Annotated in this window: 49 protein-coding genes and 5 pseudogenes; 24 read left to right on the forward strand and 30 right to left on the reverse strand. The window is 70.5% G+C overall.

Translation table 11 applies throughout. From position 1 onward, the window contains the following. The first annotated feature begins 854 nt into the window (after nucleotides 1-854). From chvE to mmsB, 3 genes are all read left to right on the forward strand, one after another. Entirely contained in the window at nucleotides 855-1,940 is a 1,086-nt protein-coding gene (gene chvE, locus AC07FY_RS22140; RefSeq protein WP_479008744.1) for a multiple monosaccharide ABC transporter substrate-binding protein, read from the forward strand. An 80-nt stretch (nucleotides 1,941-2,020) separates the two neighbouring features. Further along, complete coding sequence (mmsA, locus tag AC07FY_RS22145; protein ID WP_479008746.1) at nucleotides 2,021-3,568, forward strand: multiple monosaccharide ABC transporter ATP-binding protein; 1,548 nt, start codon at nucleotides 2,021-2,023, stop codon at nucleotides 3,566-3,568. Between the two features lie 3 nt (nucleotides 3,569-3,571). Beyond that, complete coding sequence (gene mmsB, locus AC07FY_RS22150) at nucleotides 3,572-4,825, forward strand: multiple monosaccharide ABC transporter permease (protein ID WP_479008748.1); 1,254 nt, start codon at nucleotides 3,572-3,574, stop codon at nucleotides 4,823-4,825. Nucleotides 4,826-4,878: 53 nt separating this feature from the next. Here mmsB and AC07FY_RS22155 read toward each other — a convergent pair whose 3' ends face one another. From AC07FY_RS22155 to AC07FY_RS22210, 12 genes are all read right to left on the reverse strand, one after another. Next, nucleotides 4,879-6,312: a family 43 glycosylhydrolase gene (locus AC07FY_RS22155; protein ID WP_479009075.1), complete on the reverse strand. Its 1,434-nt coding sequence runs from the start codon at nucleotides 6,310-6,312 to the stop codon at nucleotides 4,879-4,881. Nucleotides 6,313-6,365: 53 nt separating this feature from the next. Continuing rightward, entirely contained in the window at nucleotides 6,366-7,856 is a 1,491-nt protein-coding gene (locus tag AC07FY_RS22160) for a family 43 glycosylhydrolase (protein ID WP_479008750.1), read from the reverse strand. 56 nt (nucleotides 7,857-7,912) lie between these two features. Beyond that, on the reverse strand, nucleotides 7,913-9,019 hold the full coding sequence (locus AC07FY_RS22165) for an aldose epimerase family protein (RefSeq protein ID WP_479008752.1): 1,107 nt from the start codon (nucleotides 9,017-9,019) through the stop codon (nucleotides 7,913-7,915). 87 nt (nucleotides 9,020-9,106) lie between these two features. Then, nucleotides 9,107-10,621 carry an L-arabinose isomerase gene (araA, locus tag AC07FY_RS22170; RefSeq protein ID WP_479008754.1) on the reverse strand — a complete coding sequence of 505 codons (1,515 nt, stop codon included), beginning with the start codon at nucleotides 10,619-10,621 and terminating at the stop codon, nucleotides 9,107-9,109. Nucleotides 10,622-10,636: 15 nt separating this feature from the next. Beyond that, nucleotides 10,637-11,314, reverse strand: a complete 678-nt coding sequence (locus AC07FY_RS22175; RefSeq protein WP_479008756.1) for an L-ribulose-5-phosphate 4-epimerase — start codon at nucleotides 11,312-11,314, stop codon at nucleotides 10,637-10,639. After that, entirely contained in the window at nucleotides 11,311-13,137 is a 1,827-nt protein-coding gene (locus tag AC07FY_RS22180) for a ribulokinase (RefSeq protein WP_479008758.1), read from the reverse strand. The genes AC07FY_RS22175 and AC07FY_RS22180 overlap by 4 nt, the downstream gene beginning before the upstream one ends. Before the next feature lie 131 nt (nucleotides 13,138-13,268). Beyond that, nucleotides 13,269-14,243, reverse strand: a complete 975-nt coding sequence (gene yjfF / locus AC07FY_RS22185; RefSeq protein WP_479008760.1) for a galactofuranose ABC transporter, permease protein YjfF — start codon at nucleotides 14,241-14,243, stop codon at nucleotides 13,269-13,271. Further along, nucleotides 14,240-15,286 carry an ABC transporter permease gene (locus AC07FY_RS22190; RefSeq protein ID WP_479008762.1) on the reverse strand — a complete coding sequence of 349 codons (1,047 nt, stop codon included), beginning with the start codon at nucleotides 15,284-15,286 and terminating at the stop codon, nucleotides 14,240-14,242. The genes yjfF and AC07FY_RS22190 overlap by 4 nt, the downstream gene beginning before the upstream one ends. Next, a complete protein-coding gene (locus AC07FY_RS22195; protein ID WP_479008764.1) occupies nucleotides 15,283-16,818 on the reverse strand; it encodes a sugar ABC transporter ATP-binding protein in 1,536 nt (511 codons plus the stop codon). Before AC07FY_RS22195 ends, AC07FY_RS22190 begins: the two co-directional genes overlap by 4 nt. A 67-nt stretch (nucleotides 16,819-16,885) precedes the next feature. After that, nucleotides 16,886-17,869: an ABC transporter substrate-binding protein gene (locus AC07FY_RS22200; RefSeq protein ID WP_479008766.1), complete on the reverse strand. Its 984-nt coding sequence runs from the start codon at nucleotides 17,867-17,869 to the stop codon at nucleotides 16,886-16,888. Nucleotides 17,870-18,339: 470 nt separating this feature from the next. Then, entirely contained in the window at nucleotides 18,340-19,329 is a 990-nt protein-coding gene (locus AC07FY_RS22205; protein ID WP_479009077.1) for a LacI family DNA-binding transcriptional regulator, read from the reverse strand. A gap of 837 nt (nucleotides 19,330-20,166) precedes the next feature. Then, nucleotides 20,167-21,117 carry an RNA-binding protein gene (locus AC07FY_RS22210; RefSeq protein WP_479008768.1) on the reverse strand — a complete coding sequence of 317 codons (951 nt, stop codon included), beginning with the start codon at nucleotides 21,115-21,117 and terminating at the stop codon, nucleotides 20,167-20,169. A 1,389-nt stretch (nucleotides 21,118-22,506) separates the two neighbouring features. Here AC07FY_RS22210 and AC07FY_RS22215 point away from each other — a divergent pair. The 3 genes from AC07FY_RS22215 (at nucleotide 22,507) to AC07FY_RS22225 (ending at nucleotide 25,710) form a co-directional block, all read left to right on the forward strand. Next, entirely contained in the window at nucleotides 22,507-23,538 is a 1,032-nt protein-coding gene (locus AC07FY_RS22215) for an AraC family transcriptional regulator (protein ID WP_479008770.1), read from the forward strand. A gap of 522 nt (nucleotides 23,539-24,060) precedes the next feature. Beyond that, nucleotides 24,061-24,591, forward strand: a complete 531-nt coding sequence (locus AC07FY_RS22220; RefSeq protein WP_479008772.1) for a GNAT family N-acetyltransferase — start codon at nucleotides 24,061-24,063, stop codon at nucleotides 24,589-24,591. A gap of 141 nt (nucleotides 24,592-24,732) precedes the next feature. Continuing rightward, nucleotides 24,733-25,710 carry a transposase gene (locus AC07FY_RS22225; RefSeq protein WP_479008774.1) on the forward strand — a complete coding sequence of 326 codons (978 nt, stop codon included), beginning with the start codon at nucleotides 24,733-24,735 and terminating at the stop codon, nucleotides 25,708-25,710. A 337-nt stretch (nucleotides 25,711-26,047) separates the two neighbouring features. On the opposite strand, the gene AC07FY_RS22230 is transcribed toward AC07FY_RS22225, so the two are convergent. Together AC07FY_RS22230 and AC07FY_RS22235 are read right to left on the reverse strand one after the other, a co-directional pair. Next, nucleotides 26,048-26,473: a hypothetical protein gene (locus tag AC07FY_RS22230; RefSeq protein ID WP_479008776.1), complete on the reverse strand. Its 426-nt coding sequence runs from the start codon at nucleotides 26,471-26,473 to the stop codon at nucleotides 26,048-26,050. A 233-nt stretch (nucleotides 26,474-26,706) separates the two neighbouring features. Continuing rightward, the gene (locus tag AC07FY_RS22235; RefSeq protein ID WP_479008778.1) at nucleotides 26,707-27,981 is read right to left on the reverse strand and encodes an MFS transporter; all 1,275 of its coding nucleotides are present in this window, start codon (nucleotides 27,979-27,981) and stop codon (nucleotides 26,707-26,709) included. Nucleotides 27,982-28,054: 73 nt separating this feature from the next. On the opposite strand from AC07FY_RS22235, the gene AC07FY_RS22240 reads away from it, so the two are divergent. Both AC07FY_RS22240 and AC07FY_RS22245 read left to right on the forward strand, forming a co-directional pair. Continuing rightward, nucleotides 28,055-28,813 (forward strand): DeoR/GlpR family DNA-binding transcription regulator, encoded by a 759-nt coding sequence (locus AC07FY_RS22240; RefSeq protein WP_479008780.1) that lies wholly within the window; start codon nucleotides 28,055-28,057, stop codon nucleotides 28,811-28,813. 8 nt (nucleotides 28,814-28,821) lie between these two features. After that, nucleotides 28,822-29,469 (forward strand): HAD family hydrolase, encoded by a 648-nt coding sequence (locus tag AC07FY_RS22245; RefSeq protein ID WP_479008782.1) that lies wholly within the window; start codon nucleotides 28,822-28,824, stop codon nucleotides 29,467-29,469. A gap of 208 nt (nucleotides 29,470-29,677) precedes the next feature. Here the strand turns inward: AC07FY_RS22245 and AC07FY_RS22250 are convergent, their stop codons facing one another. Next, on the reverse strand, nucleotides 29,678-30,631 hold the full coding sequence (locus AC07FY_RS22250; RefSeq protein WP_479008784.1) for an alpha/beta hydrolase: 954 nt from the start codon (nucleotides 30,629-30,631) through the stop codon (nucleotides 29,678-29,680). An 81-nt stretch (nucleotides 30,632-30,712) separates the two neighbouring features. Then, nucleotides 30,713-31,321 carry an SGNH/GDSL hydrolase family protein gene (locus tag AC07FY_RS22255; RefSeq protein ID WP_479008786.1) on the reverse strand — a complete coding sequence of 203 codons (609 nt, stop codon included), beginning with the start codon at nucleotides 31,319-31,321 and terminating at the stop codon, nucleotides 30,713-30,715. Between the two features lie 332 nt (nucleotides 31,322-31,653). Between AC07FY_RS22255 and AC07FY_RS22260 the strand changes: the two are divergent. Next, a pseudogene (locus AC07FY_RS22260) lies at nucleotides 31,654-31,859 on the forward strand (DNA-binding response regulator); the annotation flags it as partial. A 463-nt stretch (nucleotides 31,860-32,322) separates the two neighbouring features. Further along, on the forward strand, nucleotides 32,323-32,883 hold the full coding sequence (locus AC07FY_RS22265) for a hypothetical protein (RefSeq protein WP_479008788.1): 561 nt from the start codon (nucleotides 32,323-32,325) through the stop codon (nucleotides 32,881-32,883). Nucleotides 32,884-32,975: 92 nt separating this feature from the next. Here the strand turns inward: AC07FY_RS22265 and AC07FY_RS22270 are convergent, their stop codons facing one another. Beyond that, complete coding sequence (locus tag AC07FY_RS22270) at nucleotides 32,976-33,953, reverse strand: GNAT family N-acetyltransferase (RefSeq protein ID WP_479008790.1); 978 nt, start codon at nucleotides 33,951-33,953, stop codon at nucleotides 32,976-32,978. 219 nt (nucleotides 33,954-34,172) lie between these two features. Here AC07FY_RS22270 and AC07FY_RS22275 point away from each other — a divergent pair, with 219 nt between their 5' ends. Together AC07FY_RS22275 and AC07FY_RS22280 are read left to right on the forward strand one after the other, a co-directional pair. Further along, on the forward strand, nucleotides 34,173-34,745 hold the full coding sequence (locus AC07FY_RS22275) for an RNA polymerase sigma factor (protein WP_479008792.1): 573 nt from the start codon (nucleotides 34,173-34,175) through the stop codon (nucleotides 34,743-34,745). Beyond that, nucleotides 34,742-35,818 carry a hypothetical protein gene (locus AC07FY_RS22280; RefSeq protein WP_479008794.1) on the forward strand — a complete coding sequence of 359 codons (1,077 nt, stop codon included), beginning with the start codon at nucleotides 34,742-34,744 and terminating at the stop codon, nucleotides 35,816-35,818. The genes AC07FY_RS22275 and AC07FY_RS22280 overlap by 4 nt, the downstream gene beginning before the upstream one ends. A gap of 146 nt (nucleotides 35,819-35,964) precedes the next feature. Here AC07FY_RS22280 and AC07FY_RS22285 read toward each other — a convergent pair whose 3' ends face one another. Next, nucleotides 35,965-36,501 (reverse strand): putative immunity protein, encoded by a 537-nt coding sequence (locus AC07FY_RS22285; RefSeq protein ID WP_479008796.1) that lies wholly within the window; start codon nucleotides 36,499-36,501, stop codon nucleotides 35,965-35,967. Nucleotides 36,502-36,608: 107 nt separating this feature from the next. Further along, nucleotides 36,609-37,463 carry a class I SAM-dependent methyltransferase gene (locus tag AC07FY_RS22290; protein ID WP_479008798.1) on the reverse strand — a complete coding sequence of 285 codons (855 nt, stop codon included), beginning with the start codon at nucleotides 37,461-37,463 and terminating at the stop codon, nucleotides 36,609-36,611. A 61-nt stretch (nucleotides 37,464-37,524) separates the two neighbouring features. Here AC07FY_RS22290 and AC07FY_RS22295 point away from each other — a divergent pair, with 61 nt between their 5' ends. Both AC07FY_RS22295 and AC07FY_RS22300 read left to right on the forward strand, forming a co-directional pair. After that, a complete protein-coding gene (locus tag AC07FY_RS22295) occupies nucleotides 37,525-38,163 on the forward strand; it encodes a TetR/AcrR family transcriptional regulator (protein ID WP_479008800.1) in 639 nt (212 codons plus the stop codon). Nucleotides 38,164-38,496: 333 nt separating this feature from the next. Further along, a complete protein-coding gene (locus AC07FY_RS22300; RefSeq protein ID WP_479008802.1) occupies nucleotides 38,497-39,123 on the forward strand; it encodes a class I SAM-dependent methyltransferase in 627 nt (208 codons plus the stop codon). Between the two features lie 140 nt (nucleotides 39,124-39,263). Here AC07FY_RS22300 and AC07FY_RS22305 read toward each other — a convergent pair. Next, nucleotides 39,264-39,707, reverse strand: a pseudogene (locus AC07FY_RS22305) (ATP-binding cassette domain-containing protein); the annotation flags it as partial. Between the two features lie 10 nt (nucleotides 39,708-39,717). Next, nucleotides 39,718-42,327 (reverse strand): AMP-binding protein, encoded by a 2,610-nt coding sequence (locus AC07FY_RS22310; RefSeq protein WP_479008804.1) that lies wholly within the window; start codon nucleotides 42,325-42,327, stop codon nucleotides 39,718-39,720. Nucleotides 42,328-42,539: 212 nt separating this feature from the next. Between AC07FY_RS22310 and AC07FY_RS22315 the strand changes: the two genes are divergently transcribed. The 3 genes from AC07FY_RS22315 to AC07FY_RS22325 are packed head-to-tail and all read left to right on the forward strand — an operon-like array spanning nucleotide 42,540 to nucleotide 46,215. Next, nucleotides 42,540-43,559, forward strand: coding sequence for an iron ABC transporter substrate-binding protein (locus AC07FY_RS22315; protein WP_479008806.1), 1,020 nt, complete (start codon nucleotides 42,540-42,542; stop codon nucleotides 43,557-43,559). 5 nt (nucleotides 43,560-43,564) lie between these two features. Then, nucleotides 43,565-45,151 (forward strand): ABC transporter permease, encoded by a 1,587-nt coding sequence (locus tag AC07FY_RS22320; protein WP_479008808.1) that lies wholly within the window; start codon nucleotides 43,565-43,567, stop codon nucleotides 45,149-45,151. Continuing rightward, nucleotides 45,148-46,215 carry an ABC transporter ATP-binding protein gene (locus tag AC07FY_RS22325; protein ID WP_479008810.1) on the forward strand — a complete coding sequence of 356 codons (1,068 nt, stop codon included), beginning with the start codon at nucleotides 45,148-45,150 and terminating at the stop codon, nucleotides 46,213-46,215. The genes AC07FY_RS22320 and AC07FY_RS22325 overlap by 4 nt, the downstream gene beginning before the upstream one ends. A 115-nt stretch (nucleotides 46,216-46,330) precedes the next feature. Here the strand turns inward: AC07FY_RS22325 and AC07FY_RS22330 are convergent, their stop codons facing one another. Continuing rightward, the gene (locus AC07FY_RS22330; protein WP_479008811.1) at nucleotides 46,331-46,474 is read right to left on the reverse strand and encodes a hypothetical protein; all 144 of its coding nucleotides are present in this window, start codon (nucleotides 46,472-46,474) and stop codon (nucleotides 46,331-46,333) included. Between the two features lie 533 nt (nucleotides 46,475-47,007). Between AC07FY_RS22330 and AC07FY_RS22335 the strand changes: the two genes are divergently transcribed. After that, a complete protein-coding gene (locus tag AC07FY_RS22335; RefSeq protein WP_479008813.1) occupies nucleotides 47,008-47,214 on the forward strand; it encodes a hypothetical protein in 207 nt (68 codons plus the stop codon). Nucleotides 47,215-47,697: 483 nt separating this feature from the next. Then, a pseudogene (locus tag AC07FY_RS22340) lies at nucleotides 47,698-47,934 on the forward strand (hypothetical protein); the annotation flags it as partial. Between the two features lie 130 nt (nucleotides 47,935-48,064). Here the strand turns inward: AC07FY_RS22340 and AC07FY_RS22345 are convergent. Further along, on the reverse strand, nucleotides 48,065-48,205 hold the full coding sequence (locus AC07FY_RS22345) for a hypothetical protein (RefSeq protein WP_479008815.1): 141 nt from the start codon (nucleotides 48,203-48,205) through the stop codon (nucleotides 48,065-48,067). Nucleotides 48,206-48,330: 125 nt separating this feature from the next. Between AC07FY_RS22345 and AC07FY_RS22350 the strand changes: the two genes are divergently transcribed. After that, nucleotides 48,331-48,477, forward strand: coding sequence for a hypothetical protein (locus AC07FY_RS22350; RefSeq protein ID WP_479008817.1), 147 nt, complete (start codon nucleotides 48,331-48,333; stop codon nucleotides 48,475-48,477). 340 nt (nucleotides 48,478-48,817) lie between these two features. Continuing rightward, nucleotides 48,818-50,308, forward strand: a complete 1,491-nt coding sequence (locus tag AC07FY_RS22355; RefSeq protein WP_479008819.1) for a UDP-N-acetylmuramoyl-L-alanyl-D-glutamate--2,6-diaminopimelate ligase — start codon at nucleotides 48,818-48,820, stop codon at nucleotides 50,306-50,308. A 15-nt stretch (nucleotides 50,309-50,323) separates the two neighbouring features. Here the strand turns inward: AC07FY_RS22355 and AC07FY_RS22360 are convergent, their stop codons facing one another. From AC07FY_RS22360 to AC07FY_RS22375, 4 genes and pseudogenes are all read right to left on the reverse strand, one after another. After that, on the reverse strand, nucleotides 50,324-50,560 hold the full coding sequence (locus AC07FY_RS22360) for a hypothetical protein (RefSeq protein ID WP_479008821.1): 237 nt from the start codon (nucleotides 50,558-50,560) through the stop codon (nucleotides 50,324-50,326). A 301-nt stretch (nucleotides 50,561-50,861) separates the two neighbouring features. After that, nucleotides 50,862-51,080, reverse strand: a complete 219-nt coding sequence (locus tag AC07FY_RS22365; RefSeq protein WP_479008822.1) for an STAS domain-containing protein — start codon at nucleotides 51,078-51,080, stop codon at nucleotides 50,862-50,864. A 154-nt stretch (nucleotides 51,081-51,234) separates the two neighbouring features. Further along, nucleotides 51,235-51,378: pseudogene (locus AC07FY_RS22370) on the reverse strand (GlsB/YeaQ/YmgE family stress response membrane protein); the annotation flags it as partial. 299 nt (nucleotides 51,379-51,677) lie between these two features. Further along, nucleotides 51,678-51,890, reverse strand: a pseudogene (locus AC07FY_RS22375) (IS701 family transposase); the annotation flags it as partial. A 257-nt stretch (nucleotides 51,891-52,147) separates the two neighbouring features. Here AC07FY_RS22375 and AC07FY_RS22380 point away from each other — a divergent pair. Then, nucleotides 52,148-52,552, forward strand: coding sequence for a type II toxin-antitoxin system PemK/MazF family toxin (locus tag AC07FY_RS22380; RefSeq protein WP_479008824.1), 405 nt, complete (start codon nucleotides 52,148-52,150; stop codon nucleotides 52,550-52,552). Between the two features lie 177 nt (nucleotides 52,553-52,729). Further along, nucleotides 52,730-53,164: an ATP-binding protein gene (locus AC07FY_RS22385; RefSeq protein WP_479008826.1), complete on the forward strand. Its 435-nt coding sequence runs from the start codon at nucleotides 52,730-52,732 to the stop codon at nucleotides 53,162-53,164. A gap of 64 nt (nucleotides 53,165-53,228) precedes the next feature. Here the strand turns inward: AC07FY_RS22385 and AC07FY_RS22390 are convergent, their stop codons facing one another. Continuing rightward, on the reverse strand, nucleotides 53,229-53,366 hold the full coding sequence (locus tag AC07FY_RS22390) for a hypothetical protein (protein ID WP_479008828.1): 138 nt from the start codon (nucleotides 53,364-53,366) through the stop codon (nucleotides 53,229-53,231). Between the two features lie 84 nt (nucleotides 53,367-53,450). Beyond that, nucleotides 53,451-54,131, reverse strand: coding sequence for a LysE family translocator (locus tag AC07FY_RS22395; protein WP_479008830.1), 681 nt, complete (start codon nucleotides 54,129-54,131; stop codon nucleotides 53,451-53,453). 317 nt (nucleotides 54,132-54,448) lie between these two features. Between AC07FY_RS22395 and AC07FY_RS22400 the strand changes: the two genes are divergently transcribed. Next, nucleotides 54,449-54,715: a hypothetical protein gene (locus AC07FY_RS22400; RefSeq protein WP_479008832.1), complete on the forward strand. Its 267-nt coding sequence runs from the start codon at nucleotides 54,449-54,451 to the stop codon at nucleotides 54,713-54,715. Between the two features lie 420 nt (nucleotides 54,716-55,135). Here AC07FY_RS22400 and AC07FY_RS22405 read toward each other — a convergent pair whose 3' ends face one another. After that, complete coding sequence (locus tag AC07FY_RS22405; protein ID WP_479008834.1) at nucleotides 55,136-55,342, reverse strand: hypothetical protein; 207 nt, start codon at nucleotides 55,340-55,342, stop codon at nucleotides 55,136-55,138. Between the last annotated feature and the right edge of the window lie 243 nt (nucleotides 55,343-55,585).

The following is a 55,585-nucleotide window of genomic DNA, read 5'->3' on the forward strand; positions in this document are numbered from 1 at the left end:
AGCCGTGATCGCCCCACCGAACAGGGGAGCCCATCCCCCCCCCCCCCCCCCCCCCCCCCCCCCCCCCCCCCCCCCCCCCCCCCCCCTCCCCCCCCTCCCCCCCCCCCCCCCCCCCCCCCCCCCCCCCCCCCCCCCCCCCCCCCCCCCCCCCCCCCCCCCCCCCCCCCCCCCCCCGGGCCGGAGGGCCTCACGGAGGTGGGGCTCGCGTACCGGTCTTGGTTTCTGGGATGTGCGGTGTGCGGGTGGCCACCACTTCTGGACCCAGAGGCATGACCAGCCCGGAGGGCCGGAGCCTCGGGCTGGGCTAGGCGCGCCCCGTCCTCATGGACGCCATGGAGAAGGACGGCACCTCGACGAAGCCGCCGCAGAAAGACTGCTGAGGTCTCGGGCCCGCCCACGTTTCCCACGGAGGCGCAGCGGGAGAAGGAGGGAGTGGCCGGCGCCCGCGGCCTGGCCGAGGCCGTCTCGAGCCGAGGGCTGGTGGCCCAGCTCCCCCGGACAGCAGGTCCGGCCGTCGGCACGAACAAGAGCGGCACGGTCGGCGGTCGGAGCCCTCCCGAATTGTTAGCGTTAACAATCGGGACGTCAAGCCCACCACCGCGACCGCCTCCACCCGCTCCGGGCTATACCCATCGGTGATCTCCTGGGCCTTGACGCCGTTTCTGTGAGCGTTAACACTCATGTGACGCCGACCCGGAGCGGCACCCGTCCGGGCCTCCAGCGGGGTGTACTCACCCCCTCCACCCCGGGCCGGCGCCCCAAAACCCGCTCGACCCGGTCCAAGGCCCCCGCCGAGATCGCGCCCGAGACAGCGCCGATCGCGGCATACCACTGGAGGAATAGTGCGGAAGGTTGTGACGAGCCTCGCTGCCGCGGGGCTCACCTTGGCCCTGACGGCCTGCGGTCAGAGCGCCAACGGTGTGGGCGACAGCGCGGGCGGCGGTGACACCAAGGGCGGTCTCATCGGGATCGCGATGCCCACCAAGTCGTCGGAGCGCTGGATCAACGACGGCGACAACATGGTCAAGCAGTTCCAGGCCAAGGGCTACAAGACCGACCTGCAGTACGGCGACAACGTCGTCGAGAACCAGGTCTCGCAGATCGAGAACATGATCACGAAGCGGGCCAAGCTGCTGGTGGTGGCCGCCATCGACGGCTCCTCGCTCACCAACGTCCTGCAGAGGGCCGCCGACGCCAAGATCCCGGTGATCTCGTACGACCGCCTGATCCGCGGCACCGGCAACGTCGACTACTACGCGACCTTCGACAACTACAAGGTCGGCGTCCTCCAGGGCACCTACATCGTCGACAAGCTGGGCCTCGCGAGCGGCAAGGGCCCCTTCAACATCGAGCTGTTCGCCGGTTCGCCGGACGACAACAACGCCACCTTCTTCTTCCAGGGCGCGATGAGCGTGCTCCAGCCGTACATCGACCAGAAGAAGCTGATCGTCCAGAGCGGCCAGACCGGCTTCAACCAGGTCGCCACGCTGCGCTGGGACGGCGGTGTCGCCCAGTCCCGGATGGACAACCTGCTGAGCAAGTCGTACACCTCGGCCCGTGTCGACGCGGTGCTCTCCCCCTACGACGGCATCTCCATCGGCGTCCTGTCCTCCCTCAAGGGCGCCGGCTACGGCGGCCCGGACAAGACGCTGCCCGTGGTCACCGGCCAGGACGCGGAGCTGGCCTCGGTGAAGTCCATCATCGCCGGCGAGCAGACGCAGACCGTCTACAAGGACACCCGCGAACTCGCCAAGATCGCGGTGCAGATGGGCGACGCCGTGCTCACCGGCGGCCAACCCGAGGTCAACGACACCAAGCAGTACGAGAACGGGGTCAAGGTCGTCCCGGCCTATCTGCTGCAGCCCGTGAGTGTCGACAAGGAGAACTACCAGAAGGTGCTCGTGGACGGCGGGCAGTACACCGCCAACCAGCTCAAGTAGCCAGCCGGGCACGTACGGGCGGGGGCGCTCGACCCGGCAGCCCCCGCTCGTGCCGCCCCCCGTCGAACGGATGCACCACCATGGCCGGACCCGTCCTCGAGATGCGTTCGATCAGCAAGTCCTTCCCCGGAGTCAAAGCGCTCTCCGGCGTCACCCTGAGCGTCGCCCCCGGCGAGGTCCACGCCGTATGCGGCGAGAACGGCGCCGGGAAGTCCACCTTGATGAAAGTGCTCAGCGGGGTCCACCCGCACGGTTCCTACGAGGGCGAGATCCTCTTCGAGGGCGAGCCCTGCGCCTTCAAGGACATCCGCGCCAGCGAACAGCGCGGCATCGTGATCATCCACCAGGAACTCGCCCTGGTCCCCTACCTCTCCCTCGCGGAGAACATCTTCCTGGGCAACGAGCACGCCACCCGGGGCTTCATCAGCTGGAACAAGACGCTCACCCACGCCACGGCGCTCCTGCGGCGGGTCGGTCTGGACGAGAGCCCGCACACGCGCGTCGCGGACATCGGGGTGGGGAAACAGCAGCTGGTCGAGATCGCCAAGGCCCTCGCCAAGAAGGTCAAGCTGCTGATCCTGGACGAGCCCACCGCCGCCCTCAACGGCGAGGACAGCCGCAAGCTGCTCGACCTCATCCTGGAACTCAAGGCCCAGGGGATCTCCTGCATCCTCATCTCGCACAAGCTGGACGAGATCGCCCAGGTCGCCGACTCCGTCACGATCCTGCGCGACGGCCGGACCATCGAGACCCTCGCGGTCGGCGCGGAGGGCATCTCGGAGGACCGGATCATCCGGGGGATGGTCGGCCGCGATCTGGAGCACCGCTTTCCCGAGCGCACGCCCGAAGTGGGAGAGGTCGCCTTCGCCGTCGAGAACTGGACGGTCCACCACCCGATCGACCATCAGCGCAAGGTCGTCGACGGCGTGTCGGTGGCCGTGCGGCGCGGCGAGATCGTCGGTATCGCCGGCTTGATGGGCGCGGGTCGCACCGAGCTGGCGATGAGCGTCTTCGGCCGCTCGTACGGGCGCCACAGCGGAGGCCGGGTGCTGGTGGACGGCAAGGAGGTCCGAACCCGTACCGTCCCCGAGGCGATCGGCCACGGCATCGCGTATGTCACCGAGGACCGCAAACACCTCGGGCTCAACCTCATGGACGGCATCAGCCGCAACATCTCGCTGAGCGCGCTCGGCAAGGTCGCCCGGCGCGGCTGGGTGAACGAGCACGAGGAGACCCGGGTCGCAGAGTCCTTCCGCACGACGATGGGCATCAAGGCGCCGTCGGTGTTCGCGGAGACCGGGAAGCTCAGCGGGGGCAACCAGCAGAAGGTGGTCCTCAGCAAGTGGATCTTCTCCGAGCCGGAGGTGCTGATCCTCGACGAGCCCACCCGGGGCATCGACATCGGCGCCAAGGCCGAGATCTACACGGTGATCGCCGAACTCGCCGCCCAGGGCAAGGCGGTGCTGATCATCTCCTCCGAGTTGCCCGAGCTGCTCGGCATGTGCGACCGCATCTACACGATGTCCGAGGGCCGGCTCACCGGCGAAGTGGACCGCGCGGACGCGACCCAGGAATCACTCATGCGCCTCATGACCATGAGCGCCGCGACCGAGAACGAGCAGGTGTGAGGAATGGCCCAGACGAAGACCACGGACACCCCGGGCACCGGCGGCCTCGAGGCTCCCCGGCCCGCCACCACATCGGGCGGCGGCGGCCTCGGTCCGCTGCTGGCGCGGGCGCTGCGCGGCAACATACGGCAGTACGGCATGCTGGTCGCCCTGGCGCTGATCGTCGCGGTGTTCCAGGTCTGGACTGACGGCATCCTGCTCCAGCCGCTCAACGTGACCAACCTGATCCAGCAGAACAGCTACATCCTGATCCTCGCCATCGGCATGATGATCGTGATCATCTCCGGTCACATCGACCTCTCGGTCGGTTCGCTGGCCGCCTTCGTCGGCGCCGCCGCGGCCGTGATGATGGCCACGCACGACGTGCCGTGGCCGCTCGCGCTGGCCGTCGCCCTGCTGATCGGGGCGGCGGCCGGCGCCTGGCAGGGGTTCTGGATCGCGTACGTCGGCATCCCGTCCTTCATCGTCACGCTGGCCGGCATGCTGCTCTTCCGCGGCGGTACGCAGATCGTGCTGCAGGGCCAGTCGGTGGCGCCCCTCCCCAAGGGATTCCAGCAGATCAGCAGTGGCTTCCTGCCGGAGGTCGGCCCGCACACCGACTACCACAACCTCACCCTGCTGCTGGGGCTCGGCGTGCTCGCCCTCGCCGTCCTCCAGGAGGTCCGGGGCCGCCGGCAGGCCGCCCGCTACGGCCTGGAGCTGCTCCCGCTGGGCTTCTTCCTGGCGAAGCTGGCCGCCATCGCCGCCGCGGTCCTGGTGTTCACGCTGCTGCTGGCGAGCTACCACGGCTTCCCGATCGTGCTGCTGATCCTCGGCGCCCTGCTGGTCGCCTTCGGCTACCTGATGCGCAATTCCATCCTGGGCCGCCACACCTACGCGATCGGCGGCAACGAGGCCGCGGCGAAGCTGTCCGGTGTCAAGAGCAAGCGCGTCGTCTTCCTCGCCTTCGTCAACATGGGCGTACTGGCCGCGCTGGCGGGGATGGTCTTCGCCGCCCGGCTCAACGCGGGCACGCCGCAGGCCGGCATCAACTTCGAACTGGAGGCGATCGCCGCCGCGTTCATCGGCGGTGCCTCGGCCTCCGGGGGTGTCGGGACCGTCCTCGGCGCCATCATCGGCGGCCTGGTGCTCGGCGTGCTGAACAACGGCATGTCGCTGGTGGGGATCGGCACCGACTACCAGCAGGTCATCAAGGGCCTGGTGCTGCTGGCCGCGGTCGGATTCGACGTCTACAACAAGCGCAAGGCCGGCTCCTGATCCGTACCGCCCGGGTCCGGCCGCACCCCCTCGGGGCGCGGCCGGACCCGCTGTCACTGCCGGTGGAAGGTTGCGTCGGCCTTGGCCAGGGTGGTGCCGGCCGCCTGGACGTAGAGCAGGAAGTCGTAGTGCCGCAGGTACTGGCCCGGCCTGCCGTACGCCTCGTAGGAGACACCGGCCGGGTCCCCGAGCCCGGCGCGCTGGTGGAAGCTGGCGCTGTCCTTGAAGGCGGTCGTGCCGTCGTTCCTCTCGACCCAGACCTCACCGTTCCTGCTGTGCAGGTAGTGCCCGGGTAGGTTGGCGGACTCCAGCGAGACGGTGCCGGTGCCGGACAGGCCGGGTACGGTGCGGAACTGCGAGTCCGCCAGGTTGGTGACGTCCGCCTCCAGCTTCGCCCGGTACGCGAAGTGGCGGATGTAGTGGGCTGGGTAGTTGTACGAGGAGAGCCGCACCGGGGTCGCACCGTCGGCCACCGGGATGCCGAAGGCGGGTGTGCCGTCGGCGTTCCAGTACAGCTTCTGGACGCGGGTGCGGCGGTTGGGGTCGTTGAGCGGATCCCCCGTGATGTCCTTGTAGCTGCGGTCGTGGTAGACGAGGACGTCGCTCTTGCCGTCCTCGGAGGTGGTGAACTGGTTGTGGCCCGGGCCGTACTGGCCGGTCGCCGCGTTGCTGGTGAACACCGGGGTCGGGCTCTTCGTCCAGGAGGCCGGATCGAGGAGGTCGCCGGTCGCGGAGGCGGAGAGCAGGCCGAGGCAGTAGGTGCTGTCGGTCGCCGACGCCGAGTAGCTCAGGAAGACCCTGCCGCCGTGCTGGATGAACGCAGGGCCCTCGTTGACCTTGTGGCCGGCCGTCTCCCAGCCGTAGGTGGGCACCGTGAGCCTGGCCGGTGTCCCGGTGATGGTCCACGGGTTCGACATCTTCGCGAGGTAGACGTTGGAGTTGGTCGCGATGGCGGGATCCTTCTGGGCCCAGCTGAGGTAGCGGGTGCCGCCCACGACGAAGGTGGTGGCGTCGAGGGCGAAGCTGTCCATCGGGGTGGTGATCTTCCCCTTCTCGGTCCAGCCACCGGTGAGCGGGTTGGCGGCGGAGCTCTCCAGGACGTACATGCGGATCTTCCACACGTCGGAGGTGGAGCCGGCGGCGAAGTACACGTACCACTTGCCGTCGATGAAGTGGATCTCCGGGGCCCAGATGTGCGCGCCCATGTCGCCGGTGGCGTGCTTGGTCCAGATCACCGTCTCCGGGGCGGTCGCAAGACCCTGGATCGTCGTCGCCCGGCGCAGGATGATGCGGTCGTACTCGGGGACGGTGGCCGTGAAGTAGTAGAAGCCGTCCGTGTGCCGGTGGATCTGGGGGTCGGCACGCTGGTTCGCCAGCGGGTTGGTGAACGAGACGGCGGGCGAGGCGGGGGCCGCGGCCCGGGCGGGAGCCGCCGGCAGCTGGGAAAGGGCCAGCGCGGCCACGGCCGTGAGGATTGCGGGGAGCATGCGCGTTCCGGTCACGTCTTCTCCTGTGGGGGTGGTGGGGGGGCGGCGGTGGTTCAGTTGGCCTTGAGCTGCCACTGCTGGCAGGTGTTGCCCAGCCAGGTCCACTGGCGTACGTCGGCCCCGTCTGCGGTCGCGCAGTCGGCCACGTCGGCGACCTTGCGGCTGTTGGCGTTCTCCAGCCGCACCCAGCCGGGACCGGTGACGATCATCCGGAACCGCTGGCACGCGTTGCCGAGCCACGACCACTGCCGGATGTCCGCGCCGTCGGCGGCCGAGCAGTCCGCCACGTCGAGCGCCTTGCCGCTCGCCGTGTTGACCAGCCGGCTGGTGTCGTCGCCCTGGTCCTCGATCCGCCATTTCTGCGCGGCCGCGCCGTTGCACGTCCACTGGCGGACGTTCGCCCCGTCCGCCGCCGAACCGTTGAGGAGGTCGAGGCACTTGCCGCTGTTGCGGTTCACGAGCGTGTAGGAGGTGGGGGTGGCGGCCGACTCGCCCGACGGGCCCGCGAGCGGGGTGCCGAGGGCGACGGGGGTGCCGAAGTCCGGGGTGCCGTCGGAGTTCCAGGTGAACTTCTGCGCCCTGGTGGTGCGGGCGTTGGTGCAGCCCTCGGCGGGAGAGCCGTTGGCGTGGTAGACGATCCAGTTCTCGGTGCCGTCCGGGGAGGTGAAGAACCCGTTGTGGCCCGGCCCGTACACGCCCGCGGCGTCGTCGCGCTGGAAGACGGGGGTCGGCTTCTTCGTCCAGGAGGCGGCGGACAGCGGGTCACTGCCCGTCAGTTCGAGCCGGCCGAGCTTGTAGTCGGCGGTGGCGCAGAAGCTCGCCGAGTAGACGATGAAGGTCTTGCCGTCGTGGTAGAGCGGCTCGGGTCCCTCGTTGACGGGCGCGCCCTGGCGTTCCCAGGAGTAGGTCGGCGTCGAGATGACCGACAGGGCGCCACTGACGGTGTACGGGTTGCTCATCGGTGCGATCACGAGGTTCTGCGTGCCGTTGCCCATGGCGCTGCCGAGCAGGTAGAGGGCGCCGTTGTCCTCGAGCACGCTGCCGTCGATGAGCCAGGTGTCGCCGCCCGGGGCGGCGAGGTCGTTCTTGAAGTGGTAGGGGCCCATCGGGTCGGCGCTGGCACTCTCCAGCACGTGCAGGCGCTGGGTCTTGTTGTAGTCGGCGATCCCCTGCCCGGCCACGTAGTAGAGGTACCAGCGGCCGTTGAAGAGGTGGATCTCGGGCGCCCACATGTTGCAGCAGCGCGAGGGGGTGGTGTCGGCCCACACCTGCACGCTCGGCGCCGTCGCGAGCCCGGCCAGTGTGGGTGACCTGCGCATGGTGATTTCGGAGGACCAGGAGGTGGTGACGAGGTGGTAGACGCCGTTGTGGTGGACCAGCCACGGATCGGCCCCCTTCTGGGACTTCACCGGGTTGGTGTACGTCCGGCCGGCGACCGCAGCGGCCGGGCGGGTTTCGGCGAGGGTGGTGCACAGGAGCGCGAGCAGCGCGACCGCGAGGCCGATCCGGGTGCGGAGGCGGGCGCGGGGGCGGGTTCGGGTCATGTCGGTCCTCCTGGGCGACGCCGCCGGGCACGGGGGCGCGGCCGGTCGCCGCCGGGTCAGCCGGGGTCCACCGAGAAGCGGTGGACGGTGGTCGAGTGGTACTCCTCCCCCGGGCGCAGGACGGTGGAGGGATAGCGGGGGCGGTGCGGGGAGTCGGGGAAGTGCTGCGTTTCCAGCGCGATGCCGGCGAAGGCGGGGTACGGGGCGCCGCCGGGGCCGGTCAGTGAACCGTCGAAGAGCTGCCCGGTGTAGACCTGCAGGCCGGGCTCGGTGGTCAGGCACTCCACCCGTCTGCCGCTGGCGGGGTGGGCCAGGACCGCGGCCCGCCGCGGGCCCCGGCCCTTGTTCGGGCGGAGCACCCAGTTGTGGTCGTAGCCGCCTCCGGCCAGCCGGAGCTGGGGGTGATCGGCCGCGATCCGCTCGCCGACGGGGTGCGGCTCGGTGAGGTCGAACGGAGTGGATTCGACGGGGAAGTGGGGTCCGTACGGGATGAGCTGCTCGTCGACGGGGGTGTACCGGTCCGCCCGGATCCGGAGTGCGTGGTCGAGGATCGTCCCGCTGCCCTCGCCGCCCAGGTTGAAGTAGGTGTGATTGGTCAGGTTGACCACGGTGGGGGCGTCGGTGACCGCGGTGTACGTGAGGGTGAGCGACCCGGCCCGGTCCAGCAGATAGGTGGCCCGGGCGGTGAGCGCGCCGGGGAAGCCCTGGTCGCCGTCCGGGCTGTGCAGGGTGAGGCGGACGCCGACCCGGCCCGGCTCGCGCACTTCGGCGGCGTCCCAGAGGCGTGCGTCGAAGCCTTCGGGGCCGCCGTGCAGGGTGGGGCCGCCTCCTTGGGACGCGAGCCGGTGCAGGGATCCGTCGAGGGGCAGTTCGCCGCCCGCTATCCGGTTGGCGTAGCGGCCGATGGTGGCTCCGAAGTACCTCGCCCCGCCGTGCAGGTCCGCCGTGCTCGCGCCGCCCAGCACGACGTTGGCGCGCTCACCGTGCCGGTCCGGGCAGTACAGCGCCTGGAGGCGGGCACCGAGGGTGAGCACCTCCGCCGTGACGGCGCCCTCCGGGCCGAGGATCCAGCGGTCGACGGTCCGACCGTCCGAGAGGGTCGCGTACGGCTCGCGGCGGATGGTCAGGGGCGGGCCGTCGGGGCGGGTGGGCGTGTCGGTCATGGCTGTGCGTCACTCCGATCCGAGGGGGGCGGGAAGGGCGGCGCCCCGGTGGCGACAGCCGGGACGCCGCCCGCGGACCGTCCGGCGTCAGAACCCCTGGGCCAGGCGGTGGTACGCCTGGTTCCAGCGGATCTCCTTCGTGAACTGGCGGATCGTGGTGTCCGCATCGATGACCAGTAGCTCGGTGGCGAGGATGTCGGCGAGATCGCCCAGCTCCTCGGTCCCGATCGCGCTGGACAGCACGGTGTGGTGCGGAGCTCCGGCCGTCAGCCACGCCTCGGTCGAGGTGCGCAGGTTCGGACGCGGCTGCCAGACCGCCCGCGCGACGGGGAGGTGCGGCAGCGGCTGGACGGGCTCGACCACGTCGATCTCGTTGGCGACGAGGCGGAACCGGTCGCCCATGTCGGCCAGCCCGACCACCACGGCGGGACCGGTCCGGGCGTCGAAGACGAGGCGCACCGGGTCCTCGCGGCCGCCGATGCCCAGCGGGTGGACCTCGCAGGACGGCACGTCCGACGCGATGGTCGGGCAGACCTCCAGCATGTGCGCGCCGAGGATCAGCTCCCGCCCGGGCTCCAGGTGGTAGGTGTAGTCCTCCATGAAGGAGGTGCCTCCCGGCAGACCGGTGGACATCACCTTGAGCGTGCGCAGCAGGACGGAGGTCTTCCAGTCGCCCTCGCCACCGAACCCGTAGCCGTCGGCCATCAGCCGCTGCACGGCGAGACCGGGCAGCTGGCGAAGTCCGCCGAGGTCCTCGAAGTTGGTGGTGAAGGCGTGGAAGCCGCCGTCCGCCAGGAAGCCGCGCAGGCCGAGTTCGATGCGGGCGGCGTAGCGCAGGGAGTCGTGCCGCTCCCCTCCCGGGCGGAGTGCGGGTGCGAGGCGGTAACTGTCCCCGTACTCCTTGACCAGGGCCGTCACGTCGGCGTCGGCGGCCGCGTCGACGGCTTCGACGAGGTCGTTGACACCGTAGGTGTTGACAGAGACGCCGAAGCGGAGCTGGGCCTCGACCTTGTCGCCCTCGGTCACCGCGACATCGCGCATGTTGTCGCCGAAGCGGGCCAGCCTGAGGCTGCGCAGTTCGGCTCGGCCTGCCGCGGCCCGGGCCCAGGAGGCGATCCGGGCCGCGACCGAGGGGTCGGTGACGTGTCCGGCGACGGTCTTGCGGGCGAGGCCGAGCCGGGACTGGATGTAGCCGAACTCGCGGTCCCCGTGGGCCGCTTGGTTCAGGTTCATGAAGTCCATGTCGATGGACGCCCAGGGTAGTTCGACGTTGGCCTGGGTGTGCAGGTGGAGCAGCGGCTTGCGCAGCGCGTCCAGGCCCGCGATCCACATCTTCGCCGGGGAGAAGGTGTGCATCCAGGTGATCAGGCCGATGCAGGCGTCGTCGGCGTTGGCGTCCAGGCAGAGGCGCCGGATCGCGTCGGCGTCGGTGAGTACGGGCTTCCAGACGATGTCCACCGGGATGCCGGAGGAGTCGCCGAGCGCGTCGGCGATGCGGCGGGACTGCTCGGCGACCTGGCGCAGCGTCTCTTCGCCGTACAGTCCTTGGCTGCCGGTCAGGAACCAGACCTCGCGGCCCTCGATTGCCTTCAGTGCCTTCATGGGAGCGGTGTCTCCTTAGCGGACAGCGGGGCGCTGGCCGTACACGTTCCGGTAGCGGTGGTTGAGGCGGTCGATGTCGCCCTGCGCGATCGGCAGCGGCTCGCCGAGCTGGCGGGAGATGTGGACGGTGCGGGCGACGTCCTCGCACATCACGGCCGCCTTGACGGCGGCCTTGGCGTCCTTGCCGATGGTGAAGACGCCGTGGCTCTTCATCAGGACGGCCGGCGAGCGGTGGCCCCGGAGGGTCTCGACGATGCCCCGGCCGATGGACTCGTCGCCGATCAGCGCGAAAGGGCCGACGGGGATCTCGGCCCCGAACTCGTCGGCCATGGCGGTCAGCACGCAGGGCACGGCCTCGCCGCGCGCGGCCCAGGCGCTGGCGTACGTCGAGTGGGTGTGGACCACTCCGCCGACCTCGGGCATGTGGCGGTAGACGTAGGCGTGTGCGGCGGTGTCCGAGGACGGGGAGTGCTCGCCGTCGACGACGTTGCCCTCCAAGTCGCACACGATCATCTTGTGGGGCGTCAGCTCCTCGTACGCGACGCCGCTCGGCTTGATCACCAGCAGGTCTTCGCCGGGGATGCGGGCGGAGACGTTGCCGGCCGTCCAGACGACGAGGCCGTAGCGGACCAGCTCCTGGTGGAGCTCGCTCACCTGGCGGCGCAGCAGGTCGATCGGGGAAGGGGACGTCATGCTCGGACCTCGCTCTTCAGGGCAGCGGTGGCGGCGGTGGCGGCAGCCGTGGCAGTGGCGGTGGCAGGGGCGGTAGCCGTGGCAGTGGCCGACGGGGCGGCGCCCGGGGCGGACTCCGGCTCGGCCTGAGGGGCGGTCAACGCCGCGTTGCGGATCGCGCGGAGGCGGTGGAGGAGCTTGTCGGCCCCGGTGCCGAAGTGGTCGTGCAGAGCGCGGTACTCGCCGTAGAGGGCGTCGTACGCGTCGGCACGCGCCGGGTCCGGCTGGTAGGCGCCGCGCCGCACCCGGCCCATGGCGGCCGCCGCGGAACGCACGTCGGGGTGGGCTCCGGCGGCGACGGCGGCGTGGATGGCGGAGCCGAGGGCGGGCCCCTGGGCGGACTCGGCGAGGGAGACCGGGCGGCGCAGCACGTCGGCGTAGATCTGCATGAGCAGGGCGTTCTTCTTCAGTCCGCCGGTCACGATGAACTCGGTGACGGGTACGCCGCCCTGCTCCAGGGCGTCGACGATGGTGCGGGTGCCGAAGGCGGTGGCCTCCAGCAGGGCGCGGTAGACCTCCTCGGGGCGGGTGGCGAGGGTGAGGCCGACGATGACGCCGGAGAGGTGGTGATCGACCAGGGTGGAGCGGTTGCCGTTCATCCAGTCGAGGGCGACCAGACCGTGGCCGCCGACGGGCTGGCCGGCGATCTTGCGGGTGAGCAGCTGGTGCAGGTCCTCGCCGGTGGCCTCGGCCTCTGCCAAGTAGTCGGCGGGCACGCCCTGGCGCAGCCACCAGGCGAAGATGTCGCCGACGGCGCTCTGCCCGGCCTCGTAGCCGTAGGCGCCCTCGACGATGCCGCCGTCGACCACTCCGCAGATGCCGGGCACCTCGGCGAGGGCGGCTCCGTTGACGACGTGGCAGGTGGAGGTACCCATGATGGCGAGGAGCTGTCCGTTCTCCACGGCCTGGGCGGCGGGAGCCGCGACATGGGCGTCGACGTTGCCGGTGGCGACGGCGATGCCCACGGGCAGCCCGGTCCAGGCGGCGGCCTCGGCGGTCAGGGAGCCGGCCCGGGAGCCCAACGGCGAGAGCGGGTGCGCGAGACGGGTGCGCGCGAAGTCGGCGAAGTCGGGGTGCAGGGCGGCGAGGTACTCCTCGTCCGGGTAGCGGCCGTCCTGGTGGATGCCCTTGTATCCCGCCGTGCAGGTGTTGCGGGTCTCGACGCCGGCGAGTTGCCAGACGATCCAGTCCGCGGCCTCGATCCAGCGCTCGGTGGCGGCGTAGGTCTGCGGGTCCTCCTCCAGCAGCTGGAGCGCCTTGGCGTACTGCCACTCGGCGGAGATCCTCCCGCCGTAGCGTGAGATCCACTTCTCGCCGCGCAGGTGGGCGAGGTGGTTGATGCGGTCGGCCTGGCCCTGGGCGGCGTGGTGCTTCCACAGCTTCGGCCAGGCGTGCGGGCGCGCGGCCAGTGCGGTCTCGGCGAGCGGGACGCCGTCGGCCCGTACGGGCAGGACGGTGCAGGCCGTGAAGTCGGTGCCGATGGCGATGACGTCGGCCGGGTCGATGCCGCTCGCGGCCACCGCGGCGGGGACGGCGGTGCGCAGCACCTCGCGCCAGTCCTCGGGGTGCTGGAGGGCCCAGTCGGGCGGCAGGGGCCGGCCGGTGGTGGGGAGTTCGTGCTCGATGACGCCGTGCGGGTACGCGTGGACGGCCGAGCCGACCTCCTCGCCGTCGCGTACGCGGACCACCACGGCCCGGCCGGAGAGGGTGCCGAAGTCGACACCGACGACGTACCTCTCCGGGGCCTCGGTGGGAGGTGCCCCGGTGGGAGGGGTCACGGTCATGTCACGTCCTTCGTACGGAGCCCGTCGGGGCGTAAGGGGCGCCGTCTGGGCGCCGTCGGCGATTGTTAGCGTTAACAATGTGACTGTCAAGCCTGTCGGGAGTGGGCTGCCGCCACTGGTGCCGCTGGTGATCAGACCTTTCGGCGGCCGGCGATCAGGCGCTGGAGCAGGATGAAGACGAACAGCAGGCAACCGATCACGATCCTGGTCCACCAGGAACTGAGCGTGCCCTGGAAGCTGATGACGGTCTGGATCAGTCCCAGCACCAGCACCCCCAGCGCGGTGCCGAGCAGGTAGCCGGACCCGCCGGTGAGCAGCGTCCCGCCGATCACCACGGCGGCGATCGCGTCCAGTTCCAGGCCGACCGCGTGCAGCCCGTAGCCGGAGAGCATGTAGAAGGTCAGCAGCACTCCCCCCAGCGCCGAGCAGAAGCCGCTGACGGCGTACACAGTGATCTTGGTTCGCCCGACGGGGAGCCCCATCAGCCGAGCCGACTGCTCGCTGCCGCCCAGCGCGTACACGTTCCGGCCCAGCCGCGTGTAGTGCAGGACCACGAAGGCGATCACCAGCACCCCCACGGCGATCAGCACGCTCGGTGAGACGAACAGGCCGCCGGGGAGCGGGATGCGGGTCTGGGCGAAGGCCGTGTACGTCGGGTCGGTGAGCGAGATCGAGTCGATGCTGATGGTGTAGCAGAGGCCGCGGGCCAGGAACATTCCGGCGAGCGTCACGATGAACGGCTGGATCTCGAAGGAGTGGATCACCCATCCCATCGCGATGCCGGCGCCCGTGCCCACCGCCAGGACCAGCGGGATCACCAGGGCCGGCGGCCAGCCGTGCTGTTCCACCAGCCAAGCGGAGATCATCGTCGAGAGCGCGACCATCGCGCCCACCGACAGGTCGATCCCGCCCGTCAGCACCACGAAGGTCATCCCGATCGCGACCACCAGCAGGAAGGCGTTGTCGACGAGCAGGTTGAGCAGCACCTGCCCGGAGAAGAAGCCCTCGTACTGCACGGATCCGGCACTGAACATCGACACCAGCAGGGCCGATGTGACCAGCAGCGGGATGTACGCGCGGCCCCGGGCCGCCGCGATCGCGCTCATGCCCCCACCTCCAGGTTCTCGGACGTCACCGGACGCGGCCCGGCGCCGCGCCGCGGCCGGGCCCGCCGGCGTGCGGCCTTGGCGCGGAAGGCAGGTGACTGGATCAGACAGACAACGATCACCACGAGGGCCTTGAAGACCAGGGTGGTCTCCGGGGGAATCCCGATGGTGTAGACGGTGGTGGACAGGGTCTGGATGATCAGCGCGCCGATCACCGTGCCGCCGAGCGAGAACCGCCCGCCGGTCAGCGAGGTACCGCCGACCACCACGGCGAGGATGGCGTCCAGCTCGATCCAGAGCCCGGCGTTGTTGCCGTCCGCACTGGAGACGTTCGAGCTGATCATGAGCCCGGCGACCGCCGCGCACAGTGCGCTGAAGACGTACACCAGGCCGATCAGGCCCATGGCCCGGATGCCGACGAGGCGGCTGGCCACCGGGTTGCCGCCGACCGACTCCAGCAGCAGCCCCAACGCGGTACGCCGGGTGAGCAGCGAGGTCAGCAGGACGACCACGCCCGCGAGGATGACCGCGAACGGCATGGTGAGCCAGTAGCCGCCGCCGATGAGCTTGTAGGGCTCACTGGTGACGGTGATGATCTGGCCGTCCGTCACCAACTGGGCCACGCCGCGTCCGGCCACCATCAGGATGAGGGTGGCGATGATCGGCTGTACACCGACCTTGGCCACCAGGACGCCGTTGACCGCCCCGAGGACGAGGGCCACGGACAGGGCGAGAGCGATGGCGCCGAACACCGTGCCGGGGCTCGCCGGGTCGTCCGCCCCGCTGATGTGCAGGCAGGCCAGCGCGCCCGCGATGGCGACGGTGGAACCGACCGAGAGGTCGATGCCGCTGGTCGCGATGACCAGCGTCATGCCGAGCGCCACCAGGATCAGCGGGGCGCCGAAGTGGAGGATGTCGATCAGGCTCCCGTACAGGTGCCCGTCCTTGAGCCGGACCGCGAAGAAGTCCGGGGTGAACACCACGTTGGCCAGCAGGAGGGCCACGAGCACCGCGGCGGGCCAGAAGAGGCGGTGTCTGGTCATGACCGGGCTCCGCTCGCGATCGTCGCCATGACGTGCTCGGGGGTCAGCGAGCCGTCGTTCACCAGTTCCTCCACCAGCCGGCGGTCCCGCAGGACGCCCACCCGGTGGCTGAGCCGCAGTACTTCCTCCAGTTCGGCGGAGATGAACAGCACCGACATGCCGTCCCGGGCCAGCCCGGCCACCAGCTTCTGGATCTCGGCCTTGGCGCCGATGTCGATGCCGCGGGTCGGCTCGTCGAGGATCAGCAGCTTGGGGTCGGTGAGCAGCCAGCGTGCCAGCAGCACCTTCTGCTGGTTGCCTCCACTCAGGTTGCGGACCAGCGCCTCGGGGTGGGCCGGGCGGATGTCCAGCGCCCGGATCCAGCGCAGCGCGATCTCGTCCTGCCTGGCCCGGGAGAGCGGACGGGTCCAGCCGCGGGCCGCCTGCAGGGCGAGGATGACGTTCTCGCGTACCGTGAGCTCGCCGACCAGCCCCTCGTTCTTGCGGTCCTCCGAGCAGAAGGCGATCCCGTACGAGATCGCGGCGCGCGGGGTGGGGAGCGTGACAGGGGCGTCCTCGATCCGCACCGAGCCGTGGGTGTTGCGGTCGGCGCCGAAGAGCAGGCGGGCCGCCTCCGTTCGCCCGGACCCCAGCAACCCGGCCAGGCCGACGACTTCGCCCGCCCGCACGGTCAGGTCGTAGGGCTCGACCGCCCCGCGGCGTCCCAGCCCTTCGGCCCGCAGGAACGGTGCGCCGCGGCCGTCGGGGGCGGGCTGGTGGCGGATGGTGTCGGACAGCTCCTCCAGGCGCGCGAGTTCGCCGCCGATCATGCGGGCGACCAGGTCGACCTGGCTGAGCTCGCTCGTGAGGTACTCGCCCTCCAGCCGGCCGTTGCGCAGGATGGTCATGCGGTCGCAGATCTCGTAGATCTGGTCCAGGAAGTGGGAGACGAAGAGGATGGCCACCCCCTGGTCGCGCAACCGGCGGATGACGGCGAAGAGTTGCAGGACCTCGTCACGGTCCAGGCTGGAGGTCGGCTCGTCCAGGATCAGCACCTTGGCCGAGACGTCGACCGCGCGGACGATCGCCACCAGCTGCTGGACGGCGATGGAATAGCTGTTCAGCGGGGCGGTGACGTCGATGTCGAGATCGAGGTCAGCGACCAGGCGTGCCGCGCGGGAGCGCATGGCGGACCAGTGGAGGAGTCCGAAGCGACGCGGTTCCCGGCCGATGAAGATGTTCTCCGCCACCGACAGGTTCAGGCACAGGTTGACCTCCTGGTACACCGTGCTGATCCCGGCGTGCTGGGCCTCCAGCGGGCCGGCGATGCGCACCGGCCGCCCGCTCAGTACGACCTCTCCGCCGTCCGCCTCGTAGACGCCGGTGAGAACCTTGATCAGGGTCGACTTGCCGGCGCCGTTCTCGCCCATCAGGGCGTGCACCTCGCCGGGGAAGAGCCGGAAGTCGACCCCGTCCAGTGCCACCACGCCGGGGAACTCCTTGCGGATCCCGTGTGCTTCCAGGACCGGCCGCCGTGCACCGTGCGCAGGCATCCGCCCCTCCTCTCGTGGTCGGGCCCGGGGTCGGCCGGCTGGGTCGGCCCCGGGGCACCCGGGTCGGTCAGTACTGGCGGGTCGGCAGGGCGGCAGCGGCCTGGTCCTGGGTGAAGACGCCCTCTTCGGTCTTGATCCGGCGGGGCACCTGCTCCCCGGCCTCGACCTTCTTGACCAGGTCCATCAGCTGGTCCCCGAGGAGGGGGTTGCACTCCACGAGGACGTTGATCTTGCCCTGGCTCATCGCGGTGAAGGCGTCCTTGACGCCGTCCACCGAGATGATCTTGATGTCGGTGCCGGGCTTCTTGCCGGCCTCCTCGATGGCCTGGATGGCGCCGAGTGCCATGTCGTCGTTGTGCGCGTAGAGCACGTCGATCTTCGGCTGGGACTTCAGGAACGCCTGCATGACCTCCTTGCCCTTGGCCCGGGTGAAGTCACCGGTCTGGGAAGCCGTGATCTTGAACTTGGGGTCGGCCTTGATGACGTCGGCGAAGCCCGCCTTGCGGTCGTTGGCCGGGGCGGAGCCGGTGGTGCCCTGCAACTCCACGATGTTCACCGCGTCGCCCTTGCCCTCGTACTCCTTCACCAGCCAGTCGCCGGCCTTCTTGCCCTCCTCGACGAAGTCCGAGCCGAGGAAGGTGGCGTAGAGCGACTCGTCCTTGGAGTCCACCGCCCGGTCCGTCAGCACGACCGGGATGTGCGCGGCCTTGGCCTCCTTGAGCACGGTGTCCCAGCCCGACTCGACGACCGGCGAGAAGGCGATGACGTCCACCTTCTGCTGGATGAAGGAGCGGATGGCCTTGATCTGGTTCTCCTGCTTCTGCTGGGCGTCGGAGAACTTCAGCGTGACCCCGGCCTTCTTGGCGGCCTCCTGCACCGACTTGGTGTTGGCCGTGCGCCATCCGCTCTCCGCGCCGACCTGCGAGAAGCCCACCGTGAGCGGCCCCCCGGAGTCCTTGCCCGCGGCCGAGCCGCCGCCTCCGGAACCACAAGCGGACAGAACGGCGACCATCGCGCCGGCGACCAGGGCCGCCGCAGCTCTCTTGGACATCTTGGGGATTCCTCTCGGATGGGGAGGCCGATCCGGCGCGGACGGAGCGAACGCGGGCGGATCGTCGGGTCGGCGCCGACCGGCACGGGGCCGGCGGAAACACCGTGGGGGCGGTGGGCGCCCGGCGCGGCATGGTGCGGGAGGCGATGCGGCCGATGTCGTCCACGTGAACGGGATGGGGCGGGGCCGTTTCGCTTGAGTGCGATTGTTAGCGTTAACAATCGGCGCGACAAGGGGGCCGTCAGGCCGTTACCCAATCTTGACCGGCCCCCGGCGCCTCCTGTGCGGGCGCCTGTCAGGGGCCTCGCCAGGTCGTGTCGTCGAAGTGGCGCCGGTCAGGCCCGCGGCGTCCGGTGCCGTGCATCGCACGGCGGAGGGCGCCCGTGTACGGGACGTACTCGGGCGCCCCGACAACGCCGGGAGGTGCGGTGCCGGGCGTCGCGGGCCAGGCGGGACTTCGACGACAGGGCCTAGCTGCGCGCGGCCGGGCCGGCACTGCGGCGCAGCACCATCTCCGGCGAGACCAGCACATGGCTGCGGGCGTGGCCGACGCCGGTCAGCTCCTCCACCAGCAGTTCGAGAGCGCGGCGCCCCAGCTCGCCGAAGTCCTGACGCACGGTGGTCAGGGGCGGCGCGAAGTACGCGGCCTCGGGGATGTCGTCGAACCCGACCACGCTGATGTCGCCCGGAATCGCCCGGCCCGCCTCGTGGAACGCGCGGAGCAGGCCGAGGGCCATGTGGTCGTTGGCGCAGAAGACCGCCGTGACCAGCGGGTCCTCTGCGATCCGCAGACCGGCCTCGTACCCGGAGCGTGCGCTCCAGTCACCGCTCTGCACGGGCGGCACCTCGGCACCGGCGGCCTCGAGGGCCTTGCGCCAGCCGTCCTGCCGGGTTCTGGTCTCCAACCAGCCGGACGGGCCGGCCACGTGGTGGACGGTGCCGTGCCCGAGGTCCAGCAGGTGCCGGGTGGCGGCCAGCGCCCCCGATTCGTTGTCGACGGCGACCATCGGCACCCGGGACTCGCTGCCCGACCCCACAGCGACCACCGGCACCGCACTGGACAGCTTCGCCACGGCGCTCACCGCCGAGATCTGCGGTGCGATGACGACGATGCCCTCCACGCCCTGGTCGCGGAGCCGGTCCACCGCCTCCTGTACGGAGCGGCTGTCCAGCGAGCGCAGGCTCGCGACGCTGACGAAGTAGCCCGCGCTGCGGGCGGCCTGCTCGATCCCGTCCAGCATCGACGCGGGCCCGTAGAGGGCGCTGCCGAAACTGACCACGCCGAGGGTCTGGGAGCGGCGGGTGACCAGCGCACGGGCGGCCGAGTTCGGGCGGTAGTCCAGCTCCCGGATGGCGGCGAGCACCCGGTCCCGGGTGTCGGGCCGTACGTGCGGTGCGCCGTTGAGCACCCGCGACACGGTCTGGTGGGACACGCCCGCGACCCGCGCCACATCCGCCATCACGGGCTGGCGGGACTCCGGCTCGGTGCTCGCTGTTCCCACTCGAGGCCCCTTCGTCGGTCATATCGGTGCGGCTCGGCTGCCGGCCGGGTTGTCCGCGCGAGCCGGTGCGCGGCAGCGGGTCCGCTGTCGGGATCCGGCCGGTGACAGAGGCTGCCACGCGGACGCTACGACTGTCTCACGAGTGCTCCCGAGAGTGTATTTGTTCACGATCACATTCCCGCCCCGTCCGTAGCCCATCTGTCTCGGCATCCGGGTGGGTATCCGCATCCGCATCCGGGCCGGTACCCGCCAACCGCCCCGCGCCGGGCGCACCGCGTGAGGCGCCGCCGGGCCGGTCGGTGCGGCCAGACGGGCGGGTCGCGGCGACGTGGCCGCCCGGGTGGTCATGGTTCGGGTTCCGCGGGGCGGTTTCGCCCTGCTCGGCGATGAGACCGGCGGCGTAGCGCTTGATCCCTTCAGTGGTGTCGCGGCGGCGCACTTTCGTCCACCCGCGTCCACGGTGCGGACCGCCCCCGTCCGGCAGAGAGCACCTCAAGCCTGCGCCGGTGCCGGCGGTACGGCAGGGGGAGCAGCTCCACGCCACCCTCGCCCTGGAGGACGTCGCACGAAGTAGGCGGGCAGGCAACACCGGGGCGGTGCGGGCGCGGCCGGCGGCGCTGTGCTGCAACCCCTCGAAGGGCAACGCGCTCGCCTCGAAAACCCAGACCGCACCTCAGCGTCCAGGACCAGACCGGGCGTGAGCTGCTCCGCGGCCGCGACGAGAATGCGTGCAGCGTCACTCCGGCCCTTGAACGGCAATGCATAGCAGCAGTCCGCCGCCCGGCGTGAACCGGTTCACCACCGGGCTCGCAGCACGCCGTCGCTGTCGGGCAGGGCGGCGCAGAACAGCGGGTGGCGTCGGTCGAGGTACAAGGACAAGGCGCAGGCCGCTCGCGCGCCGGCCACCAGGGCGGGGAGCTGCTGGTAGTCGGTGTCGTCGACGATCGCGTGTCTGATCGTTCCGTCCCGCGCCTCCCAGACAAACTCCACGGAGTCCTCCTCGGGCAGCGCGGCGAGGACCGCGCCGACGTCGGGGGTCATGTCGGGCCAGACGGTCAACAGGGCTCGCGGGACGAGGCCGGCGCGCACCGCGTCGAGGTTTTCCGGCGTGAGGCGGTGCCAGCGTGCGGCGTTGCGGACGTAGGTCTCCTCCAGGAGGACCGCCTGCCGTGAGGCAAGCTCCGTACGCACGCGCGCCCAGAAGTCCTGGTCAGCCGGCTCCGTCACGCCGGGTTCCTCGAGTTCCGCGGCGTAGGGCGAGATGGTCAGCGGTTCCGGGAAGAGGCCGAGTTCCCGTGTGCGGGCCACGGCTTGAGTGCAGAGCCGGTGGCTGCCCACATACATGTACTGGTCCCACCCGACGTGCACGGTGAACAGGTCCCCCGCCTCCAGCCGACACCAGGCACCTTGGTCGCGGAGCATCCCCCGGACCAGCTCCAGAGCCACCGGAAGGGAAACCTCTGCCCCGTCGTGATAGCCGGTGAGGTCGGGCGGAAAGAGCCCACCGAGGCCGTGTCCCTCCACCGACTGCTCCACGCCGAAGTGGACGAAGCCGGTCACCCCGGGTTCACGGATCTCCAGTCGGTCGATGCCCGAAGCCTCGGCGAACGCCACGATCGCCGCCAGGTACGCCGCTTCGACCGGCCCGTGGTCACTGACCGCCTCCTCGGCACCGGTGTAGCAGCCGCGCTCGTCACGGTCTGCGGGGTCGTACTTGGTGATCCGGTAGGCGTAGGACGGCGGCACGCTGCTCCCTGGACGGTCAGAAAGAGTGCCAGCGTAGCCCCGGTCCCGAAGAGCTTGATCAAGGTGATCCATCAGCTGCCCTCCCGGCCATCCTTCGCGCTCAGAGACCAAGGAGCACTCTCAAGGGCCAACCATCGCGGTCGGTCGCGCTCGCCGCGGTGACTGAGCGCGGTAGATGGCCTGGATGGACAACCACGATGCACAGCTCGGAGCCGCGGGAATCCTCTGCAGTAACCGACCCGACCCCTGGCGAACTGGCCCGTGGCATTCACTCACCGCCTCCGCCCCTCCCACGCCGCCTCCCCGGTCACCGCCGTCGAAGTGTGGACCGGAGTCGACGCCCATGCGCGGGAACCTGCGCACCGACGTCGGACCCTGGCCGCTGCGCCTCGGCGTCGGGCCAGAGCCGGGTGGAACCGCCTGCGCGCGACCGGCCGGGGGCCGCAATGTCCACTCCCGGAGCGTGTCGCTTTCGGCGAAGATGTATGCCGGCATGCGCGGGTCGCGCTTGGCCTGCCGGAGGTGTCGCCGCCCCGCGGTGGTCACCTGATGATCCGCGCCCGACACCATGCCCCATACGGCCAGCCCATGGCCGATCGCTTCGACCTCGACGCTCCTGGTGCGGCCGCAGAAGGCGACCACAGCGCACTCGACCGCATGCATGGGTGGCTCCGCGTCCACCGCACGCACATGCAAGGCGGGTACGACGAGCAGCCCGCGCCGGTTCAGTGCGACGACCGCGCAATCCACCACCCGCCGGGCGCCGCCCGCCAGGAACGCGACGTCCTACACATCCAGAGTCCGCGTCTCGCCCGAGCCTCTCACGATCCACTGGAACGCGCACCGCATACCCGACCGCCCCCTTTCGGCGCACTTCACTCTCAGCAGTCACCTAACAGCACGGTGACCAACTCGCTTCCCGCCGCCTCAGAGCAACACGTGAGCCACAGCGTGGGTTCACTGCTCGCCCGAGGCCCGGCCGGTCGACCCGAACACCGTGTCCCGTAGCCAGGACGGCTGAGAAGCAGAGCACGAAGCCACGCCGCCCTGGGCGGTTGCTGCCAGGGTGTGCGACCTGTGCGCCACGGTCCCCGCCGGAACGTCCCCCCGACATCCAACGGCAGGTGGAGTAGTCGAAGTTCGCCTCCGGCAGGACCGCAACCATCTGCCGCACGCCTTGGACCGTTCGAAGCTCGGCGTAGGGCACGGGCCGAACCGTCCCACGTTCCACAGCGCCTCGCCTACGCGCGCCGTTTCAGACCGCCTTGAGCGCATACAGGCGCCTTCCGCGAGCCGCCTGCACCTCTGCGGGGTATGCGATCATGCGTTCGACTTGTGGTGGGTGGATCTCCACCCCCGATCCGAACGCGTCTGACGATGGTGAAACCGATGAGCGACATCGACGGAGAAACGGACCTGCGGAAGAGCGAACTCGCGGACGAAAGACTGCTCTTCCGGGGAAACGACATCGAGGAGTTGCACGAGCTGATCACCACGCGGTTCGCGCCGAACCGCATGAACGTCCGGCACACCCACCGGCTGGACGGCATTTTCCGTTGCACGCACGACGGGCCCGTCGGGCTGTATGAACTCGGCTACGGCGCCGAGGTCGACGTCATACCCGGTGCACCGCTCGACTTCTACAACGTGCACATCCCGCTCGCCGGAGACGGCACCGTCACCGTGGACGGCAAGGAACTGCCCTCAACGCTCAGCATCGTGGGACCAGGGCACGAGTTATCGATGCGGTGGGACGAGAAGAGCCGCAACCGGATCCTGATCATCCCACGCAAAGTGGTCGACGAAGCCGTCTCCGCCCGCCTCGGCGGACCACCGGACAGCCCCCTGGTGTTCGATCCCGTCTTCGACGCTCGGACGGCACCGATCCGGGTATGGCTGGGCCTGGTCGAACGATTCGCGGAGTTCGCGGACGCCGGTCTGCCGGCTCTCTCCCCTCTCGCCCTGGCGCACTTCGAGCAACTCCTCGTGAACGGACTGCTGGACGTCCAGCCCCATGCCCTCGGTTCGGCGGTCGCAGGCGTCGGCAACGGGGGCGGCGGAGGCAGTTCCGCCGTCCTGCGCGCCGTACACCGCGCCCGGGAGTTCTGTGCGGAACACGCGCACGAGCCGATCGGCGCCGCCGACATGGCGCGCGCGGCCGGGGTCGCCGTGCGGACCCTGCGCGAGGGCTTCCGCCGCCACCTGGACACCACTCCCCTCGCGTACCTGCGCAGCGTCCGGCTGGGTCTCGTACGCCGCGACCTGTCGGCCGTGGCCGAAGGACTGGCGGAGGGGAACGTCACCGAGGTGGCACTGCGATGGGGGTTCACCCACCTCGGCAGGTTCACCGCCTACTACCGGCAGACGTACGGGGAAACCCCGTCGCAGACGCTGCGCCGCAAGGACGGCCGTTCCGTATAGTGCCGCACGGCCATCCGCGCGCCGCGCGCTATCCGCAAACGGCACGGCCACCGGGCCGCGAGCGGATGGCAGGGGGCGTCGAGCGGGGCGATGCTGGGTGCGGCGCCGCGCGGGGGACGGTGCCTCTCGCGGACGAGGACATCCGCAGCAGGTGCCACGTGTGCGTGTCGCGCGCGGACCGCTGCGATGTCCGTCGTCCGCCCGCACTTCGTGTGCTGGTGGTTGTTCAAGAGTGGTGAATCATGAGTACCACTCGTCAGCCATGGCCCGGCCTGCTTCCGGTGCGGCCGTCGGCAGGGCACTGCTTCGAGGCACGACAGGCCGCACCGCCACCCACGTCGCCAACAGACCAGACGGCTGCTAATGGCTCGGTCCGCGATTGATGGTGGGTGTAGCTCCGCCTCGGAGGCAACTGATCTGGGGTGTTGCGACGAGCGTTGACCAGCCCGGGGGGTTGTGGTGGCGGTGCTCGGTCGGGATATTCGCTGGCCGCCGCTTTCTGATGGTGGTCATACTGCCGCGATGGATCCAGTGACTCTCGAGACCGACCGTCTGCTGCTGCAGGCCTTCACACCTGCCGACGTGGATGCGGTGTACGAGGCCTGCCAGGACGAAGACATCCAGTTCTACACCCCGGTGCCGGTGCCGTACCGGCGGGCGGACGCGGAGAAGCTCGTCGGCGAGAAGCTGCCCGCCCAGTGGTCCGAGGACAAGGACTACACCCTCGGCGCGTTCCGCAAGGACACCGGTGCCCTGGTCGGCTCGTACTGCCTGACCCTCATCAGCCGCGGCGTCTGGGAGCTCGGTTACTGGGCGGTCAAAGATCAGCGCGGACGCGGGTACTCGGTTGAGGCCGCTCGGGCCCTGTGCGACTGGGGCTGGGCCACGCTCGACGTGCACCGCATCGAGTGGTGGGCCATGGCCGGGAACACCCGCTCGCGTGCCGTCGCCGAGAAACTCGGCTTCACCGTCGAAGGGACACTGCGCAATCGCAGCATCGCCAACGATGGCAAGCCACACGACTGGTGGGTGGGCGGGCTACTGAGGCCCTGATGCTCGGGCCGATGCTTCGCCTGCTGCGTTTGCCCTTGCGCTGGGAAGTTCCCAGCGCGGACAATTCCAGCTGAAGAGCCACACCCATTGATCATCGGCGGGCAGCCGTGACGTGGCAGTGGCTGCACGGGTTCTTCCAGTGTGACCCAGAAGTGGGCCCGTGCGGCCTTGACCCATCCTGCCTTCTGCGGCGTCTCGCGTACACATCTAGGCGATGTGATCGAAGAGTTGGCCGATCTGTGGCTCGCCCTGCGCGAGTCGGAGCTTCATGAGCGGCGCGATGCCGAGCGGCAGCGGGAGGCCGGTGCCGGCCCGAAGCACGACCTGGTCTTCGCCGACCGCCTGCTCGTCACCCTGGTCCACCTACGCACCGGACTCCCGCACGCCGCGCTCGCCGAGCTGTACGGCATCGCCCGCTCCACGATCTCCCGCGCCATCGGGGAGATCCGCCCGCTGCTGGCCATGCGTGGCTTCGCGGTCCCCGACCACTCCGGCGTGCGACTTCGGACCCTGGCGGACGTGTTCGCCTACGCCGAGGCCGCGGGGATCCGGTTGCGGATCGACGGCGCCGAGACTCAGGTTCGCCGTCCGAAGGCAGGCAGGCCCGGACGGCGGGCCTTCGTCTCCGGCAAGAAGAGGCAGAACACCATCAAGACCACCACCATCAGCGACGGCCAGGGCCGTCTGCTGTGGTCGGGTGCGGACCCCCCAGGCCCCATGCACGACCAGACCGCGATGCGCACCGAGGGTATCGCCGAGCAGTTCCGGCTCCATCCGAAGGTGACGGCCGAAGTCGACGAGGGGTACCGGGGGCTGGCCAACGAGTTCCCTGGCCAAATCAGCGCCCCTCCGAAGAAGCCGAAGGGCGACGCGCCGCTCGGCGAGCAGTATGCCTGGCGGGAGATGCGCCGACGCCAGTCGTCGCAGCGGGTCTGCGTCGAGCACGCCAACGCCGAATTGCGGCAGTCGTACCCGCTCCAGCGCTACACCAGCCCACGCGAGGACTACGCCGCGACCCACCAGGCGATCGCTTCATTGGTTTCAGACCGTTCGGCTCGCCGACCGACCCGCCGCAAGCCGAGCACCGAGCTCGTGCTCGCCCGGCAGGCCGCCTGCTGATCAACCACCAGCCGACCCCCCAGGCCAGCACGTCCAAACCTCAATCGCGGACCAAGTCGTAACGCCCGGCCCTCCCACAGTCAGTTGCTTTTTGCACGTGGTACTGCGAGTCGTGAGGCGGGAGCCTTTCCCGGCTTGGTGGAGCGCTCGCCCACGTTCGGCGCCAAGGGCGGCGTCTTCGACCTCGTGGGTGGCGTCTCCCGCGTGGGCGTTCTCGGCCATCCGTCGCCTGCCACGGGAGCAAGAAGTCGATGGGAGTGGGGGCGCGCAGACCGCGACCGGCTGCCGGTCACAGGGATCGGCAGCCGGTGCTCCTCACGGCCTGAGGGCGGACGGGTCAGCGGGCGTTCTCCGTCTTCCATCCCGAACACGAGTTCATGTCGTACGTTTGGCTGCCGTATTCACCGAGGCAGACCCGGTACTGGACCCAACCCTCCTCCGGGAGGTTCATGTTGATGTCGAGCCGGGATCCCTTTCCATAATGGTTCCAGTCCCGGATCTGCGTGTCACCCGAGTCGGACCGGTAGTACATGACCATCACCGAGTGGCCGTCGGCATTGTTGTCCCACACCAGCAGATGGTCGCCGTCACGGACGAAAGACGCCGACCCGTCACAGTAGTTCGGCTCATCGGTGCACAGGTCACCGGCATGGAGGCCGGGGTAGGTAACGGTGTAGGTGGAAGCCGAGGCGGGGGTGGCCACCGCGAGTACGGCCAACATGCCTGCGGCAGCGGCGCCTATGAGCTTGGAGTGCTTCTTCATCCTGGATCCTCGGATTGACGGCGTCGCACCTGCGGTCGGCGAGGGCAACGGGGCGACGGCCGCAGGTGTATCGGGGGCGATCGGACGCTAGCGCTTGAGTTGATCTTGAGCCAGGGTCGAGAGCGTTTCCCGATCATCCTCATCGTCGACGCCATGCGCCTCGCGTCCGGAACTCGGGGCGGGATGCACGTCCCCCACCGGCAGCGAGGGCCGCCGGCGGCACCCTCGGGCTCTCAGGCCGCGTCCGTGTCGCTCGATGCAGTGTCGTACGCCGGCCGCGGCGCCGGCACTGCCGAGGGCGGTGGGTCGGTGCGGAGCACGCCCGCCGCCGCGGCGGCCACCGCACAGAGCGCCACCGGAAGCAGCAGCGCGAGGTTCAGTGGTACGAAGTGGGTCAGCGGACCGATCACGGCGGGTCCGGCCAGCATGCCGAGATAGCCCAGCCCCGCGACCCGGGAGACATGGGCGCCGGCCGCGTCCTCCTCCATGTGGCCGGCAGCACTGAAGAACTGCGGTACGCAGCCGGACAGCCCGAGCCCGAAGACCGCCCAGCCGACCAGCGCGGGCCCCACCCACGGGGACAGCGCGGCAACGGCCAGGCCGACACCCGCGGCGCCGGCGCCGTAGCGAACGACGAACACCGGTCCGGTGCGGGCGACGACTCGGTCGGTGAGCAGCCGGCCCACCGTCATGGCCGTCGCGAAGGCGCCGTAGGCGAAGGCCGCGGTGGCGGCGGGTGCCCCGAGCACGTCCTGGAGGTGCAGGACGCTCCAGTCGTTGGCGACGCCTTCGCAGAGCATGAGCAGCAGGGCCAGCACGGCCAGGGTCCACACCCGCCGTGGTGTCGGCCGCCGTCCGGCCGGGTGCGCGCCGCCGGCAGCAGCGTCCGTGCGCGTCGTAGCGGCCTTGGCCGCCGTGGCGTCGCCGCGCGCGCGGCTGTCGGCGCCGCTCGGCCGGCGGAGGAGAGCACGAGTGGCAATGCAGGTGACCACGAGACCGGTCACGGCGACGGCTGTCATGGTCACCCGGAGGTCCCAGCCCCAGGTGATGAGCCGCGCGCCTACCAGTGCCGCGAGAACACCGCCCAGCGAGAACACCGCGTGGAACGCGGAGATGACCGGTCGGCCGTACCGGCGCTCCACCTGGACGGCGTGGGTGTTCATGCTGACATCGAGACAGCCATTGCCGAATCCCAGCAGGAACAGCGCGACCGCGAGGGTCGGCGCGTCGACGGCCAGCGCCGGCGGCACCAGGGCCGCACTGCACAGCGCGGCGCCCGCCGGTACGACCCGGCGGGCACCGAGGCGGTCGGTGAGGCGGCCGCACACATGCATCCCGGCGAACGCGCCACCGCCCAGCAACAGCAGGAGCCAGCCGAGCATGGCGTGACTGATCCCCGTACGGGACTCGACCCCGGGAATGTGCACGATCCACATGCCCATCACGAAACCGTTCAAGGCGAAGAAGGCGAAGGTGGCGAGCCGGGCGGCTCGTAGAGGTCCGTTCATGACATCGACCATATCGAACACAGATTATGTTCGATAGGTTGACTTTCGAACATGTCTCGCGTGCAATTGCTTCATGGGTACCACGGAACGACACCGCAACATCGCCGCCGCCGTGCGAGAGGCGCGCGAACTCAGCGTGGCCGAGCTGGCCGAGCTCACCGAGTGCTCCGAGATGACGGTGCGCCGTGACCTGGAGATCCTGGCCGAACAGGGCGTCTTGGAACGGTTCCGCGGCGGTGCGCGCAGTCTGCTGCTCCGCGGCGAGGAACCGCCGTTCGCGCTACGGGCGCAGGAGGGGGCGGAGGTCAAGCGACGGATCGCGGCGGACGTCGCCGCGTTGATCGCCGACGGGGAGTCCGTCGTCATCGACAGCGGGACGACCTGCCTGGAAGTCGCCAAGGCACTGCGCGAGCGCCGCGTCACCGTCATGCCGCTGTCGCTGCACGCCGCCAACGCGCTGACCGGCGCACCGTCCGTGCGGTTGCTGTTCCCGGGCGGTGAACCAAGGCTGGGCGAGCTGGCACTGACCGGACCCCTCACGGAAGCGTCGCTCGCGGCGGTCCGCTTCGACACGGCCGTCATCGGTTGCTGCGGTCTCACCGCCGACGACGGGCTGACCGCCTACGATCTCGCCGACGCGGCCGTCAAGCGCGCGGCGATCGCGTCCGCCCGGCGCACCATCGCCGTCGCCGAGGCGGCGAAACTCTCCCGTACCGCCCTGGCGTTCGTGGCGCCCCCCACCGCGCTCCACGCCGTCGTCACCGACGAGACGGCGCCGACCGGGGTGACCGACGCCCTGGCGGCGGCCGGCGTCACCGTACGGAAGGTGTGAGACAGACCATGGCATCCCAAGGCACGGTCCTGTTCGATCTGTTCGGCGTCATCGCACAGCACCAGTCGCCGGAGATGGGAAGGGTGCTCGTCTCGACCGCCGGGGCGCCCGCGCCCGTCTTCTGGGACGCGTACTGGCGGCTGCGCCCACCGTACGACCGGGGTGAGCTGACCGGTCCGGGCTACTGGCGCGAAGTGGGGACGGTACTGGGCACCCGGTTCGACGCCGCACGGATCGGAGCGCTCATCAAGGCCGACGTCTCCAGTTGGAGCGGGGTCGACGGGGCGATGGTGGGGCTCGTCGAGGAGCTCGCGGCAGCGGGCAGGCGCCTCGGCCTGCTCTCCAACATCCCACCCGAGCTGGCGGCGCATTACGAGGCGCACCACTCCTGGCTGAGGTACTTCGAAGTGTGCGGGTTCTCCTGCCGGATCGGTCGCGCCAAACCCGACCCGAGCGCATACGCGTGGTGCGTGCGGATGCTCGGCGGGCGACCGGCGGACATGCTCTTCGTGGACGACAGGGAGGAGAACGTGGACGCGGCGCGTGCCGTCGGCCTGCGCGGTGCGGTGTTCACCGGCGTGGCCGATCTGCGCGCGACGCTGCGCGAGCACCGGCTCGACGCAGCCTCCCCGAGCCGAGGTCTGACCGAAGACTGACCGCGGGGCTGACGTCGCACGGAGGGGTGCAGGGCTTTGCCACCCGGCAGTGGCGGGCCCTGGGCCTGTGCCGCCCCGATGCCGCGGCCGGAACTGTTCACCGGATCGCGGCCACGGCCGGAATCATCGGTGCCAGGTGCCAGGTGCCAGGTGCCAGGTGCCAGGTGCCAGGTGCAGGGGGCAGGGGGCAGGGGGCAGGGTGAGGTGATCACGCTTCGGTGGAGTCGCCGGCGAAGGCGGTGCGCAGGTATGCGGCCGCCTGCTCGAGTGCGCGGCTCCCCGCGTCGAGGGTGCCCGCCATGGCGAAGAATCCGTGGGCGACGCCCGGGTAGCGCGTGGACTCCACCGGTACACCGCTGTCGCGCAGGCGTTGGGCGTATTGTTCGCCCTCGTCGCGCAGCGGGTCGTACTCGGCGGTGATGACCAGAGCCTGCGGCAGACCTGTGAGGCTGGGAGCGCGCAGCGGGGATACGAGAGGGTTTTCCCCCTCTTCCGGGGAACTCAGGTAGTTGTCCCAATACCACTGCACGGACTTGTCGTTGAACAGCAGCGGATCGGTGTACTCGCGGCGGGACGGGGTGTCCGCGAGATAGTCGGTATTGGGGTAGACGAGCAGTTGGGCCAGGATGGCCGGGCCGCCGGCGTCCCGCGCCATGAGGGTCACCGCGGCGGTGAGGTTGCCGCCGGCGCTGTCGCCGCCGACAGCGATGCGCGAAGCGTCGCCGCCCAGGCGTGCGGCGTTCTCGGCGGTCCAGCGCAGGGCCGCGTGGCAGTCCTGGAGCGCGGCGGGGAACTTGTCCTCCGGCGCCAGGCGGTATCCCACCGCGACGGTGAGGCAGCCTGCGGCATTGGTCAGTCTCCGGCAGATCGCGTCGCTTGTCTCGACGCTCCCCAGTGTCCAGCCGCCGCCGAAGAAGTAGACCAGTACGGGCAGGGGTCCTGGCCCCGCGTCGGGCCGGTAGACGCGGACGAGCAGGGTCCCGGCGGGCCCCGGTATCGACTCCTCGCACACCTCGCGTACGGGTTCAGGAGCACCGGCGCCGGCCTGGACGGCGGCCAGATCGGCCGCTCGGGCCTCGGCCAGCGTCATGTCGTACAACGGCCTGGCACCTTGCGCGGCGCGCTGGTCGTACAGGGCTTGGAACTGCGGATCAAAAGCCATGGTCTCTCCCGATCGGTCCGGCTCAACTCCAGGTCCTGCCATCGAACTACCGCGGGCCAGGAAGGACTTTGACGACAGGACCTAAAGGGGGTCCAGCTCGCCCAAGCCCATGACACGCAGGGCGTGGTTCGCCATCTGGAGGTGACCGGCCGCGTTCGGGTGCACCGGGTCGTCGAGCCACGCGATCGGGTCAGCCGTGCCGTAGTGCTCCAGCCAGTGGGCTTCGTGGTCGACGAGCAGTGCGCCGGTGTCCTTTGCGATGTCCCGTGCGGCCTGGCAGTACAGGGGAAGTGCCGCGCGCCGCTCCCGGTCCGAGAAACCGACCAACACCGGCGTGTGGACGACGACTTGCGTACTTGGGCCCACCCCGGTGATGATCCGGCGCATCGCGTCCTGGAACTCGTGCAGCCCCTCCTCCCCGGCGAGGCAGTCGTTGGTGCCGAGGGACACGGACAGCACGTCGGGCTCGAACCGGCCGATGAGGCGGTCGTGGGACGCGAGTACGTCGACCGCGCCCCACGCACAGACCCCGGTGTTGACCACGACGTCGGTGAGCCGGCCCAGCTGCCACCGGACGCGCTCGTGCAGGTGCTCGACCCAACCGCGCGCGCCATGGGTGTGCAGCGCGGCCTGGGTGATGCTGTCCCCCGTCGCCACCCAGGTCATGGGTCCGTCCGACAGCCTGATCACGGCATGCACCTCCCGTCCGGTCGCCACATCTGCTCGGCGTCCGTGATGTCCTGACAGTAGGTCATGCTGCCCGCACAAGATCATCTGCGCAAGACGCTGCAGTCGACGGCGCCACTCCCGGCGTGGTCACGGCCAGGACCGGGCCGGCCCGAGGTGCTCTGCGAGCGCCTCGACGTCGTCCACCGAGGCTGACGCGCGGTAGGTGGCGGGGTCCCGGTGGGCGGTCGAGCCACCGGTTCCCCTGCGGTTCAGGCGGCCCGTCGTCCGTCCCGGGCAGACAGTCGGCCACCGGCGTACGTGGGGCAATCGGGCTGCCTCGTCCTTGCCTTCGCATCCAGATGCCGGTCCTCGACGGCATCGGGACGACCCGGCGCATCGCCGCCGACCCGGCACTGACCGCGGTGCACGTTGTCACCTCACCAGCAACGGCCTGGACGAATACGTCTTCAACGCCCTGTCCTCCGTATGCGTGGCCGCGCGCGGCGGCGCCCTCCTCGCACCCTCGATCACCCGCCAGCTGATCAACCGCTACATCACCCACCGCGAACGCCTACCAATCCGGCCTGGTCCGGCCCCGCGACTCCTGGCGAGGAGCGGCTGCCGGGTGACAGCTCGACGTTGCACGGTTCGAGCCGGTGCACACGCGCGAGCACGTCTGCGCCTTGGCGGCGTTGCCCGGTGCCGGCCTGGCAGCACGGGTTGTCCAGGTTGCGCTGATGCAGTCCTTCGCACCGCGCGGATGGCGTCGAACGAACTCCGGCCCGGCCGTCACTGGTATGCCACAGCGGCCGGGATCGCCGCCGTACTGATCGTGCACCCTCGACGTGCCACGGGCAGGCACCCCCAGGTCGCCTGCTCGTCCCGAAAAGCGTCCCGGTACGCCATCGGGGACTCTGGAGCCATGGTCGCGTGTGCGGGCTGGCTGATCCTGGCCATCGCCCTTCCCGTCGTCGGCCCGTCGACGGTGCCGCCGCCGTGTGACCGTGGTCCAGAATCAACGCATGGACGTCCCCGAGCTGCTGGAAGCCGCCTCCCTGCTGGTCCCCGCAGAGATCGCCACTGAGAACGACCTCACGATCAACGACGTCTGGGACTACCTCACCCACGACGAGTGGGAGGTGGCCCTCGGACTCCTGGAGGAACTCGGCGGGGTCCAGCCGCTTCCCCTCGGCTTCTGGGAAAGCCTCGCCACGGCCGCCGAGCAGATGCGGCTGGAGCGAAGCGCGGCATGGTGCCGCTTGCGCTGCTACGAAGCCCGCCACGGGATCATCCGCGCCGACCTCACTCTTCGGCCGGCCAGCGAGGGCCGACGGCAGACTCCCTTCTCAGGAGCGGGTGTCCTGCGGCCGATGTGGAACATCGGGCATCGCACGCCAACCGGTGAGGAGGTCCTCAACATCGCCCTCCTGTGGGTCGAGTTCACCCCCGTCCTGGGGCCCGGCGAGCGCTCCTCGGTGCGACTCGCCCCCCTTGACCCCTCGCAGTGGCGACACCTCCAGCCCGGCCGGACGATCACGATGCACGAAGGCCGGACCATCGGTGGCACGGCTGTGGTCCTGTAAGTCCAGGGGCCTGTGGCCACACACGCGCCGTGCGTCTGTGATTGACGCGCCGAGATGGCTTGGGTACCCCCGTAGCCGGTATGTCGGTGGACTCAGCGCCAGTCGTCGATCACGTAGGCGTCCGGGTGGCTGTAACCAGGTTCGTTGGGCTTGTGCATGGCCACGCCTTGCAGCCAGGTACGGAACCCGCGGTCCACCATGCGTCCGTAGGCATCCTGGCGGGCCAGGTTCATGCCGGCATCCAGTTGGCTCGCTCCCCTCTCGGCGGCCAGCCGCTCGCACGCATCCAGCAGTCGTTCGAACCGGTCGGCAGCGCCCGGACCGGGGCGCACGGCGCCGAACTTGACGAAGCACACGTCCTCACCGGCCTCCGACCCCGCTCCGCAGTGGCAGACGGCCAGACCGTCGAGGTCGGAGTCGGCACCCTCGAGGAGAACGGTGTCACCGAGCCCCTGCGCCTGTGTGGCCACGATCTCGCGCTCCAAGCTCAGGCCCTCGTACACGGCTCCCGTCAGTGCGCGACTCAGGCTCAGTGCGTCGGGTCGCTCAGCGGCGGTCAGCTCGCCGTACAGCACCCGGCCGGGAGCTGCGGTACGGGCGTCGACCTGTTTCCTCATGACGGCGGTAAGGAATCGGGGCCAGAAACCGTACCGGCGGTAGAGCTCGAGGTGCTTGGGGCTGTGCGAGAAGGTGAACAGGCCGAGATGGCGGCTCTCCCACGTGTCGAAGCAGGCCATGACCGGTTCCATGAGACGCCTGCCGATGCCCTGGTCCCACAGATCCGGACGAACGGTCAGCGGGCCGAAGAATCCGACGCTGCCCCAGTTGGTGGCGAAGGTCGATCCGACGACCTCGCCCTCGACGGTTGCTGCGAAGGCCGCGTGGGGATCGGCCGCCCAGCGGGTGCGAACATAGTCGGCGGTCTCGAAGAACGTCTCCGGCTCGGGGGCCCCGAGGAAGGTCCCGAAGGCGACCCTGAAGATCGCGTCGGCCCGATCCAGGTCCGGCTCGGCCAGCGGGCGGACCGACACCGAAACAGTGTCGCCGCTGGTTCGTGTCTCTGCGGGCATGATCGCTCTCCTTTCCGCCCCCGTTCCATGGCACCACGGACGTGCGCCGCGGGCTAGCGACAGGTTCGGCGGTGGCACACGGATCGAACGGCCGCGTTCCCCGGCGGCCGGGCGGCCGTCTTTCTGCCGATCGACGACCCGGGTGAAACGTTCGCGGGGGCTGCGGCCAAGTACGGAGTGAGGGGACCGACCGGGTCCCCTGCGCAGGGGAGGAACTGGGTGCCAAGCCCACGACACGAGACCGGGCCACCGGATCTCACCACGCCCGAGGGGTTCGGGGCGTTCTACGAGGACCACATCGACGCCGTACTCGGCTTCGTCACACGCCGGGTCGCCGATCCGCACCTGGCGGCCGACCTGACGGCCGACATCTTTCTCGCCGCGATGGGGTCGGCCGGGACCTACCGGCCCCACAGGGGAGCTCCGGTCGCCTGGCTGTTCGGCATCGCCCGCAACGTCCTGTCCGGCCACGCCCGCGGGCTGGCCCGCGAGAGTGGCGCCCTGGCACGGCTGAGCGGGCGTCGCCTGCTCGACGACGAGGACGTCGCCGCGCTGGAGGAGCGCATCGACGCCGAGCGGGCCTTCCGTGACCTGGCCGAGCGCCACAGCGCCCTCTCCGAGCCGCTGCGCGCCGCCCTCGACCTGGTGGTGCTCGACCAGCTCACCCCGGCCGAGGCCGCGCAGGCTCTCGGCGTCACCCAGACGACCATCCGTGTCCGCCTGCACCGCGCCCGGCGCGCGTTGCGCGGCCCGCACCCCGTGACCGAGCACCAGTTGGAGGCAGCCCGATGAGCACCCGGCCCAGCGGCTTCGAGGAGCGGCTCAAGGCCGCCCTCCTGGCCCGCCTCCCCGAGGCCGTGCCCGCGGCCCCCGCCCGGTCCTTTGCCCGGCGGTACGGGATCCCCCTCGCGGTGGGCATCGCCACGGCGTCCGTGGTCGCCGTCATGACCCTGCCCGGCAGCACCCGCCACGGCCCGCAGCCCGCCGGCTCGCCCAGCCCCGCGCCCGAGATCAGGAAGGATCCGGACGGGTCCCTGCGGTTCAAGCTGCCCGAGCACAACCAGATCCCCGCGCTGGTGGAGCGGTTGAGGGAACTGGGGGTCGCGGCCGTCCTGGTCCCCAAGCGGCCTCGGTCCCAGTGCTCCGACCTCGGCGGCGGTTACCGCGGCCCGCAGGCTGACCCGGAGGCCGAGATCATGCAGTCGGGCAAGGAGGACTTCGACTTCAAGGTCAACGCGAAGACGGTCCCGGCGGGCTACACGCTCACGTTCGACTGGGCGGACTACCACCCGCTGGGTGAGAGGGGGATCAGCTTCGGCGTGATCGAGACCTCCAAGGTCCCCAAGTGTTCGATCGACTATTCCGAGGGTTTGGAAGAAGCCCTGAAGGCCAGGTCGGAGCCCCCGAAGGATCCCGGCAAGACGATCGAGGTCGCCGCGCCCGCCCTTGATGAACTAACCGAGCTGGTGCAGAGGCTCCAGGGCCAGGGGGTCAGCGTCGCGGTGACCGAGAGGAAGCCACGGTCGGAGTGCTCCCATGTGGGTGGCGGCTACCGCGGTCCCCAGGCCGATCCCGCGGCCGAGCTGAGCCGAAGGGGGGACGGAGACACGTTGAAGATCAACTCGAAGACGGTCCCGCCGGGCTACACGCTCGTCTTCTCCAAGCCGGCCAAACCCTCGAGCCGCGACGCACGTGTCGGGTTCGGCGTGAAGGAGACCTCGCAGGTCACACCCTGCGAGATCGACTTCTCCCCGAGCGACGAGGAACAGGCCCGGATGGACGCCGAGAGGCAAGCCGCGCTCAAGAAGCTCCGAGAATCCGGGACCCCGCCTTCCACGCCACCGCCCGGGGCGTCACCGCGGTAGGCCCGTCTTCCGACCCTGTCAGACGGTGCCCGAGCCGGCGCCGACTGCGCGTCGCCTGTCACAGGGTTGGTGCGACCGGCGCTGGTACTGACGAATCTCCGAAGTCGACCGGTGAAGGAGAGCCCGCGCCGTCCGAACGCGGGAAGTCACTCGGTGAAGGGGAGTGACCGAAGGTCGGCGTCGAGCATCCGGATCAACTCGCCGACCCGTCCCCCGCCGCTCGGCGCCGCAGGGAACCGTCTGAGCACGTCAACGACGGCCGGCGTGGCACGATGCGCCGCCTGCCCAACGAGACCGTCACCAACGCTCCGATCGTCGTCGGCGACGAGTTCGGCTGCTCTGGCCGCATAGGCACCGGCTCCGCAAATGTGCTTGACCTGGGTTGCCTTGGACAAAGGATGCAGGTAGGCGGCGCCTGCCGCGGACATCGCTGCCCACGCCGCCTCGCGTGCGGCCGCGGTGTCCGCGCTCTTGGCCGCCTTGAGGGCCGCCGACGCCGTCTCGCGCAGGGATCTTCCTCGCTCGCCGCCCCGGGCGAACTCCCACGCGGCACTGACGGCCTCCCGAGGCCGCGAGTCGCCCGGCTGATCGGCCTCGAAGATCTTCAGCGCCGTCTCTGCACAGGCTGCGGCGAACGCGGTGACCTCGCGAAGGTCCTGCTTGCTCAGAACGATCTGGCTCATTTCCCCTGTCATCGTTTCATCTTCCATGACTGCCCCGGACGGCCGAGGCGGCTGCCGGCCGCTGATGTCGACTGCCTCCCGAGCGGACTGGCCTCGGAAACGATGCGTCACCCACGGGCAGAGCCAGGCCGACACATGGCTGTGACGATCCAGACCGACCCTGGGAGGCGCACGCCTTCGGCGGTCTCGTACTCGGCGAGCGCCCTGATCACGTCGGCACGGATACGGGTGACGGTCGCCCGGTCCACAGTGCGCATGTTGTGGCGGATCGGGCCCATGGAGAAGATGAAGTCGGCGGCGTCCTTCGCAGTGGCTCCGAAGGTCATGGGCGCCCCAGCCGCTATGACGTCGACGTCGGTGAAACCGGCGGCAACGAGCACTTCGCGCATACGCACGGGATCCAGCAGCGACCCCATGCCCCTGGACGCTGGGGAAGCCTCCCGCAGGTACGGCGACAGTGCGGCGGTCGCGCGGGCGTAGGCGCTGTCGGGGCCCCCGGGTTGGGGGCCGAGGAAGGCGAGTCTGCCGTCCGGCGCCAGCGCCTGCCTGAGGTGGGTGAAAGCCGCGACGTGGTCGGCGAAGAACATGACCCCTCCGCGGCTGAGGAGGACATCGAACCCTCGGCCGGGGAACGGGTGCACCTGCGCGTCGCCCTGCTCGAAGGAGACGTTGCCGACTCCCGACACGGCGGCATCGCGGCGGGCGCGTTCCAGCATCGGCGCGGACAAGTCGATTCCCAGGGCGCTTCCGTCGGACGCCAGCTGTGCCGCGAGGAGCGTCGTCTGGCCGGTGCCGCAGCCGATGTCGAGGACCCGGTCCCGCGGCGTGATTTCGGCGGCGGCGAGCAGAGGCGCGTTGAACCCCTCCATCATCCCGTTGTACCGCTCCGGGTTCTCGGCCCAGTGCCTGCCCTCCCAGCCGTTCCACGCCGCTGCCTGCTGATGGTTGGCGATGGTGCGCACCACACACGCTCCTTTATTAGAGGTGAACTCTAGAGGACGCCTCTAGATATAGACTCCAGTCATGCGCGAGGTCAAGGGGAAACAAGGCACGAAGGCCCAGGAGACACGGCGACGGATCATCGAGTCGGCCGGTGCGCTCTTCGTCGAGCAGGGATACGGAGCGACGAAGCTCCAGGAGATCGCCGATCGGGCGGGCGTGGCGATCCAGACGATCTACTTCGTCTTCCGGAACAAGCCCTCACTGCTCAAGGCGCTGGTCGATGAGGCGATCGCCGGCGACGACGCCCCCGTCTCGACGATGGACAGGCCGTGGTTCGCCGAGGTCACGTCCGCGCAGACCGCCTCATCGGCACTGGCAGCACTGGTCGCCGCCACCCGCGCAACGCTCGAACGCGTCGCGGCCGTCAGCGAAATGGTCCGCGCGGCGGCAGCCACCAACCCGGAGATCCGGGAGTTGTGGCCGGATGAGTCGGACCCGCGCTACACGGTCATCTCGACGGCGACGGATTCTTTGATGAAGAAGCCGGGCGCCCGTCCGTCCGTCTCCGCCGAAGAGGCGGCGGACATCGTCTACGCCGTCCTCAGCCCGGAACTCTTCCTGGTCCTCACCCGCGACCGCGCCTGGCCACCGGCCAAGTGGGAGCAATGGGCGCACGACACCCTCGCCTCACAGCTCCTGGGCGGCAAGAGTCGCCCCTGACGTACGCGAGGAGACTCGCGTAGTCCCGTCCGCACCGAGGTGCTCAGTCAGGGCCGGACGAAAAGCGACGCGGTCGAACAAGTCGCGTACGCCCCCGCACATGGTCGCTGTCACCCCGGTCGCGGGGGGGGCTCGGCGCCCGCGGCGTGGAACCCGTCGCGGTTCCTCGTGGCGACCGAGTCGGCGTCACCCGCCCTGCATGGGTCGACGACGTCCTGAACGGCGCGGGCGCTCGGCGTGCTGTCCGTCGGATCCCTTGACCGCATCCACGTCGCGAGTTTAACTCTAGAGCCGGACACTAGAGCTGAACTCTATTTTTTTGGGGAGGAAGCGATGAGCAGGATGCGGACGGCTGAGGAGCTCGACCAAGAGGCGGCTGTGCGCCGTGAGCTGGAGGACTTCTACCGGAACGGCAAGCCGCCGTGGGACAGCGGCATCACGCCGCCCGAGCTCGTGGCCGTGGTGGAGGGGGCCGGTGCGCTGACGCCCGGTCAGGCCCTCGAACTCGGCTGCGGCACCGGAACGAACGCGGTCTACCTGGCCCGGCACGGATGGCGGGTGGCGGCCGTCGACCTGGTCGACCGCGCGGTCCGGCAGGCCAGGGAGAAGGCCGCCGAGGCCGGAGTGGACGTCACCGTGCTGTGCGGGGACGCCACCCGACTCGACGAGGTGGACGTGCCGGGCCCCTACGACCTCTTCTTCGACTTGAGCTGCTACTGCGGGATCCCACCGCACCGCCGCGACGACTACGCCGCCGGCCTCACCGAGCGCGCCTCCCCCGGCGCACGATTGCTGATGTTCGGGTACGGGCCCGGAGCGTTGGACGACCCGATCTCCGGCGTCACCGCCGACGAACTCAGCGCCAGGTTCACCGGATGGCAGCTGACCGACGTGACGCCCGGCACGAACCCGTTCCCGACGTTCTGGTTCACGCTGCACCGGGCCGCCGCCTCGGCGTGAGTCCGGTCAGACGGCGCCCCACGCCCGGCGGCGACGGCGAACGTGCCTCCGGCGCCTCGACGGGACACCGGGGCGCTGCACGGTGAGGAATCAACAGCGGACCCGGCGGCAACAGGGCCCGGGCGCTCATGACAGAACGGTCACGCACCGCCACATCCGCTGAGCGGCCTCGTTGGATGCCAGCATGGAGCAGCAAACCGTTTCACCGCCAGACTGGGCCGGCTTCCCCCCGATGGAGTGGGCGTCCCGGAAGGTCTCCGATACGCCGATCTACGACGCGCTGAGGCGGCAGTGGCTCGCCGAAGGCCGTGCAGTGCCCCGCAGGCCCGGCCCGCCGTCCGGTGCTCTGCACGGGACGACCACCGGCGACCTGTTCCAACGCGCCTGACGCGCAACCGCGTGCATCTGTCCGCGTCGAGCACGTGCGCCCCGGTCTGCGTGCCGCCCCCTGCCGAGGCCGGCCGATGCTCAGGGCGTGCTGCGTCACAGAGCCGGATCTCGGGCCCGTCGACGAGGGTGCGGGCGATGGAGACTCGCTGGCGCTGGCCGCCCGAGAGCTCGGCCGGATACCGGTCGGCGAACTGTGCCGGGAGTTCACGTGCGGACCGCTCGGCGGCTTGCGAGCCGGCGTCGCCACGGGTGCAGCCGGGCGGCTGTTGCGGCCCGGGAGAGCAGTCCGGGCAGCAGCTTCGTCAGGCGGGTCACGCCGGCGGCGTAGGCGATGCCGAAGAGGAGCGCGGCGAGGAAGGCCAGGTGGCGGGAGAATCCGTCGATGAGGGGGAAGATCTGCCAGTGGGTCAGGTAGATGTACAGCGAGCTGGTGGCGAGGACCCCTGCCAGCTGGTTGAGGCGCTCCCGGCTGGGCAGGGTGGGCACCCACACCAGGAGGGCGAAACCGGCCATGATGATCGCCTCGCGGCCGGGGTCGCCGGGGAAGAACCCCGGCACGGTGGCCAGTGCGGAGGCGGTGACCAGCAGGCGCTGGCGGGTGTTGCCCGCCTTCGCCGCGGCCCAGCCGAGTGCGAACAGCCAGAACACCGTGACGGCGTCGGGCATCTCGGAGCGGCTGGGCAGGCCGACGAGGTCGTAGCGGGTGAGGAGCCCCAGGGCCGCGAGGCCGAGGGGAAGGGCGTAGGGGAAGCGGCGCTCCGCCCGGTCGACGGCGGGCAAGCCGAGGAGGGCGACGGCCGCGATCAGGAGGTAGAGCAGGGTTTCGATGAACCAGAAGTGCATGCCGGTCTTGAGCCCGTCCGGCCCGATGACGCTGTCGAGCAGGAGGAGATTGGCGAGCGTGTAGTCGTCATTGAGCAGAAGGACGAAGCCGATCCACGTCATGCTCGGCAACGCGACGCGGGCGACGCTGGTCCACACCCGGCGCACGCGTACGCGCCGGTCGGCGGAGGTGAGGTGGAAGCGGGCGAAGTTGTATCCGGCGACGGCGAGCAGGATGTGGGCGCCGCCCTTGATGCCGAAGACCTGGATGTGGGAGCCGACGATGCAGAAGATGGCCAGGGCGCGGAGGGCGACGCTCGTTTCCAGTACGCGTGTGCGGGAGGGGCGGGCCGGCTGCTCGGACGCCCTGAGGTCTCTGATCGGCGTGGTGTGCCAGTCGGCCGGCAGGTGGCCGAGCCGTTCCTCGAGGTGGAGTGACATCTCGACGTACGACAGCGAGTCGCCGCCCAGGCTGACGAAGGAGTCGTCCCCCGTCACGTCCGTCCGGTCGAGGACCTCGGCGTACAGGAGGCACAGTGCCTCCGGGCCGTTGCCAGCGGGGAGGGCGCGTCCTGCCGAGGAGTCGGGAGCCGGGTGGCTCAGCGCGCGGACCGCGCGGTAGTCGGGCTTGCCCGTCGGCAGGCGGGGAAGGTCCGCCACCACGTGTACGTGGACCGCGCGAGCCGGGAGCCCGCATTCGTCGGCGACGGCCTTTCGCATCCGGTTGGCCTCGGAGCTGTGGGTTCCGACGGCGGCTATGGACAGCGTGTGGTCGTCACCGGCGCACAGGGCGGTGACGCCGCCGCGGGCGAGCATGGCTTCGATCTGCTGGGGGTCGATGCGCAGACCGAGGATCTTGGTGAACCGGCTGAGCCTGCCGGTGATCTCGTACAGCCCGTCGGGGGTGCGGCGCGCGATGTCGCCGGTGTGCAGTTCGTTCACCGTCCTGCCCAGCTTGAGGTCGTCCGGGGTGCGGGCGTAGCCGAGCATGACGTTCGGGCCGGAATAGACCAGCTCGCCGGTGTCCTGATCGGGCTGGTCCGCCAGCGGCTGGAGTCGGAAGGAGCCGCCGGGTACGGGGACGCCGGCCGCTCCCGGGTGGGTTTCGGCGAGGTCCGGGGGCAGGTAGGCCATGCGGGCGGTCGCCTCGGTCTGGCCGTACATCACGAAGAGCTGCCAGCCGCGCGCGCGGCCCATCGCGGCGTACCGCTTGACCTGGTCGGGGGCGAGCCTGCCGCCGGCCTGGGTGAGGTAGCGCAGGTGCGGGAGTTCCATCGAGTCGAAACCGACCCGGTCGAGGAGGTCGAAGGTGTACGGGACCCCGGCGAAGGTCGTGCCGCGGTGGGTGCGGAACAGCTCCCAGAAGCAGGCGTCGGCGACGGAGAGGTCGGTCAGGATCAGGCCGGCGCCGCGCAGGAGGTGGCTGTGCACGACGGACAGGCCGTAGCAGTAGTGCAGGGGCAGGGTGGTCGCGGCGCGGTCGGTGTCGCGGATGGCGAGGTATGCGGCGATCGATTCGGCGTTGGCCTGGAGGTTTTCGTGGGACAGCCGCACCAGCTTCGGCGATCCGGTGGAACCCGAGGTGCTCAGGAGCAGGGCGAGGTCCGGGTGGAGGTCGTGCGCCGAACCGGGGCGACGCTCGTCGAGCACCCATGTGCTTCCGTCGGAGTGGGCCACCACGTCCGGGTCGTATGCGTCGATCAGGGACTGAACGGCGTCGTCGTGGTCGCCCGGCACCAGGAGGAGCGGGTGGCCGGCCGTGAGGGCGGCGAGGTGGACGACGAGGGCGTCGAGGCTGTTGGCTCCGACGAGCATGACGAGCCGGCGACGGTCGCCGAGCCGGCGGACCATCGAGGCCACTCGGGCGGCGAGTTGGGTGTAGCTGACCCGACCGTCGGCCGTGATGACCGCGGTCCGGTCGCCGTGGGCGGCGAGGCCGGCGGCGAACGGGACGGACTTGCTGCCTGGACGCAGGTCGGGAAGGGCTGTCACGGGCGCATCGTAGGAAAGCCTTACCTGGCTGGATAGGCACAAGACGGTTACGGACCGTGCGGCGAAGATCGACAGGACGACAAGCGGTAGGCTCGGCTCCGCCGATGTGGGGGCGCGCCGAATTGTTGCCTGCGTCACTCTTGCCTTTAGGTTAGCTTTACCTTACTGATGGGGCGTTCAGGTTCTCCGCTGCACCCGCAGGAAGGCTTCCCATGCGACGCCCCTTGGTCCGACGCTTCGCCGCGCTCTTCGCGGCGGCACTCCTCCTCCCCGCCGTCGCAGGCTGCGGCGTCGACGAGGACGACGCGGGGCTCGTGATCTATTCGGGCCGCAACGAGAAGCTGGTCAAGCCGCTCCTCGACGAGCTGGAGAAGGCCGTCGGCACGACGGTGGCGGTCCGCTACGGCGAGAGCGCCGAGCTCGCGGCCCAGATCCAGGAAGAGGGCGGCAAGACCAAGGCCGGCCTGTTCTTCTCCCAGGACGCCGGGGCGCTGGGCGCGCTGTCGAGCAAGGGCCTGCTGGAGAAGCTTCCGCAGGAGTCGCTCGACAAGGTGGACCAGGCCTTCCGCGGCGGGGCGGGCGACTGGGTGGGTACCTCCGGCCGCTCCCGCGTCCTGGCCTACCACCCCGGACAGGTCGCCAAGGCCCCCGACAGCGTCCACGACCTCGTCAAGCCGGAGTGGAAGGGCAAGATCGGCTACGTGCCGACCAACGCCTCCTTCCAGGCGTTCGTCACCGGCATGCGCGTCCTGGAGGGTGACGACGCCACCCGAACCTGGCTCAAGGACCTGAAGGCCAACGAGCCCAAGGTCTACGACAACAACCTCAAGGTCCTCGACGCGGTCGGCAAGGGCGAGGTCTCGCTCGGCCTGATCAACCACTACTACTGGTACGAGCGCGTCGCCGAGAAGGGCGAGGACAAGGTCAAGGCGAAGATCCACTTCCTGCCCGGAGGCGACCCCGGCGCCCTCGTCAACGTCGCCGGAGTCGGCATCGTCAAGGGCAGCGACCAGGCTCCGGCCGCGCAGAAGGCCGTGGACTTCCTGCTCTCGGAGAAGGCACAGAAGTACTTCGCGGACGACACCAAGGAGTACCCCCTGGCAGCGGGCGTGACCAGCACGGTCAAGGGCCTGCCGCCGCTGGCGTCCCTCGACGCGCCCAAGATCGACCTCGGCAGGCTGGAATCGCTCCAGGAGACCCTGAAGATGCTCCAGGAAGCCGGGATGGTCTGACCCGCATGCATGCCACGGATCCTGTCCCACCGGTGGATCCGGCCTCCCGCCCGACCGGCGTCGTCCCGCCGGTCGGGCGGTCGCGCGCCGGACGTCCGCCCACCGCCCTGCTGCTCCCGGCGGCCGTCGCCGCCGTCTTCGCACTGCTGCCCCTCGGCTACCTCGCGGTGCGCTCCCTGGAGCGGGGCCCCGCCTTCGCCTGGGACGTCATCGCCGACGAACGCACCGCCCACCTGCTCGGCCGCAGCCTCGGGCTCGCCGCCGTGGTCGTCTGCGCCTGCCTGGTCCTGGGTGTCTCCCTGGCCTGGCTCACCGTCCGCACCGCCCTGCCCGGTGCCCGCGTCTGGTCGGTCCTGGTGACCCTGCCCCTGGCCGTGCCCAGCTACGTCGCCGCGTTCGCCTGGCTGTCCGCCCTCCCGGACCTCGCCGGCTTCACCGGAGCCGCGCTCGCCCTGACCCTGGTGAGCTTCCCCTACGTCTACCTGCCCGTCACCGCCGCGCTGCGCGGCACCGACCCGGCACAGGAAGAGGTGTCCCGCTCGCTGGGCCACGGCCCGCTGCGCACCTTCCTGCGCGTCACCCTGCCGCAGCTGCGCCCCGCCGCGGCGGGAGGAGCCGTACTGGTCGCCCTGTACGTGTTCTCCGACTTCGGCGCCGTCTCGCTGATGCGCTACGACACCTTCACCCGCGGCATCTACACCTCCTACCGGGCCAGCTTCGACCGCACCCCGGCCGCCGCCCTCAGCGTCGTCCTCGTCGTCATGACGATCGCGCTGGTCGCGGCGGAGGCGCGGACCCGCGGCCGGGCCGGCCATGCCAGGACGGGCACCGGCGCCGCCCGCCCGGCCGTCCCCCTGCCGCTCGGCCGGTGGCGGCTCCCCGCCCTCGGCTGGTGCACGGCCGTCACCGCCATCGCCGTCCTCACACCGCTCGCCACGCTCGCCTACTGGCTCGCCGTCGGAAACTCCGCGACCTGGGACCCCGACACGCTCGCCGACACCGCCGCCACGACCCTCGGCGTCGCCGCCGCGGGCGCCGCGCTCACCACGCTCCTCGCCCTGCCGGTCGGCGTGATCGCCGCCCGCCACCGCGGCCGCACGGCCGACCTGCTGGAGCAGTCCGCCTACGCGGGCCACGCCCTCCCGGGCATTACCGTCGCACTCTCCCTGGTCTTCTTCGCCGTGCGCTACGCCGAACCGCTCTACCAGGAGCTCCCCCTGCTGGTCTGCGCCTACGCGGTGCTCTTCCTGCCGGTGGCCGTCGCCGGCACCCGGGCCGCGGTCCTGCAGTCCCCTCCCGTCCTGGAGGACGTGGCCCGCTCGCTCGGGCGCAGCCCCCTGAAGGTGCTGCGCGAGGTGACCATTCCCCTGGCCGCCCCCGGCGTGGCCGCCGGAGCCGCCCTCACCTTCGTGGTCTGCATGAAGGAACTCCCCGCGACCCTGATGCTGCGCCCCACCGGCATGGACACCCTGGCCACCCGCCTGTGGACCGAGACCGGTACCGGCTCCTTCGCCGCCGCCGCCCCGTACGCCGCCGCCCTGATCCTGCTGGCCGCCATACCGTCCTACCTCCTCGGAAGGCACCGCACATGACCGACCTGCAGATCACCGGCCTGGTCAAGGCGTACGGCCCCGGCGGACCGGTCCTCGACGGCCTCGACCTCACGGTGCCCGCGGGCGCCCTCGCCGCTGTCCTCGGCCCGTCCGGATGCGGCAAGACCACCCTGCTGCGCATCGTCGCCGGCTTCCTGCGCTCCGACGCAGGCACCGTCACCATCGGCGGACGCACCCTCGGCGGCCCCGCGGTCCACCTCCCCCCCGAGCAGCGCCGCATCGGCATCGTCCCCCAGGAAGGCGCGCTCTTCCCCCATCTCAGCGTGGCCCGCAACGTCGGCTTCGGGCTCACCGGCCTCGACCGCGCCGCCCGGCGGCGCCGCACGCAGGAGATGCTCGAACTCGTCGGCCTCGCCGGATACGGCGTCCGCATGCCCCACGAACTCTCCGGCGGCCAGCAGCAGCGCATCGCCCTCGCCCGCGCGCTGGCACCCGAACCGGCCCTGGTCCTCCTCGACGAGCCGTTCAACGCCCTCGACAGCGCCCTGCGCACCGGCGTCCGGGCCGACGTGCGCACGGCTCTTTCCGCCACCGGGGCCACCGCGCTGCTGGTCACACACGACCAGCAGGAAGCCCTCTCGACCGCCGATCTCGTCGCCGTCGTCCGGGACGGCCGTGTCGCCCAGTGCGACACACCGCAGGAGGTGTACCACCGCCCCGCCGACACCTGGGTAGCCGCCTTCGTCGGAGACGCCGTACTGCTGACCGCCACCCCCACCGCCGACCGCTGCACCGCCGCCACCGCTTTGGGCCGCATCCCACTCGCGGACCCGCCAGGGCCGCATCGCGGGGGCATGGTGCTGCTCCGGCCCGAACAGCTCCGACTGGCGGACCCGGAGACGACCGAAGCCACCGGCACCGTGACGGACGTGCGCTTCTACGGACACGACGCCGTGATCACCGTCGCGGTGCGGGGCATCGACAAGCCCGTCGAAGTCCGCGTCCCCGGCCCTGCCACCGCCCGCCCCGGCGAGCGCACGGGCATCGAAGTGACGGGGAAGGCCACCCTGCACCCCGGCCCTGCGTCGCGATCACGGACGTAGCCCTCGCATCACCCGCCGGCCTTGTGAGGGCATGTCCGCCGGCTTGCGCCTGCCCGTCCGCCGACCCTGCCTCGCCCGGTGGCCGGCGTGGGGTGCTCAAGTCTCTCTGCGCCGGTCAGTGCGCGGGCCCGCCGAATTCCGCGTGCTGGGGGTGGAACCCGTACTGGGCGTCGTCGTCGCAGGACGGAGGGGAAAAGCAGATCCGGCGTGCCTTCGCCCGTGCCTGCTCCATCAGCTCCTCGAACTCCTCATCGGTCACCGGGCTCACCTCGCGGTCGATCTCCTGTGAGATCCACGACCGTCGTTTCCCTGCAAGCCCGCAGCCTTCTCGCGGGCGCAGCCGTCGCCGGTCTGCTGTCGGGCGGCACCCGCATCGGTGGCCACGTCTCTCAACGGAGACCGTGACCGGCACGACGGGTGGGACAGCACGAACCACCACGGCAACCGCCGCGAGCGCTGTTCGTGGACGAAGGGACACTGGGCCAGGAACCGGGTCAACGGCCATGACGACACGAAGGGGCACCGGGGAGATTGGTACCCCGGTTGGTACAGCCCGGGCTGGTCCCGGAACCACTGGGTACCCGGCAGCGGCAGCACCACTGGTCCAGGGACACTGACACGGGAACTGCCACAGCACACGGTGACCGGTTCACACGGCTCGGGCGGGGCCGGGAACCCCTCGGACCCGCCTTCCTCACCCAGGACGACATGGTCGCCCGTCGGGCACGTGCTGACGAATACGCCAGCGCGTGTCAGCGTGGAACATGAGCCTCGAGTGAGAGGAGCCTCCTCATGGGCGGTAGGCAGGACAAGCGGCCCTGGTCCGGCAAGGGCCCCGACGAGGTAGAGCCGGAATCGCGCATCCCGGCCGGGCAGGACCCGGTCCACCCCGCAGAACCCACTCGGCCGTCCCGCGGCAAGGACCCGGCCGCCCTGCGGCGCAAGGAGCAGGACATGCTCGGCGATGAAGACCACTGGGGCGGATACGACGAGCTGTAGGCACAGCTCCTGATGCCCTGCGAGGCCGGCATGCCGGCGGGCGACATGGCCCCGTCCCGCTCCCGGCCCCTCTGCCGGAGTCAGCGCGCCGCGCGCCCGCCGTTCGCCGCATCCGGGCAAGACGGTGCCCGCTGGTCCGGAGCCTTCGCCTGCGCGAACCGAGGCATCTGCTCGACAGTTCCTCTGCCGCCCACCTGCGGAAACGCGGGTGCAGGCCGGCCCCCGGCCCCCACGGTCCCGTTGCGGACCGTCCGGTCGTCCACCTGCGGCGGCCCCTCACCCGGCGGGCCGAGTAGGCCACTGATGCGAGTCCAGGCGTAGTCGCGGAATCCGGCCCCGTAGCGCTCGCTGAAGGCTTGCACGGCCACCTTCCCCCGACCCGCCGGCTCCGCGGGCGCCCTCCCCCGCCACCCGAAGGGGCCCACCCGGCGCCGGTCGCCCTTGCCGCCCTGGCCGGCGCCGCCCAGCCACCGCCGGGGTGGCCCACCAGGCGCGGTCGAGCGCGGACTGCTGGAGCGGGCCGTTGCCGACATTGTCGAGAACGCCGTCAAGTACAGCCTCGACGGCCGGCCCGTACACGTCTTCGCGAGCGCCCTCGCCCACCGGTCGAACTTCCGGATCGTCGACCGCGCCCTAAGTCCCCGACATGGTCTCGCCCTGCCCATCGCCGGCACCGCTCCCCCGGTCACCGCGAACCACCCGCCCCCGCCGGTCACCTGACGTCCGTACGAGCCTCACCCGCGCGCAGGAGCCGTCCGGCGCCCCGGCATCCCCCACCGGAGAGCCGGACGGCTCCTCTTTTTCGATCACCCGGCTCGTGCCGGCGATGCCAGGCTGACCGTCGGGTCGATCACACGGCGCCTTCCCGGACCTCGCGGGCGAGCTGTGCGCAGCGCTGCCGGGCGGCGGCGATCTGCTCCCGGTCAGTGGACCGCAGCCCCTCGCGCTCCCGAGCGAGCCGGCCCTGGGCCGCCCGGGCGCCTCGGATCATCTGCTGGTCCGGGTGCGGCTGGGCCTCCTCGGCGGCCGGGGTTGCGGAACCAGCTGGTGGTGTCGCCGTGCAGGCGTACTCCCGTGGCGGCTCGGGGCATGCCGCCGGGGCCGTACACTCGGTCCATGAGTCCTAGGGGTGCGGTGACGGCGAGTCCGCGCATCGCCTCGGCTCCGTACCAGGCCGCCGCTCTGGCAGGACAGCGCCTCGAAGTCGCGCTCCGCGCCATGGCGCCGCAGTCCGGCCTCCGCGCGCTCCACGGCCACGGTTAGCCGGCTTTCCCCTCATACCGCAGGGCCCGTTTCGGTTCGTCCGCTCGGCAGGTTGAGCCGGGGCGAAACTCCGCCGACCGGTGGGGCCCGGCCGTGTGGCTCATGTGAAGCAGCGGCAAGCGCGAACGCCGGACATCGGCTGGAGCGACCTCCGGCGGCCCCGATCCGGTGCTGTTCCTCCCTTGGCGCATCCGAAGACTCCGCCGGCAGCGCGAGACCTCTCGCCCACAGCTCGCCACGGACCGTTCAACGTCACCACCGCAGCGTCCGGCATGCCGCCGGTCCTGCCGTCCGGCGACGGTCGCACGAACAGGGCCGCGCCGCAATCGAAGGAAGCACTGTGAAGCTCAGCGACTTGCTGGCAGGACACGACCACGTGGTACTCGCAGGTGACACCGAGCAGGCGCTGGTCACCGCGGGAATGACCTTCGACGCCCACCGGGTGACCTCAGGCTCACTGTTCATCGCCGTGCCCGGCCACCGGGCGGGCGGCCCGGAGTCGGTCGGAGCCGCCATCGCGCGCGGTGCTGTGGCGGTACTCGTCGAAAGCGAACCGCCAGACCTCCCCGCATCGGTGCGGGCGTCCGCGCCCGGAGTCTGTCTGGTCCGGGTGGCGGACATCCGGAAGGCTGCCTCGCTCACCGCCTCTCGCTACCACGGCGAACCGGGACGACGGATGGACATGGTGGCGGTCACCGGAACCAACGGGAAGACCTCGGTGTCGTACATGGTCGAATCGGTGCTGCGGATCGCCGAGAAGGCGAAGATCGGAGTGATCGGGACGGCCGGCAGCCGGATCGGCGACGAGTCGATCCCGATGCCGCCGTCGGTCCTCACCACCCCGGAAGCGCCCGATCTGCAGTATCTGCTCGGGTACATGCGGGACCGCGGGGCCGCCGGCGTGGTGCTGGAGGCCACCTCGATGGCCCTGCTGACCCACCGGGTGGACCACGCCTTCATCGACGTGGGGATCTTCACGAACCTGACGCAGGATCACCTGGACGATCACGGAACGATGGTGAACTACCGGGACGCCAAACTGCGCCTGTTCCAGGGCCTGTGCCGGCACGCGGTGGTCAACGCCGACGACCCGGTCGGAGCCGGGATCCGAGAGCTGATGCCCGACGCGGTGACCACATACGCCCTTGACACCGCCGAGGCCGACTACCGGGCGACCGATATCGACATGGACGCCTCGGGCACGCGGTTCACCCTGCACCACGACGGCCACACGTATCCTGCGTCGATCCCCGTGCCCGGCCGGTACTCGGTGGCCAACGCGCTCGCCACCGTGGCGGCTTGTCACGCCTTGGGACATGACCTGTCCGGACTCGTCGCGGCGCTCGACCGGATGCCTCCGGTCCCGGGCAGGTTCGAACGCTTCCAGACCCCGGGCAAGACCTCGGTCATCGTGGACTACGCCCACTCCCCCGACTCCCTGCACAACGTCCTGACCACCATCCGGGGCTACGCCGCCGGCCGGGTCATCACCGTCTTCGGCTGCGGTGGAGACCGCGACACCACCAAGCGCGCGCAGATGGGCGAGATCGCCGGAACCCTCTCCGACCTGTGTGTCCTCACCTCGGACAACCCGCGCACCGAGGACCCCGAGGCGATCCTCGACCAGATCACCCCCGGCCTGGCCTCGACCGGCACACCGTTCGAACGATTCACCGACCGCCGGCTCGCGATCGCCTTCGCCCTGGCCGCTGCGGGTCCGGACGACACGGTCCTGGTCGCCGGGAAGGGCAGCGAACCTCACCAGATCATCGGCGACGAGCTCATCCCGTTCAGTGACATGGCGACGGTACGCGAGCTCGCCGGCCGCTGAAGCGTGTACGGACGCTCATCTGACCAGCGCCGCCAGCAACGGGCTCCTGGTGCGCCCCGTGCGGGCGTAGTGGGCTCGGCGGCGGGCGGCGTGCACGCTGCGCCGGGCCAGGCAGAGCTCGCCTGCGGGGACATGGCAGGTCGGACAGGCTTCGGCGAACGCACCGTGCCGGAACCGGCGGTGTGTCTCGTACGCGGCGTCCAGGGCGGCATCGCAGACGGAACCCGGTGTCAGCGCTGGGGCGGTACTCACGGAGGGGCATCTCCTCACACAGGGGGCGCGGCGGCCGCGGGCCTCACGCTCCGCACGTCGGACAGGCGGTTCTCTCCCGCATACCCCCAACGGAGCAGTTCAACGGGGGAAATGGGGGGCGTCCGCTGCCCTACAGGGCCGCGCGAGCCCGGTGCCGGTAACCGGGCCCCTCACCCCTCCCCCTCGGAAAGCTCCTTCCGCTCGGTGTCGGCGGCGAGGAGGGCGTAGGTCTCCGTAAGGACGAGGAGGGCCTTGGGCTGGTGCTGCAAGCCGGTGACGGTGAAGCGTCCGCCTGCTCCCGTCAGCCTTCGGCGCACAGGAGCAGAAGTTTGAGGCCGCTGGAGTCCATGAAGAAGACTCCGGACAGGTCCAGCTGCAGACTCCGGCCGGTCAGAGGGATCGTGGCTGCGATTTCGGCGGCTTCCCGGAGCTGGGGGTAGGTCTTGATGTCCATGTCGCCGGAGACGGTGATCACGGTGTGGTGGCGGTGCTGCTGTGTCACAGCGATGAAGTCGTTCACGGTTCACCCCTCACTCGGGGTCGAGCCCAGCACGCCCCCGGCGAGGAGCATCAAGCTTCCACCACCCGGCGCCGGGGGGCGCGCGAGGAGGTCATGAGACGGCTCTGCCCTCGGGGGGAGGGGGAGCCCTTTGCCTCTGGGTCTGGGGCGTGGGTCAGGCGTGGCTGTGGTGATGGTGCTTGTTACCGGTGACCAGGCGGTGGACGGCGAAGGGGGTGGCGACGCCGACGATGGCGGCGATCCAGGTGGAGAGGTCGAAGAAGCCGTCGATGGAGTCGACGCCGAAGACGACCTGCCCATGGCGTGTGTCTCCTACCTCGACCTACAAGGTTGTTGTCAGTGATCGTGTGCACCGATACGGCGCGTTCAAACGCCCCGTACTTCCGATCGACGGAGTTCAGGGCGGGCGAGTGACCGCGGCGTCCCGGGGCTTGGGAATCGCCAAGTCGCCGGCGCCGCTCCGTGGCCACCCCTCCCGACCGGGGCGGGCGCCTCTGGCCGTAGGACCGCCCGCGCACCGTGGCCGGCTCGTTGCCACGGGCTTCGCGGACCCGCGACCTCCTGCCCGCCTGGTACGCCGGCCGTAGATCGCGATCTTCATGCTTGAGCGGCTTGTCGTCGGTAGTGGCTGGTCCGGGGATCGGGCTGGTGGCGGCGTCGCCGAGGGGACCAGCCAAGCCGGTGGACAGGGTCAAAGACGCGTTGGATGACGAGCGTGATGAACCGTCGTTGGACCTCGTTGCAGGTGAGCGGTACCAGGTCGTCGGGCGAGGGATGACGGTCCTGTTCGTTCGCCCGGACGACGGCGAGGTTGCGCGGCAGGTCCGACAGCAGGCCGAGTGCCAACTTCCGGGTTCGGAGCCGGAATTTCGACTCGTGTGAACCGTCCCGATACCCGGCTCATCAGGCGCTCGAACGCCTCCGGCCAGCGGGCAGGGTTTACGCTGTGACTGCGGCCACCGCGTGATCTTCGGTTTCACACCGATGATCAACGGTGGCCGCACCCCGTCTCCACAGCGCGTCAGGCTCGCGCAGCGCCTGTCTGCCGTCCTGTGTCTGGAGGACTTGTGCAACGTGGCGAGGTCTGGTGGGTCCAGTTCGACGAGCGGAGGTTGGTCGTACTGCTGTCGGGAGACGACGCGTCCGGGATCCGGGTGATGCAGGTCGTCGCTCCGGCGGGCGTCGACGTCAGCGGTCTGGGCATCGAAGTGAGGGTGGGCGCCGGTGAAGGAGTGCCGTTCGAAGGCGTGCTGCGGCTCGCTTTCCGGCGTCCAGGCTTCACCCCGTGCACATGGCTGACCACGGTGTCACGGGACGACCTGATCGAGCGGGCGGCCGTCCTGTCCTCGGCGAAGCTCAGCGAGATTGACGATGCCCTCCGACTCGCTGAACAAGCGCAGGAGCAGACCCCGGCGACGACCGCGAAGCTCAGCGCCATCAGGGACGCCCTCCGTCTCGGTGCGTTCGGGTAGAGGGAGAGGGAGCAGACGGCCTCGGCGGTCTGGGCCAGATGGTCGGCGCTGTCCGACGGTCGCCTCGGCGCCCCTCACCATCGAGATCACGCTCTACGGCTGGAGTACCAGGGCGCCCGGAAAGCCCACCCGACTCGGACGGCATAGCCGGCGCGGCCGGGGGCAGGTGGTGACGGTATGAATGCGTCCACACCCAGCAACGAGACCTGCGACCTCACCGGTCGACGCGGGGTCATCAGTGCCCCGGGCCACCCCCCAGGGCCGCCGGCCACCGCGGCGGAAGCCCGTGACCAGGTGAGTGCCCTGCTGCAGCGCGCGGGTATCAGCCTCGACAGCGTCGTCGCCGCCGACGCACTCCTGGTCGCCTCTGAACTCGTCAACAACGCGATCCACCACGGCGGCGGCATCACCGCCTTCCGCAGCGACATCACCGACGACACCCTCTACCTGACCGTCGGCGACGAAGACCCGCGCGCCCCCACTCCCCGCACCGTCACCCCCGGCGCGCCGGGCGGCTACGGATGGACACTCGTACAACGACTCACCCAGCACATCGACATCACCCACCACCCCCAGGGCAAGACCATCACAGCCAGCCTGCACCTGAACTGATCCCCAGCCGACCCCGCGACCGCTCCCGGGCTCACCTCCCGCACGCCCCCGGCCGGACTCGGCGTCAGTGGACGACGGAGCGGCCCCGGTCCAGGCGCTGCCCGTTGACGTGCGCCTCTCCGCGGAACAACTCACCTCCCAGCAGGTCGTTGAGCACCGTGGCCGCCGGTCCGGCACCGGCCAGCACGATCGGGGTGCGCACCCTCGTGCAGCTGCGGCGACGAGCGCTCGGCCGCCGAGGGGTGCGGTTCCGCCGCACTGACGGCCAGAGACCCCCGTGGCGGCGTCAGGCGGTCGCGGCAACGCCGATGCCGACGCCGATGCCGATGAACAGCCATCCGGTCGTCAGCTCCCAGCGGCGACGGAACTTCGGTCGGGCGAGCAGCGACCGCAGGCGGGTGGCACCGGCGACGAGGGCGAACCAGTAGACGATCCCGATGAGGACGTCCAAGGTGCCGAGGAAGAAGATCTGCCAGGTAGCCGACCCACCGCCGTTGACGAACTGCGGCAGGATACTGAGGAAGAACAACGCCGCTTTGGGGTTGAGCACGTTGGTGAGAAAACCCTGCGCAAAGCCGGAGCGCCACCGGTGCCGGGCGGAGTCGGCGTCCCCTGCGCGTTCCGACGCTGCTCGTTCCTCGATGCGCGTAGGCGCCGCTCCCCCGGCGGACTGCTCACGAGCGGCCCGACGCGCTGCCAGCACCGCCCGGACCCCGAGGTAGACGAGGTAGGCCGCGCCGAGCAACCTGATGGCGTCGTAGACCATCGGGGAGCGCGCGGCGATCAGCGCCAGGCCGGTGGCGGCCGCGAGCATGTGCACGCAGAGCCCGGCCTGGGCACCCAGCGCCGCGGCCCGGCCCTTCGAGGGGTGCTCGGCCGCCGACCGGAGCACCACGAGGAAATCCGGCCCCGGCACGACGTATGCCACCAGCACGACACCAAGGAACGCAACGAGGTCCACTGACATCCATCCTCCGGAGATGGCGCGTCCAGGAGCCGGAGCACCCGGCACTGTTGCTCTCTTGTGCCCCGTAGGAGCAGATGCAAGACGGTGGCGCCCCTTCAGGAGCCGCCCTGGAGCCGTGGGGCGGACAACTCCCCCACCGGGCGCGGGTCGAGGAACGTCAGGACGCCCTGCCGAAACGCTGAAGGCAGCCCCCGGCCCTCGGCTCGTGACAGTCCGCGCCGACGTGGAGGCACCCACACGCAGTAAGTCCTGCTCGCCGCCACCGGGATCGAGAGGATCTTCGAGGGGAACGGCGCGCAGGCGGCCACACTGGGACCATGAGCGAGCATCGCCCCACCACTGACCAGACCAGCATCGGCTATACGCAGATCCATGCCGGCGCTCACCGATACCGCCACCACCTCCGCTACGAAAATCCGGCGGGCAAGGCGTGGACCAGTCCCGAGGGGCACTCACTGCGCACCGCGTCCGGGCTCACCGTCGTGACGTGCACCTGCGGCCTTGTCACCGAGGCTCTCCCCAGCGACGAAGCACGGCTCATCTACGAGGAACACCGCAACGCGATCCGCGACGAGACGGCCTGAGCGACAACCCCCGCCGCTCGGCAGCCACGTCGCCGCGGGCGGGGCCACCACGCGGTGTGACGCTTGTCGGGCGGGTGCGACCACCGAGTGTTCCGCATCCTCGGGCGGAGCCAACCTGCGGGACGCAGACGCATCACCACCGGTCGCAGAGAACAATCGGTGTCGTCCGGTGCCCGAGGCAGGACCAGGTGATCGCGCCGGCCGCGCGTGAGCTGCGGATGCGGCGCAGACGGGTGCCGAGGGAGGCAGTGGACCTGCTGCACACGGCCCGACCGTGGCCGGACGGGCGGTCGACCGCGGACGACCGGCCGGTGCGGGAAGGACTTCTCTCCGACCGGTGGCTGGATGCCGTTCTCGGCCGCCAGGCCGGTCAGCCGGTCCCGTCCGAGCGCCTCCACCGTCGACGGGCACGACCCGGGCTCAGGACCCGAAGACGCGCAGCACGAGCGAAGCTTCGGGCAGGTCTTCGGGGTCGCCGGCGATGCCGGTCAGGGGCATCAGGTGCCCGCCGGCGCAGTCGCCGGGCTGCTGATGGTCGATCTCCCACTCCCAGCCGGCCGGAGCCGAGAAACGCGTGGCGTAGAGAGGTTGCCGGCAGGAGCGGCACCAGTAGAACGTGCGCGCCATCACCCCTCCGTCCTGACACGCGGAGTCGGAAGACAGGCGGCGGCTGCGGGCGACGGCCCCCAGGCGGGCACGCGGGCGCTGACCGGCTGGCGGCGGGAGCCCCACCGGAGAAAGCGGAATCGATCATTCACATCGGCTGAAACGATCCGGCAGCCTTCACGTCACCCTCCAAACGGTGACCATGCACCCACCGAAGCATTCGACGCAGCCGATACCGCGATTCGGTTCGCGGTGGTCATCGCC

It is taken from the genome of Streptomyces sp. NPDC045967, assembly GCF_056430495.1.

What these genes read in the sequence shown, in the direction of transcription:
- mmsA (WP_479008746.1), top strand. Translation starts at nt 2,021, where the DNA reads ATGGCCGGACCCGTCCTCGAGATGCGTTCGATCAGCAAGTCCTTCCCC.
- mmsB (WP_479008748.1), top strand. Translation starts at nt 3,572, where the DNA reads ATGGCCCAGACGAAGACCACGGACACCCCGGGCACCGGCGGCCTCGAG.
- AC07FY_RS22155 (WP_479009075.1), bottom strand. Translation starts at nt 6,312, where the DNA reads ATGCTCCCCGCAATCCTCACGGCCGTGGCCGCGCTGGCCCTTTCCCAG.
- AC07FY_RS22160 (WP_479008750.1), bottom strand. Translation starts at nt 7,856, where the DNA reads ATGACCCGAACCCGCCCCCGCGCCCGCCTCCGCACCCGGATCGGCCTC.
- AC07FY_RS22165 (WP_479008752.1), bottom strand. Translation starts at nt 9,019, where the DNA reads ATGACCGACACGCCCACCCGCCCCGACGGCCCGCCCCTGACCATCCGC.
- araA (WP_479008754.1), bottom strand. Translation starts at nt 10,621, where the DNA reads ATGAAGGCACTGAAGGCAATCGAGGGCCGCGAGGTCTGGTTCCTGACC.
- AC07FY_RS22175 (WP_479008756.1), bottom strand. Translation starts at nt 11,314, where the DNA reads ATGACGTCCCCTTCCCCGATCGACCTGCTGCGCCGCCAGGTGAGCGAG.
- AC07FY_RS22180 (WP_479008758.1), bottom strand. Translation starts at nt 13,137, where the DNA reads ATGACCGTGACCCCTCCCACCGGGGCACCTCCCACCGAGGCCCCGGAG.
- yjfF (WP_479008760.1), bottom strand. Translation starts at nt 14,243, where the DNA reads ATGAGCGCGATCGCGGCGGCCCGGGGCCGCGCGTACATCCCGCTGCTG.
- AC07FY_RS22190 (WP_479008762.1), bottom strand. Translation starts at nt 15,286, where the DNA reads ATGACCAGACACCGCCTCTTCTGGCCCGCCGCGGTGCTCGTGGCCCTC.
- AC07FY_RS22195 (WP_479008764.1), bottom strand. Translation starts at nt 16,818, where the DNA reads ATGCCTGCGCACGGTGCACGGCGGCCGGTCCTGGAAGCACACGGGATC.
- AC07FY_RS22200 (WP_479008766.1), bottom strand. Translation starts at nt 17,869, where the DNA reads ATGTCCAAGAGAGCTGCGGCGGCCCTGGTCGCCGGCGCGATGGTCGCC.
- AC07FY_RS22205 (WP_479009077.1), bottom strand. Translation starts at nt 19,329, where the DNA reads ATGGCGGATGTGGCGCGGGTCGCGGGCGTGTCCCACCAGACCGTGTCG.
- AC07FY_RS22215 (WP_479008770.1), top strand. Translation starts at nt 22,507, where the DNA reads ATGAGCGACATCGACGGAGAAACGGACCTGCGGAAGAGCGAACTCGCG.
- AC07FY_RS22220 (WP_479008772.1), top strand. Translation starts at nt 24,061, where the DNA reads ATGGATCCAGTGACTCTCGAGACCGACCGTCTGCTGCTGCAGGCCTTC.
- AC07FY_RS22230 (WP_479008776.1), bottom strand. Translation starts at nt 26,473, where the DNA reads ATGAAGAAGCACTCCAAGCTCATAGGCGCCGCTGCCGCAGGCATGTTG.
- AC07FY_RS22235 (WP_479008778.1), bottom strand. Translation starts at nt 27,981, where the DNA reads ATGAACGGACCTCTACGAGCCGCCCGGCTCGCCACCTTCGCCTTCTTC.
- AC07FY_RS22240 (WP_479008780.1), top strand. Translation starts at nt 28,055, where the DNA reads ATGGGTACCACGGAACGACACCGCAACATCGCCGCCGCCGTGCGAGAG.
- AC07FY_RS22245 (WP_479008782.1), top strand. Translation starts at nt 28,822, where the DNA reads ATGGCATCCCAAGGCACGGTCCTGTTCGATCTGTTCGGCGTCATCGCA.
- AC07FY_RS22250 (WP_479008784.1), bottom strand. Translation starts at nt 30,631, where the DNA reads ATGGCTTTTGATCCGCAGTTCCAAGCCCTGTACGACCAGCGCGCCGCG.
- AC07FY_RS22265 (WP_479008788.1), top strand. Translation starts at nt 32,323, where the DNA reads ATGGACGTCCCCGAGCTGCTGGAAGCCGCCTCCCTGCTGGTCCCCGCA.
- AC07FY_RS22270 (WP_479008790.1), bottom strand. Translation starts at nt 33,953, where the DNA reads ATGCCCGCAGAGACACGAACCAGCGGCGACACTGTTTCGGTGTCGGTC.
- AC07FY_RS22280 (WP_479008794.1), top strand. Translation starts at nt 34,742, where the DNA reads ATGAGCACCCGGCCCAGCGGCTTCGAGGAGCGGCTCAAGGCCGCCCTC.
- AC07FY_RS22285 (WP_479008796.1), bottom strand. Translation starts at nt 36,501, where the DNA reads ATGAGCCAGATCGTTCTGAGCAAGCAGGACCTTCGCGAGGTCACCGCG.
- AC07FY_RS22295 (WP_479008800.1), top strand. Translation starts at nt 37,525, where the DNA reads ATGCGCGAGGTCAAGGGGAAACAAGGCACGAAGGCCCAGGAGACACGG.
- AC07FY_RS22300 (WP_479008802.1), top strand. Translation starts at nt 38,497, where the DNA reads ATGAGCAGGATGCGGACGGCTGAGGAGCTCGACCAAGAGGCGGCTGTG.
- AC07FY_RS22315 (WP_479008806.1), top strand. Translation starts at nt 42,540, where the DNA reads ATGCGACGCCCCTTGGTCCGACGCTTCGCCGCGCTCTTCGCGGCGGCA.
- AC07FY_RS22320 (WP_479008808.1), top strand. Translation starts at nt 43,565, where the DNA reads ATGCATGCCACGGATCCTGTCCCACCGGTGGATCCGGCCTCCCGCCCG.
- AC07FY_RS22325 (WP_479008810.1), top strand. Translation starts at nt 45,148, where the DNA reads ATGACCGACCTGCAGATCACCGGCCTGGTCAAGGCGTACGGCCCCGGC.
- AC07FY_RS22335 (WP_479008813.1), top strand. Translation starts at nt 47,008, where the DNA reads ATGGGCGGTAGGCAGGACAAGCGGCCCTGGTCCGGCAAGGGCCCCGAC.
- AC07FY_RS22345 (WP_479008815.1), bottom strand. Translation starts at nt 48,205, where the DNA reads ATGATCCGAGGCGCCCGGGCGGCCCAGGGCCGGCTCGCTCGGGAGCGC.
- AC07FY_RS22350 (WP_479008817.1), top strand. Translation starts at nt 48,331, where the DNA reads ATGAGTCCTAGGGGTGCGGTGACGGCGAGTCCGCGCATCGCCTCGGCT.
- AC07FY_RS22385 (WP_479008826.1), top strand. Translation starts at nt 52,730, where the DNA reads ATGAATGCGTCCACACCCAGCAACGAGACCTGCGACCTCACCGGTCGA.
- AC07FY_RS22395 (WP_479008830.1), bottom strand. Translation starts at nt 54,131, where the DNA reads ATGTCAGTGGACCTCGTTGCGTTCCTTGGTGTCGTGCTGGTGGCATAC.
- AC07FY_RS22400 (WP_479008832.1), top strand. Translation starts at nt 54,449, where the DNA reads ATGAGCGAGCATCGCCCCACCACTGACCAGACCAGCATCGGCTATACG.
- AC07FY_RS22405 (WP_479008834.1), bottom strand. Translation starts at nt 55,342, where the DNA reads ATGGCGCGCACGTTCTACTGGTGCCGCTCCTGCCGGCAACCTCTCTAC.